This is a genomic window from Pigmentiphaga sp. GD03639 (assembly GCF_029845405.1).
GTDB lineage: Bacteria > Pseudomonadota > Gammaproteobacteria > Burkholderiales > Burkholderiaceae_B > Pigmentiphaga > Pigmentiphaga daeguensis.
Map to the genome: position 1 here is coordinate 220,070 of NZ_JAOCLR010000006.1, position 55,329 is coordinate 275,398.

55 protein-coding genes (2 of these 55 only partly in view) are annotated in these 55,329 nt (G+C 68.4%); 29 read left to right on the forward strand and 26 right to left on the reverse strand.

Annotated elements, in window-relative coordinates:
• From N5K27_RS09105 to N5K27_RS09130, 6 genes are all read right to left on the reverse strand, one after another.
• Positions 1-285 carry the 5' portion of a hypothetical protein gene (locus tag N5K27_RS09105; RefSeq protein WP_087838580.1) on the reverse strand. It extends 54 nt beyond the left edge of the window, so 285 of the gene's 339 nt are visible here — the first part of the coding sequence; the start codon lies at positions 283-285; its stop codon lies off the left edge, out of view.
• 67 nt (positions 286-352) lie between these two features.
• The gene (locus N5K27_RS09110) at positions 353-1,324 is read right to left on the reverse strand and encodes a tripartite tricarboxylate transporter substrate binding protein (protein ID WP_279815867.1); all 972 of its coding nucleotides are present in this window, start codon (positions 1,322-1,324) and stop codon (positions 353-355) included.
• A 41-nt stretch (positions 1,325-1,365) separates the two neighbouring features.
• Positions 1,366-2,313 carry an SMP-30/gluconolactonase/LRE family protein gene (locus N5K27_RS09115; RefSeq protein ID WP_132980605.1) on the reverse strand — a complete coding sequence of 316 codons (948 nt, stop codon included), beginning with the start codon at positions 2,311-2,313 and terminating at the stop codon, positions 1,366-1,368.
• Positions 2,297-3,097, reverse strand: a complete 801-nt coding sequence (locus tag N5K27_RS09120) for an SDR family NAD(P)-dependent oxidoreductase (protein WP_087838577.1) — start codon at positions 3,095-3,097, stop codon at positions 2,297-2,299. The genes N5K27_RS09115 and N5K27_RS09120 overlap by 17 nt, the downstream gene beginning before the upstream one ends.
• A 37-nt stretch (positions 3,098-3,134) precedes the next feature.
• Entirely contained in the window at positions 3,135-3,686 is a 552-nt protein-coding gene (locus N5K27_RS09125) for a carboxymuconolactone decarboxylase family protein (RefSeq protein ID WP_176400715.1), read from the reverse strand.
• Between the two features lie 45 nt (positions 3,687-3,731).
• Positions 3,732-4,601 carry an amidohydrolase family protein gene (locus tag N5K27_RS09130; RefSeq protein ID WP_279815871.1) on the reverse strand — a complete coding sequence of 290 codons (870 nt, stop codon included), beginning with the start codon at positions 4,599-4,601 and terminating at the stop codon, positions 3,732-3,734.
• Between the two features lie 107 nt (positions 4,602-4,708).
• Between N5K27_RS09130 and N5K27_RS09135 the strand changes: the two genes are divergently transcribed.
• Entirely contained in the window at positions 4,709-5,608 is a 900-nt protein-coding gene (locus N5K27_RS09135) for a LysR family transcriptional regulator (RefSeq protein WP_087838574.1), read from the forward strand.
• A gap of 9 nt (positions 5,609-5,617) precedes the next feature.
• On the opposite strand, the gene hmpA is transcribed toward N5K27_RS09135, so the two are convergent.
• Positions 5,618-6,796, reverse strand: coding sequence for an NO-inducible flavohemoprotein (gene hmpA / locus N5K27_RS09140; protein WP_087838573.1), 1,179 nt, complete (start codon positions 6,794-6,796; stop codon positions 5,618-5,620).
• A 163-nt stretch (positions 6,797-6,959) separates the two neighbouring features.
• On the opposite strand from hmpA, the gene norR reads away from it, so the two are divergent.
• Together norR and N5K27_RS09150 are read left to right on the forward strand one after the other, a co-directional pair.
• Positions 6,960-8,540: a nitric oxide reductase transcriptional regulator NorR gene (gene norR, locus N5K27_RS09145; protein WP_279815874.1), complete on the forward strand. Its 1,581-nt coding sequence runs from the start codon at positions 6,960-6,962 to the stop codon at positions 8,538-8,540.
• Positions 8,541-8,578: 38 nt separating this feature from the next.
• The gene (locus N5K27_RS09150; RefSeq protein ID WP_176400714.1) at positions 8,579-8,770 is read left to right on the forward strand and encodes a LysR family transcriptional regulator; all 192 of its coding nucleotides are present in this window, start codon (positions 8,579-8,581) and stop codon (positions 8,768-8,770) included.
• Between the two features lie 118 nt (positions 8,771-8,888).
• Here the strand turns inward: N5K27_RS09150 and N5K27_RS09155 are convergent, their stop codons facing one another.
• Positions 8,889-9,575, reverse strand: a complete 687-nt coding sequence (locus N5K27_RS09155) for an FCD domain-containing protein (protein ID WP_279815875.1) — start codon at positions 9,573-9,575, stop codon at positions 8,889-8,891.
• A gap of 278 nt (positions 9,576-9,853) precedes the next feature.
• On the opposite strand from N5K27_RS09155, the gene N5K27_RS09160 reads away from it, so the two are divergent.
• The 5 genes from N5K27_RS09160 to N5K27_RS09180 all read left to right on the forward strand — a co-directional run bounded on the left by N5K27_RS09160 (position 9,854) and on the right by N5K27_RS09180 (position 14,949).
• Positions 9,854-10,831, forward strand: a complete 978-nt coding sequence (locus N5K27_RS09160; RefSeq protein WP_087838569.1) for an NAD(P)-dependent oxidoreductase — start codon at positions 9,854-9,856, stop codon at positions 10,829-10,831.
• A gap of 104 nt (positions 10,832-10,935) precedes the next feature.
• Positions 10,936-11,934: a TRAP transporter substrate-binding protein DctP gene (gene dctP / locus N5K27_RS09165; protein ID WP_165963342.1), complete on the forward strand. Its 999-nt coding sequence runs from the start codon at positions 10,936-10,938 to the stop codon at positions 11,932-11,934.
• A 42-nt stretch (positions 11,935-11,976) separates the two neighbouring features.
• Positions 11,977-12,462, forward strand: a complete 486-nt coding sequence (locus N5K27_RS09170) for a TRAP transporter small permease subunit (RefSeq protein WP_158213437.1) — start codon at positions 11,977-11,979, stop codon at positions 12,460-12,462.
• A 7-nt stretch (positions 12,463-12,469) separates the two neighbouring features.
• On the forward strand, positions 12,470-13,765 hold the full coding sequence (locus tag N5K27_RS09175; protein ID WP_279815882.1) for a TRAP transporter large permease: 1,296 nt from the start codon (positions 12,470-12,472) through the stop codon (positions 13,763-13,765).
• A 125-nt stretch (positions 13,766-13,890) separates the two neighbouring features.
• On the forward strand, positions 13,891-14,949 hold the full coding sequence (locus N5K27_RS09180; RefSeq protein WP_279815883.1) for a porin: 1,059 nt from the start codon (positions 13,891-13,893) through the stop codon (positions 14,947-14,949).
• 16 nt (positions 14,950-14,965) lie between these two features.
• Here the strand turns inward: N5K27_RS09180 and N5K27_RS09185 are convergent, their stop codons facing one another.
• Together N5K27_RS09185 and N5K27_RS09190 are read right to left on the reverse strand one after the other, a co-directional pair.
• Positions 14,966-16,078 (reverse strand): mandelate racemase/muconate lactonizing enzyme family protein, encoded by a 1,113-nt coding sequence (locus tag N5K27_RS09185; protein ID WP_279815885.1) that lies wholly within the window; start codon positions 16,076-16,078, stop codon positions 14,966-14,968.
• Between the two features lie 34 nt (positions 16,079-16,112).
• Complete coding sequence (locus N5K27_RS09190; protein WP_279815886.1) at positions 16,113-17,090, reverse strand: tripartite tricarboxylate transporter substrate binding protein; 978 nt, start codon at positions 17,088-17,090, stop codon at positions 16,113-16,115.
• Positions 17,091-17,221: 131 nt separating this feature from the next.
• On the opposite strand from N5K27_RS09190, the gene N5K27_RS09195 reads away from it, so the two are divergent.
• Both N5K27_RS09195 and N5K27_RS09200 read left to right on the forward strand, forming a co-directional pair.
• The gene (locus N5K27_RS09195) at positions 17,222-18,151 is read left to right on the forward strand and encodes a LysR family transcriptional regulator (protein ID WP_279815888.1); all 930 of its coding nucleotides are present in this window, start codon (positions 17,222-17,224) and stop codon (positions 18,149-18,151) included.
• A 145-nt stretch (positions 18,152-18,296) separates the two neighbouring features.
• Positions 18,297-19,154, forward strand: a complete 858-nt coding sequence (locus tag N5K27_RS09200) for a universal stress protein (RefSeq protein WP_279815890.1) — start codon at positions 18,297-18,299, stop codon at positions 19,152-19,154.
• Positions 19,155-19,159: 5 nt separating this feature from the next.
• On the opposite strand, the gene N5K27_RS09205 is transcribed toward N5K27_RS09200, so the two are convergent.
• Positions 19,160-20,092 (reverse strand): AraC family transcriptional regulator, encoded by a 933-nt coding sequence (locus tag N5K27_RS09205; protein ID WP_087838561.1) that lies wholly within the window; start codon positions 20,090-20,092, stop codon positions 19,160-19,162.
• A 149-nt stretch (positions 20,093-20,241) separates the two neighbouring features.
• On the opposite strand from N5K27_RS09205, the gene N5K27_RS09210 reads away from it, so the two are divergent.
• The 7 genes from N5K27_RS09210 (at position 20,242) to N5K27_RS09240 (ending at position 27,549) form a co-directional block, all read left to right on the forward strand.
• On the forward strand, positions 20,242-21,225 hold the full coding sequence (locus N5K27_RS09210; protein WP_279815892.1) for a tripartite tricarboxylate transporter substrate binding protein: 984 nt from the start codon (positions 20,242-20,244) through the stop codon (positions 21,223-21,225).
• Positions 21,226-21,229: 4 nt separating this feature from the next.
• The gene (locus N5K27_RS09215) at positions 21,230-22,852 is read left to right on the forward strand and encodes a sulfatase-like hydrolase/transferase (protein ID WP_279815894.1); all 1,623 of its coding nucleotides are present in this window, start codon (positions 21,230-21,232) and stop codon (positions 22,850-22,852) included.
• Between the two features lie 84 nt (positions 22,853-22,936).
• The gene (locus N5K27_RS09220) at positions 22,937-23,836 is read left to right on the forward strand and encodes a LysR family transcriptional regulator (protein WP_132980613.1); all 900 of its coding nucleotides are present in this window, start codon (positions 22,937-22,939) and stop codon (positions 23,834-23,836) included.
• A gap of 154 nt (positions 23,837-23,990) precedes the next feature.
• Positions 23,991-24,869, forward strand: a complete 879-nt coding sequence (locus tag N5K27_RS09225; RefSeq protein WP_165963344.1) for a TauD/TfdA family dioxygenase — start codon at positions 23,991-23,993, stop codon at positions 24,867-24,869.
• Positions 24,870-25,030: 161 nt separating this feature from the next.
• The gene (locus tag N5K27_RS09230) at positions 25,031-25,987 is read left to right on the forward strand and encodes an ABC transporter substrate-binding protein (RefSeq protein ID WP_165963345.1); all 957 of its coding nucleotides are present in this window, start codon (positions 25,031-25,033) and stop codon (positions 25,985-25,987) included.
• A 2-nt stretch (positions 25,988-25,989) separates the two neighbouring features.
• Entirely contained in the window at positions 25,990-26,769 is a 780-nt protein-coding gene (locus N5K27_RS09235; protein WP_132980616.1) for an ABC transporter ATP-binding protein, read from the forward strand.
• 3 nt (positions 26,770-26,772) lie between these two features.
• Complete coding sequence (locus tag N5K27_RS09240) at positions 26,773-27,549, forward strand: ABC transporter permease (RefSeq protein WP_132980617.1); 777 nt, start codon at positions 26,773-26,775, stop codon at positions 27,547-27,549.
• 15 nt (positions 27,550-27,564) lie between these two features.
• Here the strand turns inward: N5K27_RS09240 and thpR are convergent, their stop codons facing one another.
• Both thpR and N5K27_RS09250 read right to left on the reverse strand, forming a co-directional pair.
• Positions 27,565-28,110: an RNA 2',3'-cyclic phosphodiesterase gene (thpR, locus tag N5K27_RS09245; RefSeq protein WP_132980618.1), complete on the reverse strand. Its 546-nt coding sequence runs from the start codon at positions 28,108-28,110 to the stop codon at positions 27,565-27,567.
• Positions 28,111-28,181: 71 nt separating this feature from the next.
• Entirely contained in the window at positions 28,182-29,147 is a 966-nt protein-coding gene (locus tag N5K27_RS09250; protein ID WP_279815900.1) for a glycerophosphodiester phosphodiesterase family protein, read from the reverse strand.
• 155 nt (positions 29,148-29,302) lie between these two features.
• On the opposite strand from N5K27_RS09250, the gene N5K27_RS09255 reads away from it, so the two are divergent.
• The 10 genes from N5K27_RS09255 to N5K27_RS09300 all read left to right on the forward strand — a co-directional run bounded on the left by N5K27_RS09255 (position 29,303) and on the right by N5K27_RS09300 (position 38,714).
• The gene (locus N5K27_RS09255; protein ID WP_279815902.1) at positions 29,303-30,619 is read left to right on the forward strand and encodes an aromatic ring-hydroxylating dioxygenase subunit alpha; all 1,317 of its coding nucleotides are present in this window, start codon (positions 29,303-29,305) and stop codon (positions 30,617-30,619) included.
• Positions 30,616-31,122: an aromatic-ring-hydroxylating dioxygenase subunit beta gene (locus N5K27_RS09260; protein ID WP_087838555.1), complete on the forward strand. Its 507-nt coding sequence runs from the start codon at positions 30,616-30,618 to the stop codon at positions 31,120-31,122. Before N5K27_RS09255 ends, N5K27_RS09260 begins: the two co-directional genes overlap by 4 nt.
• 10 nt (positions 31,123-31,132) lie before the next feature.
• A complete protein-coding gene (locus N5K27_RS09265) occupies positions 31,133-31,819 on the forward strand; it encodes a GntR family transcriptional regulator (RefSeq protein ID WP_165963346.1) in 687 nt (228 codons plus the stop codon).
• A gap of 38 nt (positions 31,820-31,857) precedes the next feature.
• Entirely contained in the window at positions 31,858-33,570 is a 1,713-nt protein-coding gene (gene ilvD / locus N5K27_RS09270) for a dihydroxy-acid dehydratase (RefSeq protein WP_087838553.1), read from the forward strand.
• A gap of 31 nt (positions 33,571-33,601) precedes the next feature.
• Positions 33,602-34,483: an NAD(P)-dependent oxidoreductase gene (locus N5K27_RS09275; RefSeq protein ID WP_279815906.1), complete on the forward strand. Its 882-nt coding sequence runs from the start codon at positions 33,602-33,604 to the stop codon at positions 34,481-34,483.
• A gap of 54 nt (positions 34,484-34,537) precedes the next feature.
• A complete protein-coding gene (locus tag N5K27_RS09280) occupies positions 34,538-35,512 on the forward strand; it encodes an ABC transporter substrate-binding protein (protein WP_087838551.1) in 975 nt (324 codons plus the stop codon).
• A gap of 61 nt (positions 35,513-35,573) precedes the next feature.
• The gene (locus N5K27_RS09285) at positions 35,574-36,350 is read left to right on the forward strand and encodes an ABC transporter ATP-binding protein (protein ID WP_087838550.1); all 777 of its coding nucleotides are present in this window, start codon (positions 35,574-35,576) and stop codon (positions 36,348-36,350) included.
• Positions 36,347-37,129: an ABC transporter permease gene (locus N5K27_RS09290; RefSeq protein WP_279815909.1), complete on the forward strand. Its 783-nt coding sequence runs from the start codon at positions 36,347-36,349 to the stop codon at positions 37,127-37,129. The genes N5K27_RS09285 and N5K27_RS09290 overlap by 4 nt, the downstream gene beginning before the upstream one ends.
• Complete coding sequence (locus N5K27_RS09295) at positions 37,126-37,893, forward strand: ABC transporter permease subunit (protein WP_279815912.1); 768 nt, start codon at positions 37,126-37,128, stop codon at positions 37,891-37,893. The genes N5K27_RS09290 and N5K27_RS09295 overlap by 4 nt, the downstream gene beginning before the upstream one ends.
• Before the next feature lie 41 nt (positions 37,894-37,934).
• Positions 37,935-38,714, forward strand: coding sequence for a TIM barrel protein (locus N5K27_RS09300; RefSeq protein ID WP_279815913.1), 780 nt, complete (start codon positions 37,935-37,937; stop codon positions 38,712-38,714).
• A gap of 18 nt (positions 38,715-38,732) precedes the next feature.
• Here the strand turns inward: N5K27_RS09300 and cobA are convergent, their stop codons facing one another.
• The 9 genes from cobA to N5K27_RS09345 form a co-directional block, all read right to left on the reverse strand.
• A complete protein-coding gene (gene cobA, locus N5K27_RS09305) occupies positions 38,733-39,479 on the reverse strand; it encodes a uroporphyrinogen-III C-methyltransferase (protein WP_279815915.1) in 747 nt (248 codons plus the stop codon).
• 24 nt (positions 39,480-39,503) lie between these two features.
• Complete coding sequence (locus tag N5K27_RS09310; protein WP_279815916.1) at positions 39,504-42,212, reverse strand: nitrate reductase; 2,709 nt, start codon at positions 42,210-42,212, stop codon at positions 39,504-39,506.
• Between the two features lie 15 nt (positions 42,213-42,227).
• Positions 42,228-42,554: a nitrite reductase small subunit NirD gene (nirD, locus tag N5K27_RS09315; protein WP_207958696.1), complete on the reverse strand. Its 327-nt coding sequence runs from the start codon at positions 42,552-42,554 to the stop codon at positions 42,228-42,230.
• Positions 42,554-44,998, reverse strand: a complete 2,445-nt coding sequence (nirB, locus tag N5K27_RS09320) for a nitrite reductase large subunit NirB (RefSeq protein ID WP_279815941.1) — start codon at positions 44,996-44,998, stop codon at positions 42,554-42,556. The genes nirD and nirB overlap by 1 nt, the downstream gene beginning before the upstream one ends.
• 322 nt (positions 44,999-45,320) lie before the next feature.
• Positions 45,321-46,481 carry a CmpA/NrtA family ABC transporter substrate-binding protein gene (locus N5K27_RS09325; protein ID WP_279815917.1) on the reverse strand — a complete coding sequence of 387 codons (1,161 nt, stop codon included), beginning with the start codon at positions 46,479-46,481 and terminating at the stop codon, positions 45,321-45,323.
• A 14-nt stretch (positions 46,482-46,495) separates the two neighbouring features.
• Positions 46,496-47,074 carry an ANTAR domain-containing protein gene (locus N5K27_RS09330; protein WP_087838542.1) on the reverse strand — a complete coding sequence of 193 codons (579 nt, stop codon included), beginning with the start codon at positions 47,072-47,074 and terminating at the stop codon, positions 46,496-46,498.
• A gap of 10 nt (positions 47,075-47,084) precedes the next feature.
• On the reverse strand, positions 47,085-47,885 hold the full coding sequence (locus tag N5K27_RS09335) for an ABC transporter ATP-binding protein (RefSeq protein ID WP_132980621.1): 801 nt from the start codon (positions 47,883-47,885) through the stop codon (positions 47,085-47,087).
• Positions 47,886-47,903: 18 nt separating this feature from the next.
• The gene (gene ntrB, locus N5K27_RS09340; protein WP_279815918.1) at positions 47,904-48,824 is read right to left on the reverse strand and encodes a nitrate ABC transporter permease; all 921 of its coding nucleotides are present in this window, start codon (positions 48,822-48,824) and stop codon (positions 47,904-47,906) included.
• A gap of 22 nt (positions 48,825-48,846) precedes the next feature.
• Positions 48,847-50,124, reverse strand: a complete 1,278-nt coding sequence (locus N5K27_RS09345; RefSeq protein ID WP_279815920.1) for a CmpA/NrtA family ABC transporter substrate-binding protein — start codon at positions 50,122-50,124, stop codon at positions 48,847-48,849.
• 373 nt (positions 50,125-50,497) lie between these two features.
• Here N5K27_RS09345 and N5K27_RS09350 point away from each other — a divergent pair, with 373 nt between their 5' ends.
• Both N5K27_RS09350 and N5K27_RS09355 read left to right on the forward strand, forming a co-directional pair.
• Complete coding sequence (locus tag N5K27_RS09350) at positions 50,498-52,714, forward strand: TonB-dependent receptor (RefSeq protein ID WP_087838539.1); 2,217 nt, start codon at positions 50,498-50,500, stop codon at positions 52,712-52,714.
• Between the two features lie 67 nt (positions 52,715-52,781).
• Positions 52,782-53,999, forward strand: a complete 1,218-nt coding sequence (locus N5K27_RS09355) for a multidrug effflux MFS transporter (protein WP_279815922.1) — start codon at positions 52,782-52,784, stop codon at positions 53,997-53,999.
• Here the strand turns inward: N5K27_RS09355 and N5K27_RS09360 are convergent, their stop codons facing one another.
• The 4 genes in view from N5K27_RS09360 to prmC are tightly spaced (at most 37 nt apart) and all read right to left on the reverse strand, a layout consistent with a single transcriptional unit that may run on beyond the window.
• On the reverse strand, positions 54,000-54,389 hold the full coding sequence (locus N5K27_RS09360) for a hypothetical protein (protein WP_087838537.1): 390 nt from the start codon (positions 54,387-54,389) through the stop codon (positions 54,000-54,002).
• Positions 54,386-54,904 (reverse strand): nucleoside 2-deoxyribosyltransferase, encoded by a 519-nt coding sequence (locus N5K27_RS09365; protein WP_087838536.1) that lies wholly within the window; start codon positions 54,902-54,904, stop codon positions 54,386-54,388. Before N5K27_RS09365 ends, N5K27_RS09360 begins: the two co-directional genes overlap by 4 nt.
• Before the next feature lie 16 nt (positions 54,905-54,920).
• On the reverse strand, positions 54,921-55,247 hold the full coding sequence (grxD, locus tag N5K27_RS09370) for a Grx4 family monothiol glutaredoxin (protein ID WP_087838535.1): 327 nt from the start codon (positions 55,245-55,247) through the stop codon (positions 54,921-54,923).
• A gap of 37 nt (positions 55,248-55,284) precedes the next feature.
• Positions 55,285-55,329, reverse strand: partial view of a peptide chain release factor N(5)-glutamine methyltransferase gene (gene prmC / locus N5K27_RS09375; RefSeq protein WP_279815924.1) — the 3' portion only. It continues 780 nt past the right edge of the window; the window shows 45 of its 825 coding nt (coding positions 781-825); the start codon falls outside the window, past its right edge — the gene reads right to left on this strand; its stop codon occupies positions 55,285-55,287.

The following is a 55,329-nucleotide window of genomic DNA, read 5'->3' on the forward strand; positions in this document are numbered from 1 at the left end:
TTCGGGGGTGGCCATCATGGTCGAGCCGCCCGCCGCATGCCACCGCCGGACGGTTTGCCCTTCTTGGTAGGCCACGGCATAGACCCGTCCCTGGCACAGGTCGTCCAGGCGCCGGTCGAGGCGGGCGCGCAGTTCGGCGGGGGATTCCCCGGGCTGGCCGACGACCCGGACGGCGCGCGCGTCCGGGCCCAGTTCCGTTTCGATCGCCTGCGGTTCGGCGGCGGCCGCGCCGGCGGCCAGGCAGCCGGCCCAGGCCAGCATGCGCCATGTCGTCCGTATCTCCATCCCACGTCTCCTTGTGCGGGTGCGGAGCAACGATACGTGGGCGCCGGTCCGCCGGCAAGCGGCGGGCTTACTCGTCGGCCTTGATCCCTTCCGCGCGGATCAGGTCACCCCACTTCTTGGCATCCTTGCGGCCCAGTTCGTCGAATTCCCTGGGCGTGGTGGGCGACAGTTCGACGCCGCTCGACTCGGCGTAGGCCTTCAGCTCGGGCGAAGCCAGGACCTTGCGGACCGCGGCGTTCAATTCGGCCACCTTGTCGGCCGGCGTGCCCTTGGGCGCATACAGGCCGTACCAGTTGTTGGCGTAGACGTTGGGCACGCCCAGTTCGTCGAAGGTGGGGACGTCGGGAAGCAGGGGCGAGCGCTTGGGCGCGGCGATGGCGAGCGCCTTGGCCTTGCCCGCCTTGATGTTCGACATCAGGCCGGAGATGTCGCCGATGAAGCCGTCGACCTGTCCCCCTATGGTGTCGGTAATGGCGGGCGCGGCGCCCTTGTAGGGCACGTGCAGGATGTTGGCCTTGGTCGACAGCTTCAACTGCACGATGGCCATGTGCGGCATGCTGCCCACGCCGGAGGAGGCCATCGTGACGCCCTTCTGCGTCTTGGCGCGCGCGACGAAATCCTTGGCGGTCTTGCTGGGATGGTTGGGGCCGACGATCAGCACTTCGGGCGTGGAAACCAGCAGCGAAACCGGCGCGAAATCCTTGGCAGGATCGTAGATCAGCTTGGGGTACAGGGCGGGGTTGATCGAGATCGCGCCCACCGAGCTCAGGAACAGCGTCTGGCCGTCGGGCCGCGCGCGGGCCACCTGGCTGGCGGCGATGGCGCCGTTGCCGCCGGGCTTGTTCTCGATGACGACGGTCTGCTTGAGTTCTTTCTCGAGCTGGGTGGCGACGACGCGCGCCAGCGAATCGGCGGGTCCGCCGGGCGGGAAGGCGACGACGATGCTGGTGACGGACTGGGCCTGCGCGCCGAAGGCGGCCAGGCCGAGAAGCGCCGCGGCCAGCGGCGCAAGGGCGTGGAAACGGGTCGGATGGAACATGGTGTTCTCCTTTATCGTTTTGGGAAGCAGGACGCGGGCGTTCAGCCGCCGAGGGCGCCCTGGGTGTTGACGAACAACGAGTAGATCGACGTGCTGGAAGCCATGAACAGGCGGTTGCGATGCTTGCCGCCAAAACAGAGATTCGCGCAGCGCTCGGGCAGGGCGATGCGGCCCAGGAGTTCCCCCCGCGGCGAGTAGACGCGGACCCCGTCGAGCTCGGGCGTGCCCATGCCCCAGCCGCACCAGAGGTTGCCTTCCACGTCCACGCGAAAGCCGTCGGGCGTGCCGTCGGCGGCGTCGAACAGCACGCGTTGCGGCCCCAGCCGGCGGCCGTCGTCCGAGACGTCGAACACCAGGATGTTGCGGGGCCGGGCACGCGATTCGATCACGTACAGCTGTTTCTCATCCGGCGAGAAGGCCAGGCCGTTCGGTCCGTTGACCGTGTCGCAGACCATATCGACCGCGCCGCTGTGCGGGTCGATGCGATAGATGGCCGCGGGGATTTCCTGCTCGGCCTTTTCGCCCTGGTAGTAGCCGACGATGCCGAAAGGCGGATCGGTGAACCAGATCGAGCCGTCGGATTTCACGACGACGTCGTTGGGCGAGTTCAGCCGCTTGCCCTGGTAGCGGTCGGCCAGCACGGTGATGCGGCCGTCGTGTTCGGTGCGGGTCACGCGCCGCCCCTGGTGCTCGCAGGTGACCAGCCGTCCCTGGCGGTCGCGCGTGTTGCCGTTCGCGTGGCCGGACACCGGCCGCCACACGTGCGTCTGGCCCGTGATCTCGTCCCAGCGCATGATGCGATCGTTGGGCACGTCGCTCCACAGCAGGTAGCGGGCGTCGCCGAACCACACCGGCCCTTCGGCCCAGCGGCATCCCGTGGCCAGGCGTTCGACGGCCGCCAGCGGCAGCACCAGTTTCTCGAAGCGCGGATCCAGCGCGATGACGGCCGGATCGGGATAGCGCACGGGGGCGTCAGTCGCAGCGCGCACTCATGCCTCCGTCGACCACGATCTCGGTGGCGGTGATGAAGCGGGCTTCGCTGGAAGCCAGGAACAGCGCGGCGTTGGCGGTGTCCAGGCCATCGCCCATGAAGGGCAGCGGGATGCGCGACTGCCGTTGCGCCAGCAGTTTTTCCACGTCGCCTCCCGCGCGTTGCCCGGCCAGCCGGACCTCCACCATCGGCGTATGCATCTGGCCCGGAATGACGGTGTTGCAGCGGATGTTCTTCTTCGCATACTCCAGCGCCACGACGCGCGACAGCTGGATGACGCCTGCCTTGGCGCTGGCGTAGCCGACCTGGGCCGAGCCGGTCCAGCGCGTGCCGGAAGTCGATGCGATGTTGACGATGGCGCCGCCGCCTTGTTCCACCATCAGCGGCAGCACGTGGCGGCAACCCAGGTAGACGCTTTTCAGGTTGAAGTCGATCTGCGCGTCCCATGCCGCTTCGTCCAGGTCCACGGGGCCGCCCTTGCGCGAGCCGCCCACGTTGTTGACCAGGATGTCCACGCCGCCCCAGGTGTCGACGCAGGCGCGCACCATGTCGCGCACCTCGTCCGACGAGGTGACGTCGCAGCGCCAGATGGCGATCTCGCCGCCGATCTCGCGCACGCGGGCCACGGTTTCCTCCATGGCGGCGGGGTCGCGGTCCACCGCGAACACGCGCGCGCCTTCCTGCGCGAAACGGTAGGCGATGGCGCGGCCGTTGCCCCAGCCGGGGCCGACGCTGCCCGCGCCGGTGACGATCGCTATCTTGCCTTGCAGGCGGCCAGTCATGGTGTGTCTCTCGTATCTGATGATGGTTGGAAATGAATCAGCGCCCGAACTCGACGGTGCTGCCGTCGGGCGTGGGAATCTCGAAGACGCTCAGCGTCATCGAGATCAGCGTGTAGTAGCCGGCCATGCCGACCAGGTCCACGACACCGTCCTGGCCCAGCACTTCGACGGCTTCCTGGTAGAGCGCGTCCGGGACCTGCCGCGTTTCCACCAGCTCGCGCACGAAACGGTAGACGACCGATTCGTCGCGCTGGGTGAACACGGGCGTGGTTCCCGCGCGGATCTGCTCGGCCACGTCGGCGTCCAGGCCCGCCTTCAGCGCGATGGGGTGGTGCGCCCACCATTCGAAGGGGGCCCGCCACAGCGCGGCCATGGTCAGGATGGCCAGTTCGGACAGGCGCGGGGGCAGGCTGGAGTCGTAGCGGCAATACTGGCCCAGGGCCTGGGCGTGCTCGGCCAGGCCGGGGCGGTGCAGCCAGATCGCCAGCGGGCCGCGCACCTTGCCGCGCGGGCCCGACGCGATGGCGTCGTAGACGCGGCGCTGGTGTTCGGACATCTGTTCGACGTCGGGGGGATTCAGTCTAGGCATGGTCAGGTCTCCTGGTGTCCTGGGCGAAGTGGAACACGCGCCGTGTCATTGCGCGAACCGGAACAACTCGTGGGGGTTGTCCGCCAGGATGCGTCGGCGCGTGGCGGCATTGGGGCACAGCCGCAGGAAGGTGTTCAGCAGTTCGCCATCGTCGGGCATGTCGCCGCGCACGTTCGGATGGGGCCAGTCCGTGCCCCACAGCAGGCGCTCGGGCATGGCTTCCAGCAGCGCCGACACCAGCGGCTCGGCGTCCTGGAACGGCCGCTTGCCGCTGCTGGACGTGCGGTCCAGCCCGGAAATCTTCACCCAGGCGCGAGGGTGGTCGCGCAGCGCGAGCAAGGCGCGGAAGGCCGCCCCCTGCGTGCCTTCGGCGGCGGCCACGCGGCCCATGTGGTCGATCACGAACGGAACGGGCAAGGTTCTCAGCCTGGGCAGCAGGCCTTCGAGCGAGGCCTGGTCCGAATGGATGCAGACATGCCAGCCGAAGGGCGCGATGCGCGGCACGACCTGCGCCAGTTCGTCCCAGCCGGCGTTGGCCAGGTGGGCCACGAAATTGAAGCGCACGCCGCGCACCCCGCGCCGGTCGAGTTCGGCGATGCGCGCCTCGTCGGCTTGCGGATCCAGCAGCGCCACGGCCCGGTATTGGCCCGCGCCGCGATCCAGCGCGTCGAGCGTGACCGACAGGTCGTAGCCGTGGCAGCCCGGATGCACGATGACGCCACGCTCGAATCCCAGCCGCCGATGCAGGTCGCGCAGCCGTTCGAAGGGCGCGTCGGGCGGCGTGTAGGGGCGGTCGTCCGCGTAGGGGAAGACGTCGGCGGGACCGAAGACGTGGAAGTGGGTGTCGCAGGCGTGCTTCGGCAGGGACTCGGCGGCAGGCGTGATCTCGGCCAGGGGAGGAGCGCAGTCGGGCATGGCGGGATAGCGGTGAACGTCAGCCCCGCATCATGCGCAAGCCCTCGGAGCCGAGCAATGCGCCCAGCCTGACTTCTGATATAGGAAAAACGTATACCATTGCGTCCATGGACCTTCGGCAAATCCGCTACTTCATCGTCGTCTGCGAAATGCGCAGCCTTTCCCGCGCGGGCGAGGTGCTGGGCGTCTCGCAGCCCTCGCTCAGCCGGCAGATCCAGTTGCTCGAAGCCGAACTGCGCCATCATCTGCTGGCGCGCACCGGCCGGGGCGTCGAACCCACCGAGGCCGGCCTGCGGTTCCTGGAGCACGCCAAGACGCTCGATGCCATGGCCCAGCACGCGCGCCAGGACATGCGCGCCTTTCGCGCCGCCGCCCAGGACAAGGTGCGGCTGGGCATGCCGCATCGCGTGGCGCGCCGCATGGCGCCACACATCGTGCAGTCGTTCCGCCGCCTGCACCCCGACGCCGCGCTGACGCTGGCCGAGGGCCTGAGTTCCGAGATGAACGAATGGCTGGTCAAGGGCAGGGTGGACCTGGCGCTGCTGTACGATCCGCCGTCCTCGTCCCTGCTGCGGTTCGAGTCCATCTACCGCGAGGATCTGGTGCTGGCCTATGGCAAGGCCTGCCGACCGGTGCCCCCGCCGCGCGTGCGCGCGCGCGACCTGGGCCGCTATCCGCTGGTGCTGCCCAGCGCGCCCAACACCATCCGTGCGCTGGTGGACCGCACCTGCCGCGAATTGAACGTGACGCTGGACGTCGTGGCCGAGGTGGACGTGGTGCACACCATCCTCGAGACCATGGCCGAGGAAGGCATGTTCACCATCATCCCGCGCTCGGCGCTGAGCGACATGGCGGGCCAGGACTTCCTGGCCTTCTCGTCCATCGTCGAGCCGGTCATCATGAACAACCTGACCCTGGCCACGCCCGCCAGCGGCCCGCTGCCTCCGCTGGCGGAGGCGACCGCGCAGATCATCCGCGGGCTGGAGATGAAGCGCTTCTTTGCGTAGCGGCGCGCTTTACGCCATCGCCTCCGGCCCGAAGAACTCGTAGCGTGTCTGCGCTTCCGGCACGCCCAACTCCTTCAGGTAGCGCCGCACGTTGCGCATGAAGGGCTTGGGGCCCAGGAAGTAGACGTCGACATCGCGGTCCTGCGGCAGCCATTGCGCCAGTTGCTCCTTGGTCAGCAGGCCGACCGCATCGGGGCGCTGCGCCGTCTCGCCGGCCTCGTCGTAGCAATAGAAGCGCTTGAGCTGCGGAAACTTGCCGGCCGCGGCGTCCACGTAGTCGCGGAAGGCGTGGACCGCCTGGTTGCGGGCGCAGTGGATGAAGTGGATGGCGCGCGAGCTGCCCAGGGCGGCCTGCAGCATGGCCAGGGTGGGCGTGATGCCGACGCCGCCGCTGATCAGCACCAGCGGCTTGTCGCTGGCCTGCAGCGTGAAGTTGCCCGAGGGCGGGAAGAGTTCCAGTGTGTCGCCTTCGCCGATCTTGTCGTGCAGATGGTTGGAAACCACGCCGTCGCCTTGGCGCTTGACGCTGATGCGGTACTCGCGGCCGTTGGGCGGCGCGGACAGCGAGTAGTTGCGGCGCACTTCCTCGCCGTCGACGACCAGCTTCAGGCCGATGTACTGGCCGGGCTGGAAGTCCAGCAGGGCGCCGCCATCGGCGGGCACCAGGTAGAACGAGGTGATCTCAGCGCTTTCCTGTTCCTTGCGGGCGACGCGGAAGGTGCGCGCGCCGCGCCAGCCGCCGGCTGCGTTCTCCTGCGTGGCGTAGCACTGTTCCTCGGCGCCGATCAGCAGCGTGGCCAGTTGCTGGTAGGCGGCACCCCAGGCCTCGATGACTTCGTCGGTGGCGACGTCGGGGCCGAGCACTTCGCGGATGGCGCGCAGCAGGCAGGTGCCGACGATGGGATAGTGTTCGGGCAGGATCTGCAGCCCGACGTGCTTGTTCACGATGCGGCCGACCAGCCCGCCCAGGGGCGTAAGGTCGTCGATGTGGCGCGCATAGGCCAGCACGCCGTTGGCCAGCGCGCGCGGTTGGTCGCCGCTGGCCTGGTGGGCCTGGTTGAACAGGGGCCGGACCTCCGGGTACTCGGCCAGCATCAGGCGGTAGAAATGGGTGGTCAGGGTTTCGCCGCCGGTTTCCAGCAGCGGGACAGTGGCCTTGATGATGGCTCGTTGTTGAGCGGACAGCATGGTATCTCCTGCAAGAGCGGCCGGCCGGAAAGGGGGCGGCCTTCGCTTCCCTCTTTCAAGATGCATGCCAGGCCGATTCTCGCGGCACTGCGCCATTTTTCGCGGGGGCGAGTCATATTGACCTATAATTTTCATGTGTCTTTATGACCTATTGTTAGTCAGAATGACTGCAAATGCCCTGCTGCATGCCCTTGTTCCATTGGTGGATGACCTGGCGCGCGACCTTGCCGAAGGGGAGCGTTACCGGCGTCTGCTGGAAGCCGTGCGCACCTTGGTTCCTTGCGATGCAGCAGCCCTGCTGCGGCTGGACGGCGAATGGCTGGTGCCGCTGGCGGTCGATGGCCTGAGTAGCGACACGCTGGGCCGCCGTTTCAAGGTGGACGAACATCCCCGTTTCCAGTTGCTGCTCCAGTCCGACGGCCCGACGCGCTTCCCGGCCGGCAGCCGCCTGCCCGATCCCTACGACGGACTGGTCGAAGGGATGGAAGGCGAGCAATTGGAAGTGCACGACTGCCTGGGCTGTGTGCTGCGGGTGGGCGAGCGCCCCTGGGGCCTGCTGACGCTGGACGCGCTGGAGGCCGGGCGTTTCTCGGCGCACGACCTGGACGCCTTGCAGGCGTTCGCCAGCCTGGCCGCCGCCACGGTCAGCGTGGCCGACCGGTTGCAGCAACTGGCCTCGCGCGCCAGCGACGAACACCAACGCGCGGAAATCTACCGCGCCGCGGCGGCGGAAGCCGCGCCGCGTCCGCTGCTCGGGCACAGCGCCGTCATCCGGCGCCTGCTGGACGAAGTCCGTGCGGTGGGCGCCAGCGACCTGACCGTGCTGGTGACGGGCGAGACCGGCGTCGGCAAGGAGTTGGTGGCGCAGGCGCTGCATGCGGCTTCGCCGCGCGCGGCCCGGCCGCTCGTCAGCATCAATTGCGCGGCGCTGCCCGAGGCCCTGGTGGAGAGCGAGCTGTTCGGCCACGTCAAGGGCGCGTTCTCGGGCGCGGTGGGCGACCGGCGCGGCAAGTTCGAACTCGCCGATGGCGGCACCCTGCTGCTGGACGAAGTGGGCGAGCTGCCGCTGCCGGTGCAGGCCAAGCTGCTGCGGGTGCTGCAAAGCGGCCAGTTGCAGCGCCTGGGCTCGGACCGCGAGCATCATGTGGACGTGCGGCTGATCGCGGCCACCAACCGGGACCTGGCCGAGGAGGTCCGCAAGGGACGCTTCCGCGCCGACCTCTACCACCGCCTGAGCGTCTACCCGCTGCGGGTGCCGCCCCTGCGCGAACGGGGCCGCGACGTGCTGCTGCTCAGCGGCGCTTTCCTGGACGAGAACCGCTCGCGCCTGGGACTGCGCAACCTGCGCCTGTCCGCCGAGGCGCAGGCGGCCCTGCTGGCCTACGACTGGCCGGGCAACGTCCGCGAACTGGAGCACCTGATCAGTCGCAGCGCGTTGAAGGCGCTGTCCCGGCAGGCCAAGCGCCCGGCCATCCTGACGCTGACAGTGGCGGACCTTGGGCTGGAGGAAAGGCATGCGGCGCAGCCCGCTCGCGCGCACGATGATCCGGCCGCCGCCGCCCGCGTGTCGGCGCAGCCGCTGAAGCAGGCGGTCGAGGACTACCAGCGCAGCCTGATCGCCGCCGCCCTGCGCCGCCATGGCGACAACTGGTCGGCGGCCGCGCGCGAGCTGGGCGTGGACCGGGCCAACCTGGCGCGCCTGGCTGCCAGGCTGGGTCTGCGGCCTGCGGCATCGGAGTCCTGACGGGGCCTGGGGCGCAAGCGGAAAAGGAGAGGAGTGCCGTGAGCAAGCGGCTGGCGGAGCTCGAGCGCGAGCATGGCGTGGCGTTGCTGCGGCGGACCGGCCGGGGCGTCGAGCCGACGGCGGCGGGCGAGGCGCTGTACCGCCATGCGACCTCGCTGCTGTCGGCCGCGCGTCAGTTGGAGCGGACCCTGGCGAGTCATGCGCAACATGTCGCGCCGGCCGGCCGATGAGAGTGTCATGACTGCCTCCTATGTGCTGTTCTAGTCAGGCCATCATAGGAAGCGGCCTCGCGGCCGGGTTGAAAATCAGGAACGGAAATGGTTCCCGGATTTCATGCCGGTACGGCGGTCAGTGATCCGAGGCGAAACGCTCGGCCAGGACCTCGGTCGTGCGCATCAGGTGCAGCTTGAGCAGCGCCACGGCCTTGGAGGCATGTCCCGACAGCGCGGCCTTCATGATGGCCTCGTGCTCGCTGATCACGTCCTGCGCCAGTTGGCGCTGCGACAACGGATGGACCAGGCGGATGCGCCGATAGCGCTCGGAATGGTTGACCAGTTGCTCGTTGATCCGCAGCAGCCATTTGGACCTGGCCGCCGACAGCAGCGCCCGGTGGAATTCGCGGTGCGCGGCTTCCCAGTAGTCGGCGCCATCGTGTTCGGACGGACTGTTGGGCAAGGGCGCCTTCGAAAGCTTGTACCAGGCGGAGGTGACGGCGGCGCCCCAGTTGTCGTCGCCATGGGCGATGGCGTCCTCGAACAGCATGCTTTCGATGGCGATGCGCGCCGACATGAGGTCGTCCAGGTCCGCCCGCGACAGCGGCGCCACGCGGAAGCCGCGCTGGCCTTCGTTGTTGACCAGGCCTTCGCCCGACAGCTGCAGCAAGGCCTCGCGGATGGGACTCAGGCCCAGATCGTAGCGCTTCTGGAGATCGGCCAGCTTGAGCTTTTCTCCCGGAGCCAGCTCGCCGGAAATGATGTCGGTACGCATGCGCTCGTGGGCGACTTCCGAGATCGTACGCTTGGGTGCCTGGGCCATGGTGTCTGAAGATTTGCCTGGAAAGGGCGCGCCGTTTCCTGCCTGGCCGCGCCGTTGGGTATGAAGGAAATTATAAATTCTTTCATTCCCGGGCCGAAGTCCATTGCTTCGATTCGCTGGCGAAACACGCCAGATTCCTCGTGCCGCGAGCTTTGCAGCGCTTGCGGGACCCTTAGGGGATTTCCCTTTAAAATGTAAATTAATAAGGAATTTATATTTACTGCAAAAAATTCGATGGATAGAATGCGCCGCATAAGCAATATCCAACGGCGAATTCCATGGCCATCCTGATTACCGGCGCGGGACTGATCGGCTGCCATACCGCCCGTCTGCTGGCGGAGCGGGGCGAACGGGTCGTGCTCTACGACGCCTGCCCCATTCCCGGCGCGATTGCCTCCATCGTGGACGATTCGCGGGCCTCGGTCGTAACCGGCGACGTGACCGACCTGGATCATCTGGCGCGCGTGGCCGAGCAGGAAGGCGTCGACCGGGTCGTGCATACCGCCGCCCTGCTGTCCAATGCCATCCGCCGATCGCCGCTCGACGGTATCCGCGTCAACGTGATGGGGACCGCCAACATCCTCGAGCTTGCCCGTCGCCTGGCGTTCAAGCGCGTCGTGCTGGCCAGCTCCACCACCGTCCACTACCCGGCGTTCGGCGATTTCGCCGGTCCGGCCTTCCCCGAGGACTACCCCATGCGCATGCTCGCTCATCGGCCGGCGTCGATCTATGCGGGCACCAAGGTCGCCGCCGAATACTTCGGCCTGCTGTACCGCGATCTCCATGCGCTGGACGTGGTCGCGTTGCGCTATGCCGCCGTGCTGGGCGGATGGTCCGGTCCTGGCACCTCGGTGCCCGGCAAGCTGCTGGCCACCTTGCTCGAAGCGGCCCGTGCCGGCCGCGAGGCGGTGATCGACGATCCGCTGCTGGTCTGGGAGGGGGGCGATGAATTCGTCGATGCCCGCGATTGCGCCCGGGCCAACGTCGCCGCGCTCGATGCGCGCGAGCCGGCACAGGGCGTCTACACCATAGGCAGCGGCGCGCTGCATCGTTTCGATGACTTCGTCGATGCGGTCCGCGCGGCGCACCCCGGGCTGCGCGTGCGCCTGGCGGTCACGCCCAAGGGCGGATTCGCCGGTTTTCCGCACATACGCCATACGCCTTCGGACATCTCCGCCGCGCGCCGCGAACTGGGTTGGGCACCCAGCCATGCGCTGGCCGATTCCGTGCGGCACTTTTTTGAACACATGCCCTAGTACGGCTGCGGCCGGCGGCCGCGCAACCCCGCATCCAGGCGTTCCGTGCCACCCCGAAGGGGGAGGCGGGCCCCTTTTTACCCGACTTCAGAGGAATCATGACCATGGACAAGAGGACCTTCACCAAGATCGCCGGCGCGCTGGGCCTTGCGGCGGCGCTGGCGCCGGCGCTCGCGCTGGCCGCCGATCCCATCAAGCTGCGCGTGTCGTCGGCGGCGGCCGACACCGACTGGCTCTCGGGCGGCCTGCGCGTGTTCAAGGAACAGCTCGAGAAACTGGCCCCGGGCAAGTTCGCGGTCGAGGTCTACACCGGCAGCTCGCTGTTTCGCCAGGGAACGGAGGTACCCGCCCTGCAGCGCGGCAACCTCGAGATGAGCACGATGACCACGTTCGAGGTCGAACAGCAGATTCCCGAGTTCTCGGTGTTCTCGTCGGGCTACCTGTTCCGTGACTACGCGCATGCCCGCAAGGTGTTCGACAGCGATATCGGCAAGGCCTACTTCGCCGAGGTGGCCAGGAAGATGGAGCTGCAGATCATCGAGCCCATGTACCTGGGCACGCGCCAGGTCAACCTGCGCGACGGCCGCGCCGTGAAGACGCCGGCCGACCTGTCCGGCATCAAGCTGCGCGTGCCGGGCGGCCCCGGCTGGGTCGCGCTCGGCAAGGGCCTGGGCGTCACGCCCACTCCCATGGCGGTGTCCGAGGTCTACCTGGCCTTGAAGACCGGCGCCATCGATGGCCAGGAAAATCCGCTGCCCATCACCAAGGCGAACAACTTCCAGGAAGTCACCAAGACCATCGTGCTGACCAGCCACCTGGTGCAGCCGGTGTTCCTGACCATGGCCAAGAAGAAGTGGGACCAGATCGACGCCGCCGGCCAGCAGGCCGTACGCCAGGCCGCCCGCCTGGCCGCCGACTACAACGACCAGGGCCGCATCAAGGAAGAAGCCGAGATCGTGGATTTCTTCAAGAGCAAGGGCCTGACGATACAGACGCCGGACCTGGCTGCTTTCCGCGCGAGCGTCGACAAGGAGTACGCGCAGGCGGGCATTGCCGCCAAGTGGCCCAAGGGACTGAAGGAAAAAATCGAAGCGGTGAGGTAGGCAGCCATGTACCGGAAAGGGTTCGTTCGCCTGCAGCGAGGCATGGAAGCGCTGTGTACGCTGGCCTTCGTGGCGATCTTCGGGATTTCGCTGCTGGGCATCGTGATGCGCTACGTGTTCTCCATGCCGCTGGTCTGGACGGACGAGCTGGCGATGGTGCTGCTGCTGTGGGTCGTGCTGTTGACCGACGGCCTGCTGCTGTCCGATCGCGAGCAGGTGCGGTTCGACGTGGTCTACGACCTGTGCGGACCGCGCGGCCGGCGAGGCATAGGGCTGCTGGCGTCACTGGCCATCGGCGTGACCTTCCTCGCCTCCCTGCCCACCATCTACGACTACGTCGCCTTCCTGTGGCGCGAGCGTACCTCGGTGCTCGATTGGCGTCTCGATGCGGTGTTCAGCTGCTTCGTCGTCTATTGGGTGGCCGTCATCGTGCGTGCCGTCATCCAGTTCTGGCAGCTGTTGCGGCCGGACTGGCGCGAGCGCGTTGCTGACGACGCGCCTGAAGAAAACTCCAACATCCTCGGCTGATCGTTCCATGAGCACCGCATTCCTGGCGCTGTGCGCCGTCGTCGTCCTGGGCGCCGTGCTGCGCTTCCCGGTCGTGCTGATCATGTTCTGTTCCGGCGTGCTCTACCTGTGGGTAAGCGGCCAGGACCTCGGCATCATCGTCGACCAGACCCTGAATTCGTCGTTCGAGATGACCGTGTTGATCGCCGTGCCCATGTTCATCCTGGCCGGCAACGTGATGAACGCCGCCACCATCAGCGAGCGGCTGTGGGGCGCGGCCGACGCCCTGGTGGGCCGCTTTCGCGGCGGCATGGGCCACGTCACCATCCTGATGAACCTGGTCATGTCCAGCCTGTCGGGCAGCGCGGTGAGCGAGGCCGCCGGCGCCGGGATGGTCGCCACGCGCATGATGCGCAAGGTCGGGAATTATCCCGGCGGCCTGTCGGTGGCGATCACCGCGGCTGCGTCCTGCCTCGCCCCCATGGTGCCGCCGTCGATCCCGATGGTGATCTATGCGCTGATCAGCGGCGCCTCGATCGGCGCGCTGTTCATGGCGGGCATCGTGCCGGCGCTGATCATGACCGTCGCGCTGATGGCCATGATCGTGTGGATGGCGCGCCGCCACGACCTGCCGCGCGGCCGCGCGGTGCCGCTGTCCGAACTGCCCGGCGTGCTGGCGCGCACCGCGGTGCCCATGACGCTGCCGGTCATCCTGCTTGGGGGCATCTGGACCGGCATTTTCACGCCCACCGAGTCCGCCACGGTCGCGGCCTTCTGGGCCATGGTGCTGGGCGTGCTGGTCTACCGCAACGTCGGCCTGCGCGGCCTGGCCGCCGTATTCGTGCAATCCATGCGCCAGTCGGCGGCGGTGATGCTGCTGATCTTCAGCTCCTTCATCGTCAACTACGCCTTCACCTCGGAAGGGCTGAGCCAGTCGCTGGCGGGCTACGTCATGGGCCTGGACCTGTCGCCCGTGATGTTCCTGCTGCTGGTCAACCTCATGTTCCTGGTGCTGGGCACGGTGCTCGACGGCGCCGTCATGCTGCTGGTGCTGGTGCCGGTGCTGCTGCCCGCGGCCCATGCCTTGGGAATCGACCTGGTGCATTTCGGCGTGGTCGCGACGCTGAACTTCATGATCGCGATCATCTCGCCGCCCTACGGATTGATCCTGTTCGTGCTGTCGGCGCTATCGGGCGTTCCCATCGGACAGATCAACCGCGCGATATGGCCGTTCTGCTTCCTGTTGGTTGGCGTCCTGCTGCTCCTGGTGCTGTTCCCGGGACTGTCGCTGTGGCTGCCCAGGATGTTCGGCTACGGAGCCTGACCGCGCCATGTGATCCACGGCGGGACGCGGGCTTCCGCGGCTCGCCACCCACGGTTTGCCGGCCGCCACCCACGCCTGGCCGGCAACGCCTCTCTTCCAGCCCTGTGCTCACAGAAGGAAATGTCATGAAGCTTCGCACCCGACTTCTGCCCGCTCTCCTGGCGACCTGCGCCAGTGCGCCCCTGTTCGCCCAGACCTCCAGCGTCACCTTGTTCGGGATCGTGGACATGGGCTTCCTGCATGACAGCGGCAACGCCGCCGGCACCAACAACAAGCTCAACTCGGGCATCATGTCCGGCTCGCGTTTCGGCCTGATGGGCAGCGAGGACCTGGGCGGGGGCAACAAGGCCATCTTCATGCTGGAAGGCGGCGTCAACGTCGATAACGGCAGTTCGGCCCAGGGCGGCACGCTGTTCGGCCGCCAGGCCTGGGTCGGGCTCGAAGGCAGCCTGGGCCGCCTCACGCTGGGCCGCCAGTACACGACCGTGGCCATGGCGCAGGTCGAGTTCGATCCCTTCTCGACCGGCATGACCGGCACCTCGGCCAGCCTGATCTCGGCCGGCGGCCAGGGCGGAAGCAATCGCGCCAACAATGTCGCCAAGTACTACCTGGGCCACGCCTCGGGTTTCAATGGCGAGCTATCATATGCCCCGGGCGAGGTCGCAGGTTCCAGCAGCACGAACTCGCAACTGGGCGCCTCGGTGGGCTACACCAAGGGCCCGTTCGGCATGAAGGTCGCCTACGCCAAGGCCAACGATGCCGTCGCCCCGGGCAAGGACGCCAAGATGACCTTCATCGGCGCCAAGTACGACTTCGGCGTGGCCACCGCCTTCGTCAACTACGTCATCAACCGCGGATCCATCGTGCCCGGCACGGTCAACGACAAATCCGAGGACCTGCTGCTGGGCGCGCGCATTCCCGCCGGCGCGCGCGGCCGCGTCATCGTCTCGTTCATCAACAAGAACGACCGCACCGCCGACAACCATGACGCGCGCCTGTACGCCATCGGCTACGTATACGACCTGTCCAAGCGCACCAGCCTGTACACGTCCTACACCTACATCGACAACAAGGCGTCCAACACCTCGCCCACCGGCTTCTACAAGGTGTGGAACGCCAACGACGTGGGCAATGCGCTGGCCGGCAACCAGGCGTTCGCGATCGGGATCAACCACCGGTTTTGAGTCGGCCCGTCCGCCTTCAATCCGTCCGGTACCGCTCGATGAAGTCCGGATCGAAATCCACGCCCCAGCCCGGCCCCTGGGGCAGCATGTAGTGCCCGTTCGCTATCGCGCCGCGTCCGATCAGCATCTGGTGGAAGATCGGGTCCCGGTCGGGATGGTGGGTTTCGACATAGGTGCCGTTCTCCACCGCGGCCAGCAGGTGCGAGCCCACCATGGGCTCGCCGTGGTGGCCCATCTGCACCCCGAAGCACGCCGCCATTCGCGCCACCCGCAGCCAGGCGGTGGGGCCGCCGCCCCAGCTCGCGTCCAGGTTGCAGACATCGATGGCGGCGTCCAGCATCAGGTCGCGGCAGTCCTGGGTGGTGATCTCCGACTGGCCGGCGGCGATGGGCATGCCCGTCTGCGCGCGCAGCAGCGCCAGGTCGCGCCGGTCGTCGTCCCAGTGGCAGGGCTCCTCGAACCAGCGCAGGCCCAGGTCGGCCGCCTGCCGGCAGAAGGCCAGGGCCTGGGTGCGGCTCCAGGCACGGTTGGCATCGGCGAACAGCACGAAATCGTCGCCGCCCGCGCGCCGCGCGGCGCGGGTGCGCGCCAGGTCTTCCTCGACTTCGCGCCCGCCCACCTTGAACTTGCAGCCGGCCAGGCCCAGCGCGCGGTATTCCTCCATCTCGGCGCCGTAGTCCTGCGGCGCGTAGCCCTCGCGGTACTGGCCGCCGATGGCGACGATGGGCAGCGCGTGGCGCGCGCCGCCCCACAATTGGTAGAGGGGCAGTCCGGCGCGCTTGCCGAGCAGGTCCCACAACGCGCTGTCCACGCAGGCCACGGCGCGCACGGCAGCCCATTTGTCGCGGCCGCCGCGATGGGTGGATGTCCACATGCGCGACCACAGGGTTTCGATGGCGGTGGGGTCCTGGCCGATCAGCAGCGGGGCCAGTTCCCGGTCGACGATCTCGCGCGCCTGGCGATGGACGTCGAAGTTGCCTTCGCCGTTCACGCAATGGCCGACCAGGCCCTGGTCGGTATGGATGCGGGTGACGATGGCGTTCTTGCGGGGCACGCTGTAGACGCTGCCGCCATAGTCGCGATTGAGCGCGATGGTCAGCAGGATGGTTTCGACGCGGACGATTTTCATGCGGGGTTCCTGCGTGGGGCGGCGGGGGCCGCGGTCATTGCTTGGGGATGCCGGCGTGTTCGACCAGTTCGATGTAGGTGCGGGCCTCGGTCGGGATCATCTGCGCGAGCTGCTCGCCGTCCAGGACCTGGGCCTCGCCGAAGGTCTCGGTCAGCTTGGCGACGTTGTCCGGCGCCGCCATGACGGACTTCGCCGTCTGGCGCAGCGTGCGCAGCACGTCGGCGGGCGTGCCGGCCGGCGCGAACAGGCTGATCCAGTTGACGACCTCGACGCCGGACACGCCGGCCTCGGCGGCGGTGGGCACGTCGGGCAGCTTGCTGTCGCGCCGCGATCGCAGGATGGCCAGCGGCCAGACCTTGCCGGCCTCGATGTTGCGGAGCTGGTTGGTGAGCGAGTCGAACATGACCTGCACGTGCCCACCGGCCAGGTCGGTGGCGGCGGGAGCGCCGCCCCGGTAGGGGACGTGGACCATCTTGGTGCCGGTACGGGCCTGGAACAGCTCGCCGCCGAAATGCTGGACGGTGCCTATGCCCGACGAGGCGTACGACAGCTTGCCGGGGTTGGCCTTGGCGTAGGCCACGAGTTCGGCCAGCGTGCGGACCGGAAGCTGGCTGTTGACCACCACGACCTGTCCGGGCGTGACGATGCCCCAGACGGGAGCGAGATCCTTGACCGGGTCGTAGGGCAGCTTCTCGTACAGCGCGGCGGCGAAGGAAATGGGCGATGCCGTGGTGACCAGCAGCGTGTGGCCGTCGGGCGCCGCCTTGGCGACGTAGTTGGCGCCCACGGTGCCGCCGGCGCCCGAGCGGCTTTCGACGACGACGTATTTGCCCCAGGCCTGTTCCAGGTTCTGCGCGACCAGGCGGCCGACGTACTCGACCGGCGAGCCGGGCGGGAAGGGATTGACGATGTGCACGCCCTTGGACGGAAAGTCGGGCCGGGACTGGGCCTGGGGCGCGCCGCAGGCCAGCAGCGCCGCGAGGGCCAGCGCGGGGGCCAGCAAACGTTTCATGGATGCCTCCTGTTGTCATGGGCGCCGCGAGGCGGCGCCTTGGAAGCCAGGCAGTATCATCGTCGGGGGCGGTCCGGGGCAACGGGCCAGTACCCTATATGAGATATAGGTAATGGCCTATCGGAGGACGCATGATTAGCCTGTCTCCGCGCGGACTCGAGGTGCTGGTGGCGGTGGCCGAGACCGGCAGCTTCGCCGGTGCCGCCCGGCAACTGGACATCGCCCAGCCGTCGGTCAGCCAGCACATCCAGATCCTGGAGCGCAGGGCGGGAACAGCCCTGTTCCTGCGCCAGCGCGGCCGGCGCGCCACGCTGACCGAGGCGGGCGAGCGCGTGCTGGCGCATGCCCGCGCGGTGCTGGACGACGCGGCGCGGCTGTCCGAGGACCTGGGCGGCGGCCGCGGGGCCGGAGAACGGCGCATCGTCTTCGCCTGCCAGCGGCCGGTGGCCAATTCGGTGCTGCCGCCGGCGCTGGCCGGCTTCGCCCGGGAGCATCCCGAGTACGAGCTGGCCATGGTGGCCGGCACGCTGGACGAAGTCCTGGCGCAGTTGCGCGACGGCACCGCCGACCTGGCCTGTTTCCTGAGCCGGTGGCCGCAGGAGGGCGTGGCCGGCCGGGCCATCGGCGTCGAGCGTTTCGCCCTGGTTGCCGCACCCTCGCATCCCCTGGCCGGACGCGCCGCCGTGCCGCCGCGGGAGCTGGCCCGGCACAAGTTCGTGCGGGCCGCGCACCGTTCGGGTTTCTCGATCCACATGGCCGACATGCTGCGAGCCGCGGGCATCGCCGGCACGCCGGTGGCCTCGCGCGCCACCGAGTCCGGGATGGTGCGGGAACTGACGGCGGCGGGAGTGGGCATCTGGTGCGTGCTGGCGAAGACGGTCCGGCAGGACGTGGAATCCGGCCTCCTGGCCGAGCTGTCGCCCGGCGGGCCGCCCATGACCATGGGTTTGTGGCTGGCTCATGACGAGCGGCGGCCGTTGTCGGCGGCGGCGCGGCGCCTGGCGGACTACATCGAGGCCTGTTCCACGGCCGAGCGCGAGGCCCCTCGCGCGTCATCGTGATTGGCAGGGTCGCCTTCCGTTGGTATCGTAGGTCCGACGGGGACGCCGCGCGATCCGCGGTCTTCCCGTCCCGCCTCCGGATCCTCGCCCGCCCAACGGGCCGCAACACGCGCGCCGCCGCGTCCGCCACACCAGGGAGATCAGCATGGAAGGACCCTCCACCGAAAACCTGCGTTGCATCCTGCTTGCCACCGACCTGAGCGCGCGCTGCGACCGCGCCCAGGACCGGGCCGTGCAACTGGCCCGCGAGCACGGCGCCAAGCTGATCGCGGTGTGCGTGAACGAGACGTCGCTGGGCGACGTGCTGACCGCCCGCCGCAGCCAGGTGGTCGACCGCAACGCCGCCGAGCGGCGCTTCCGGGCCGGCCTGGGCAGCGTCGACGTCCAGGCCGAACTGGTGCTGGAAACGGGGCATGCGGTCGAGGTCATCCGCAAGACGGCCGAGGCACGCCATTGCGACCTCATCGTCACCGGGGTGGCCCGCGACGAGACCCTGGGCCGCCTGCTGCTGGGCACCACGGTCGAGAAGCTGGCGCGCGAGGCCGCCCAGCCCATCCTGGTGGTGCGCGAACGCCCGCATCACGATTATCGCGATTTCGTCGCCGCCGTCGATTTCTCCGAGGGGGCGCGCCAGGCGCTGCAAGCGGCCCTGACGCTGTTCCCGGATGCGCGCCCGCTGTTGTTCCACGCCTTCTCCGCCCATAACGCCCATGCCGAGGCGGCCGTGGTGGAGCAGGCAAGGGCGAAGGCCGACAACGAAGTGACCGAGTTCATGAAACGGAACGCGGCGCTGTTGAACCGGCCCGACATCGAATGGAAGATCGAGCACGGCCTGCCCGAAGACGTGCTGCCCGACTACGTGGCGCGCCATCCCACCGAGCTGCTGGTGGTCGGCACGCACGGCCGCACGGGAATACTGCGCACGGCCATCGGCAGCGTGGCAGAACAATTGATCCAGCACACGCCCTGCGACGTGCTGATCGTCCGCCAGCGGCAGCCCTGATTGGCTCAGCCCGCGCGCCGCCCGTATTCCCCGGGGGGCACGCCGGCCCAGCGCCGGAAGGCGCGGGCGAATATCTTTTCCGAGCCGTAGCCGACCAGTTCGGCCACGTCGGCCAGGCGTACCGATCCCAGCCGCAGCCGTTCGGCGGCTCGCTCCATGCGGCGCGCCGTCAGGTAGGAGATCGGCGATACGCCCACCAGTTCGCGGAAGCGCGCGCTGAAGCGTGATCGCGACATGCAGACCTCGTCGGCCAGCGAGGGCAGGGTCCAGGGTTTCTCGGGCCAGCGGTGCATCAGCATGATCGCCTGCGCGATCTTGGGGTCGGCCAGGCCGCGCAGCCAGTTCGGCTCGGTGTCGCGGTGCCGCAGCAGGTAGGCGCGCAGCACGTGCACCATCAGCAGGTCTCCCATGCGCGCGGCCGACAGTTTCCAGCCCGGCTCGCGGTTCAGGCTTTCCTCGATGAACAGCCGCATGGTGGGCGCCAGGCACGAGGCCAGGTTCACGTCGTCCTCGCGCAGGTGGATCAGGCCGGGCAGGAAGCGCAGCACGGTGTTCTGCCCGACGGGGCCGTAGTCGACGATGGTGGTGAAGAGTTCGGTGGGCGTGCCGCCTTCGCCGTGGGTGAACACCAGCGGCTTTTCCCCGCGCTCGCGCATGCCGTGCGCCGCCAGCACCTCGGCGAAGGGAACGGGCGCGAGTCCCGGCTCGGACGAGATGATGTGCCGGCCGCCGCGGGGCAGCACGACGAGGTCGCCCGCCGGCACCCGCACGGGCGCCATGCCTTCGGGCTGTATCCAGTAGGGCGCGCCCCGGGCGATGCGGAACATCGCGCCCTGCAGGCCGGTGGATTCCAGCGACCACGGGGCATGCAGGGTGAAGCGGCCGGTCGTGGCGCTGTCGGCCCGGCAGCCGGACAGGACCTCGCTCAATACATCCACTTCTTCCTCCGTCGATCGCGCAGCGTCGATTTTATCGGCAGGCGGGACGAATTGCGCCCTAATGAGGCGTTATTGGGGTGGAGGCCGGCCGATTTTCAGGGAAGAATCTGCCCTTCTTCGCGTTCGCCTCGTATCCGATAGGTGCCCCTATGTACGCATTGCTCCGCAAATTCGCCCTGGTCCTGGGCTGTCTGCCGCTTGCCGCGCTGACCGCGCATGCGCAAGGGAACGATTTCCCCTCCAAGCCCATCACCATCATCGTCGGCTATCCCGCCGGCGGCGGGCCGGACATCGGCGCGCGCATGCTGGGCGAGAAGCTGGCCGCACGCCTGCACCAGTCCGTCATCGTCGAGAACCGCCCGGGCGTCAGCGGCATGATGGGGGCGTCCGCCGTCGCGCGTGCGCCGGCCGACGGCTATACCCTGCTGTTCGCGCCCAACACTTTCCTGATCGCTCCCCACGTGCTGCCCAAGGGCGCGAACGTGAACCTGGACGTGCTGAACGACTTCGTGCCCATCGTCGCGCCGTCCAAAGGCGCGATGATGATGGTCGCCCATCCGTCGCTGGGCGTGAAGAACGCCAAGGAGCTGGTCGCGCTGCTGAAGAAGCAGCCGGGGCTGGCCTACGCCACGCCTGGCAGCGGCTCGCCCATGCACATCGCCGGCGAACTGTTCAAGAAGTCGGCCGGCGTGGACATGCTGCACGTGCCCTACAAGGGCGTGGCGCCGGCGATCGCCGACGTGCTGGGCGGCCACGTGAAGATCACCTACGCCAGCATCGGCGTGGTGGCACAGCACATCGCCGCCGGCCGCCTGGTGGCCCTGGGCATGGCCGAGAAAGAGCGTTCGCCGCTGATGCCCGACCTGCCCACGCTGGCCGAGCAGGGCTACCCCAACACCGCGACCGGCGCCTGGTACGGCGTGTTCGCGCCCAAGGGCACGCCGCCCGCCGTGGTCGAGAAGCTGAACCAGGAGTTCAACACCGTGCTGCGCCAGCCGGACACCGCCGCCAAGCTCAAGCAGCAGTGGGAAGTGCCGCTGGGCGGTTCGTCCGAGGACCTCGCCCGCATGGCCAGGGCCGAGTACGAGAGCTACGGCAAGATCGTCAAGGAATTCAACATCTCGGCCGATTGATCGCATGGATCCACGCGCTTCCAAGCGGCCCAACATCCTGCTGGTCATGACCGACCAGCAGCGGGCCGATCACCTGGGCTGCTACGGCAATCCCATCCTGCGCACGCCGCACCTGGACGCGCTGGCGCGCGACGGGGTGCGGGCCTCGCAGTTCTACGTGGCCAGCCCCACCTGCATGTCCAACCGGGCTACGCTGATGACCGGACGCATGCCCTCGCTGCACGGTGTGCTGCACAACGGCATCCCGCTGTCGCGCGAGGACGTCACCTTCGTCGAGCTGCTGCGCGACGCGGGCTACGCCACGGCGCTGATCGGCAAGTCGCACCTGCAGAACTTCGGCTACAACAATCCGCCCATCCGCGGCTGGGAAAACCTGAACGGCGGCACGCCGCCTTCCGAGGCGATGAAGGATGCGCACCGGCATCACCGTCGCGGCCGCGAGTACGACAACGAGTGGACGCCGTACTGGAAGGCCGATCCGTCCTTCCATGTACAGACGCCGTTCTACGGCTTCGACGACGTGCGCCTGTGCACCTTGCACGGCGACCGCGTGCAAGGCGACTACGCGCGCTGGCTGGCCGAGCGGCATCCCGATCCGGACAGCCTGCGCGGCCGCGAGAACGCCATTCCCGACGACCGCTACGATTCGCCGCAGGCCTGGCGCACGCGCATGCCGGTGGAACTGTATCCCTCGACCTACGTGGCCGAGCAGACCTGCGAGTGGCTGGCCCGGCACGCGCGGCGGGACGATGACGCGCCGTTCTTCATCCAGTGCTCGTTTCCCGATCCGCACCACCCGTTCACGCCTCCCGGCAAGTACTGGGACATGTACGACCCGGCCGGCATTCCGCTGCCGCCGTCCTTTCACCAGGAGAACATGCCGGCGCTGCTGCGGGCCGTGCACGAGCGCACTCGCACGGGCGCCTCGCGCGAGGCCTACGTACCGTTCGCCCTGAACGAGCGCGAGTGCCGCGAGGTGACCGCGCTGACCTACGGCTCGATCAGCCTGGTGGACGATTCCGTCGGCCGGGTGCTGGCCAAGCTGGACGAGCTGGGACTGCGCGAGGACACCGTGGTCATCTTTACCTCCGACCACGGCGAGATGATGGGCGACCACGGCATCGCGCTCAAGGGCGTCATGCACTATCGCAGCGTGACCCAGGTCCCGTTCATCTGGCACGACCCGCAACTGCCCGGACCCAGGCGCGGCGCGGTGGTGGACGACGTGGCAGGCACGATAGACATCGCGCAGACCATCCTGGCGCGCGCGGGCCTGGCGCCCTTCAACGGCATCCAAGGCGCGAACCTGCTGCCGGCCATCCGCGGCGAGGCCGCGTCGGTCCCCGAACGCGCCGGCATCGTGGTCGAAAGCGAGCCTTTGCAATACGCGTTCGGACGGCCCCGCCGCTTCAAGGTGCGCACGCTGTTCGACGGCCGCTACCGGCTGACGCTGTCGGACGACCCGGCGGTGTGCGAGTTCTACGACCTGGAAGCCGACCCGTACGAGGTCGAGGACCTGTGGAACGAACCGTCGGCCCGAGGCCAGCGGGATCGCCTCGTGGCCGCGCTGGCGGTGGAGATGATCCGCCTGTCGGAAAGCTCGCCCCTGCCCAGCGCGCAGGCCTGACGGCTCGCCGCGGCCGGCGCGCCACGGTAAAGTCGGGGGCATCCTGGCGCGCCGCGCGCCGCCCCCGATCGAAGGACGCCCCCCGTGCTACCCCGTGTTTTTGTCTATGTCGATGCCATTGCGCGCGCCGGATCGCTGCGCAAGGCGGCCGAGCAGGTCCACGTGGCCGCGTCAGCGTTGAATCGGCAATTACTGGATCTGGAACAGGAGTTGGGCGTCGAGCTGTTCGAGCGTCTGCCGCGTGGAATGCGAGCTACCGCCGCAGGCGAGCTGCTGCTGGCCCACATCCGCAAGCAGGAGCGCGAGTTTGAATTGTTGCGCTTCCAGTTCGACAGCTTGCGTGGGTTGCGGCGCGGCCACATCCGCATCACGTCGCACGAGACCGCTACCCGGGAACTGCTGTCGCGGGCTATCTCCGCCTTCCGCGATGAATATCCCGGCGTATCGTTCACTGTCAACATGGGGACGACGGCGCGTACCTTCGACGAGCTGCAGGACGATACGGTCGAACTCGGCCTGTTGTTCAATCCGCCTCCCAACGCCTTGCTGACCCGGCTGGTAGAGGTCAGGACACCGCTGCATGCCGTCATGGCGCCTGGTCATCCGCTCGCGCGCCGCAAGACGCTGCACTTGAGCGATTGCCTGGCCCATCCGTTGGCTCTCACCAACTCCGCGCTGGCTGGCGGGCGCAACCTGATCGAAAGCTTGGCGCGCCAATCGGGCCACGTGGTCAACCCGGCGTTGCAAACGGACAGTTTCGAGTTGATGGGACAGTTCGCGCGTCAGTCCGGCGGCGTTTTTTTTCAGTTGGCGGTTGGCGTGGCGGCCGAGGTGGAGCGCGGCGAGCTGGTTGCCATCGCGCTGGCCGATCCGCCCCTGGCCAAGGGCCGACTGGTGCTGCTGGCGCGTCGCGGTCGCACCTTATCGGTGCCGACTTCGCGTTTCGTGCACTACCTGGCGGAGCACATGCACGCACTCGTGTAGGTGCGGCGACCGAAGGCGCCGAGCTTTGCCCGCGTGCGTCCAGGTGTACTGAAAAAGCGAACGCATCGCACTGAATTTGCTGATTTTCAGATTGCGCTTGCCTTCCTAGGATGATGGTTCGCCGATACCTCGGCCCATCCTGGGAGCTTGCGAAGTGAACACCATTGCATGGCATTACGAATCGGTTGCCGGCGCGCCGCTGGGAGCGGTCGCGCACGGTGTCGATCTGGCCAGCGCGGACGATGCGTTCTACGCCGATCTGCCCCGGCAATTGGCCCGCCACGGCGTGATCATTTTTCGTGATCAGCAATTGTCGCCCGCGGCGATCCAGGCCGCGGCCGCCAGGCTCGGCCCCCTGGAGCCGAGCGTGCTGGACCAGTTCTGCATGCCGGGCAATCCCTTCATCTACATTCTCTCGAACATCGTCGAAAACGGCCGGCCGATCGGTTCGTCGACCGATGGCTACGGCTGGCATACGGACCAGGCCTATTTCGCCAAACCGACTGCTTACACCTTTCTGTATGGCCTGGAGGTGCCGCCGGAAGGCGCGGCGACGGAGTTCGCCAATACCCGCCTGGCCTACGAAAGCCTGTCCGAGGCGCGGCGCGGCGAGCTCAAGGCACTGCGTGTCGAACATTCGTACATGAAGATGATCACCGATCGCGCCAGCAACCCCGTGTTCGCTGGCAAAGTGCCAGTCCCGACCGACGAGCAGCGGGCGCGGGCGCCGGACGTATCGCAGCCGCTGGTGCGCCGCCATCCGGTCGATGGTTCCCTGTCGCTCTATCCCGGCGGCCAGACGGTCAAATCCATAGAAGGTCTGGGCGACGAGGACGGCCTGTCGTTGGTACAGGAATTGCTTGCCTGGTGCACGGCGGAGCGTTTCCTCTATCGCCATGCCTGGCAGCCGCGCGACCTCGTCGTTTGGGACAACCGATGCACGCTTCATCGCGCCACGCCTTACGACAAGGAGCGTTACCGCCGGTTGATGTGGCGGGTCAGCATTACCGGCGAACGTCCATTGGGCCCCTGACCAAGCGGATGGGCGAGCGGGCGAGGATCTTTCGGCAGTCAACCATTTCGAGGGGCAGGGCTATGCTGGCAGGAACGACCGGCGCGGAACGCGCGGAAAGATGGAAAGGCGCTTGCGCGCACGTGGCGCGTCTGACGTTGCGGGGACTAGCGGCGTGGGGGATGGCGGTCATGCTGGCCGGACCGGCCGCCGCAGCGGACAAGGTGGTCGCGCAGATCGACTGGCTGCCTTCGGGCGACAAGGCGCCGTTCTACGTGGGCGTGCACGAGGGATTCTTCGCCGCCGAGGGATTGGAGGTGACCGTGCAGTCCGGGCGAGGGTCGTCCGATGCGCTCACCAAGGTCGCCACCGGAGCCGCCGATATCGCCAGTTCGGGACTGTCGGCGGTGCTGAGCGCGGCCGCCAAGGAGGCCATGCCCATGCGCGTCGTGTACTCGCTCTATACCGAGGCGCCCGATTCCTTCTTCGTCGTCAAGGGCAGCGGCATCAAGACACTGCAGGACCTCAAGGGCAGGCCGGTAGCCGCCACCGCGCTATCGGCCTCGCGCGTGCTCATGCCTGTCGTCCTTGAACGCAATGGCATCGCCATCGATCAGGTCAAGCTGCAACTGGTGGACGCCAATGTACTCATGCCCATGCTGGCGTCCGGCAAGGTCGATGCCATCTCCAGCTTCCGCACCCAGTCGCCGCTGGCCAATTCCCTGCTGCGCCCGCGTGGCAAGGAGGTCGAGGTGCTGCCGTGGTCGTCGTTCGGCCTGCAGACCTATGGGACGGTCCTGGTGGCGTCCAACAAGCTAATCGAGCAGCGGCCCGAGGTGCTCAGGCGTTTCCTGCGGGCTTTCCACAAGGCCGTGCTGTTTTCGCTCAAGGATCCGGCCGCGGCCGGCAAGGCGGTGCAGAAGGCATCGGCCGAAGTGGATCCGGCGATCGCCGCCGCCCAGTTCACGGCCTCCATGCCGCTGATCGACAATGCCATTAGCCGGCGCGACGGCATAGGCACGCTCGAACCCGGTCTGCTGAAGAAAAGCTGGGAGTGGGTGGCTGCCTCCGAGCACTATCCGGCCGGCAAGGTGGATCCCGAGAAGCTGGTTTATCGCGGCGCGCTTCCGGATCGTTGAGCATGGAGTCGCCCATCATCGAACTGGCCGGCGTCGGCAAGACGTTTGTCACCAGCGACCGCAGCAGTACGGAGGCCTTGAGCGGCATAGACCTCGGCATTGCCCGGCACGAGTTCGTCGCGCTGATCGGGCCATCGGGTTGCGGCAAGTCGACGCTGTTGCGGCTGATGGCCGGGCTGCTGCCCGCCAGCGCGGGAAGCATTCGCATCTATCGCCAGCCCGTGAGTGAGCCGCGCGACGAAATCGGCATCGTTTTCCAGCGCCCGACGCTGTTGCCGTGGATGAGCGTGCTCGACAACGTGGCGTTTCCCGTCAAGCTCAAGATGGGCCGGGTGGATCCGGCGACGCTGGCCCGCGCCCGCGAACTCGTGGGCATGGTAGGGTTGGCCGATTTCATCGACAAGCGGCCCGATGAACTGTCGGGAGGCATGCAGCAGCGGGTGGGCATTGCCCGTTCGCTGTTGCACGATCCCGATATCCTCTTGATGGACGAGCCGTTCTCGGCGCTCGACGCGCTCACGCGCGACGAGATGAGCCTCGAGCTGTTGCGCATTCTGCGCGATACGCCCAAGACGGTCGTGTTTGTGACGCATTCGATCCCCGAGGCATTGCTTCTGTCCGATCGCATCGTCGTAATGCAGGCCCGGCCGGGGCGCGTGCGCGATGTGATCGACGTACCCTTCGCCAGGCCGCGTTCGCTCGATACGCTGACCGACTCCCGCTTCAACCGCATGGCCAATGACATCCGGGAACAGGTGTTCACCCGCAGGACGGAACCCTAGACGATGCACCCGCTGCTTACCTACGCCCATCGCCATGCCCCGCTGTTGACGGCCGCCGGGCTGCTCGCGGCTTGGGAGCTTGCCTGCCGCTTGTTTGCGATACCGGCCTATGTGTTTCCGGCGCCGTCGGAAATCGTGCGCGCGGCCGGAACGTTTACCGCGCCGCAGCTGTTTGGTCATTTCCGCAGCACGGTGGAGGTGGTGATCGCCGGCTTCGTCGCCGCCATTGCCGTCAGCTTCCCGGTCGCGGTGATGATTACCCACTCGCCGCTCTTGTCGCGCACGCTGGTGCCGATACTGGTGGTCATCCATTCGACACCCATCGTCGCAGTGGCGCCCATCATCGTTGTCGCGCTGGGAGCGGGCGTGCTGCCGCGCGTGGTCATTACCTGTCTGATCACTTTTTTTCCGCTGGTGATCTCGCTGGTCACGGGATTGCGGGCGACGCCGGCCGAAATCCTGGAGCTCTCGCGCTCGCTGCGGGCCAGCCGCAACCGCGAACTCTGGTTCATTCGTATGCCGTTCGCGGTGCCCTACATCTTCAGCGCGCTCAAGGTCTGTATCACGCTGGCCGTGATCGGCGCGGTGGTGGGCGAGTTCGTCACCGCCGAGAGCGGTCTGGGCTACCTGATCCTGTTCTCCACGTCGATGATGAAAATGCCGCAGTCTTTCGTGGCGTTGGCCATCCTCGTCGTGTTGAGCTTGCTGCTTTACCAGGCCATCGAGCGGATCGAGCGCAGGTGGTTCGCGTGGAGCCTGCCCAGGCGGGATCCTGCATGACGGATCCCGGCGCCGTCACCGTGGCAGGGCCCAGCGATACAGGACCTGGTAGCGCAACCCGGTTTCCCGCGCCGCCAAACAATACAGGCCCAGGCTGTCGAACGCCGCTGGCGGCGCCTGCGGTGCAGCCGGGATCGGTGGCACTGCTCGATCGTGCCCGAACCGCGCCAGGGTGACGTGCGGCCGGAAGGGCCGGGTTTCGACCGGCAGGTCCATGCTTCGCAAGATGGCCTGGACCTGGGCCACCAAGGCGCGGAGCCTGTCGGAAAGCGCGTAGGCCTGCACTGCCACGCGTGGGTGCGCGGGATGTGGCCAGAGCTCGAATGCGAGACTGTCCAGCGGCGGCACGGCGGTGGCCAGTGCGCCCAGCGCTTCGGCCAGCCGGTCGGCCTGGCCGGCGTCCAACCCGCCGAGGAAGGCCAGGGTGAGATGCAAATCGGCCGGCCGCAGAGGGGTTCCGGGCAAGCGCGCGGCACGGTCTGCCAGGTCCAAGCGCGTGGCGGCGTCCGGCCCCAGGGCGATGAAGCAGCGCGGGTAGCTGGGAGGCGGGGCGAGAGTCATGCGGTGTCCTTGAAGGTTTTCTGCGGTAAGTGCGAACTCGGGGCGGTGCACGGGGAGGCGCGCGTACCGGCTCAATGCGCCCGGATAGGGCCGCCCATCGTTTCTATCCGATTGGTCCAGACATGGCCGGGAAAGCGGGCCGGCACCTGCGCCAGGTCGGCCGGCGTGTCGATGCCCGAACTGAAGCCCCCGCCCGAGTAGGCGCCCATCACGATGACCTCGCTGCCCGCCTCGCGCATGCGTGCGGCGAAACGATAGGGCCAGCCCCACAATGCCCAGGCGTAGTTGACCGGCACGATCACCAGCGTATTGCGGCATGCCTCGGGCACGATGCCACTCCAGCCCTGGAGTTCGTAGCGCAGCAGGCAGGACAGCGTGGATGCGCGATCGTAGCCACGCAGCCCCGGCACGCGCGCGATGCTGGCGCGCGTGGGCTCGGCGCCGCCGTAGACGCCCATGACCGCCTCGCGCCACGCGGGATGGGCCGCGAGCATTTCCGCCAGGGCCCGGCCTTCCTCTTCCCGCCGGCTCTTGAAATTGACCAGGAAGCGGCCGCCGGGGAAGGCGTCCAGCACCTCGTCCAGCGTGGGCATCTGGCCCACGCCGCGGCCTCGCAGCGGCCAGGTCCTGCCGTCGTCGGCGGTATAGCCATGGCCGACGTCCAGGGTCCGCAACACCGTCATGGGCGTGTCCTGGGTGACGCCGTGGCCGTTCGTGCGGCAGTCCAGCGTCCAGTCGTGAAAGACCGCGAACTTCCCGTCCGGGGTCAGGTGCACGTCCAGTTCGACCGTCCGGGCGCCGGCCTCGAAGGCGGCACGCATCGAGGCGAGCGTGTTTTCCATGTAGCCGTGCACGGGCGGCCGGATCCGGGCCGCGGTGCAGGTATCGGCGTCCAGGTCCTGCACGGCATAGGTCTGGTGCACGCCGCGATGCGCCAGGGGGAGCGGGTGACCGTCGCGGGGGGCGTGGAACAGCGAGGTGTTGCCGGCCCAGAGTGCGAAGGCGGCCAGGGCCAGTAGCGCGGCGATCTTCTTCATGTCGTCGGTTCCGCAAGAGTGGGCGCAGTTTACGCCGGGGTGCGCGCGGTGGCGCGGCACGGGTAAACCCCCTGGTCATCGTGGTCATCCGCTTGCTAGGATTTGATCAAAGATCGAATATCCAATATCGAATTCTGGCGCGCCTCGGGGAATCAATGCCGGCAGACATCGCCCAGCTCATCGACGACCGGCCTGCGGACGGCGTATTCCGCGTCCATCGCGACGTTTTCCGTCGCCAGGATGTCTACGCCCGGGAAATGGACCGCTTTTTCCATGGCGGCTGGGTGTTCGTCGCCCATGCTTCCCAGGTGCCCAACCCGCAGGACTACCTCACGACCAGCATCGGCCGGCAGCCGCTGGTCGTCATGCGCGGCCAGGACGGCACGCTGCGCTGTTTCCACAATTCCTGTCGTCACAAGGGCGCCCTGGTCTTCCACCAGCGGCGCGGCAATCGCCGCACTCATGTCTGCCACTACCACGGCTGGGCCTATGGCAGCGACGGGCGCAACCTGGGCGTCAAGGGCAGGGCCCAGGGCGACTATCCCGCCGCCTTCGACGACGACAGCCACGACCTCCAGCCGGTGGCCCGCTTCGCGGAATACCGCGGCTTCCTGTTCGCCAGCCTGGCGGCCGAGGTGCCGCCGCTCGAGACACACCTGGGCGACATCCGGCGCTTCATCGACATGGCGGTCGACCAGAGCGAGGCCGGCCTGGAAATCGTTCCCGGCGCGGTCACCTATACCTATCGCGCCAACTGGAAGCTGCAGCTGGAGAATTCCACCGACGCCTACCATTTCACGTCCACGCATCCGTCCTACCTGCGGCTGCTGGACCGGCGCTCGGGGATGGCGGGGCGCACCGACGTCGAGGCGGCGATCTGGCAGGCCGGCGGCAAGAAGCGCGAGGAAATGATGGGATCCTTCGGCTTTCCCAACGGGCACGCGCTGGTATGGACCACCTCGCCGGTGGAGAACCACCCCTTGTATGCGCGCCTGCCGGAACTGCGCGCGCGCGTGGGCGATACGCGCGCCGAATGGATGCTGCGCACGCGCCAGTGCAACATCTTTCCCAACCTGCAGCTGGCTTCCAACGCGGCCCTGCAGATGCGCGTGATCCGCCCGCTGGCGGTGGACCTGACCGAGATCACCTCTTATTGCCTGGCCCCGGTGGGCGAGGATGCCGAGCAGCGGCGCCAGCGCCTGCGCCAGTACGAGGATTTCTTCAACCCCAGCGGGCTGGCCACGCCGGACGACACGGTCACCTTCGAGGACTGCCAGCGCGGCTTCGAAAGTGGCGAGATCGAATGGCAGCAAGGCTATGCGCGCGGCATGGGGCGGGTGGTACGGGGCGCCGACGCCCATGCGGCGGAACTGGACATCGCGCCCGATACGTCGATCTCGGGGCCGTTCGAGATGAGCGATGAAACCGTGTTCCACGCGCTGTACCGCAACTGGTCGAGGAAGTTGAAATGAGCAGGCTGGCGCTGGAAGTGCAGGCCGATGCGCAGGCCGTCGTGTTCCAGGAGGCCGCCCACCTGGACGCGCAGCGCTGGGACGACTGGCTGGCGCTGTATGCCGAGGACGCGAGTTTCTGGCTGCCGGCCTGGACCGACGAACATCGCCTGTCGGTATCGCCGGACAGCGAGTTGTCGTTGATGTATTGCGCCGCGCGCGCGGGCCTGGAAGACCGGGTCTGGCGGGTGCGGTCCGGGCTGTCGGTCGCGTCCACTCCCTTGCCCCGTACCTGTCACGCCGTGACGGGATGCGTGGCGACGGCGGCCGGCGAAGGCCGGGTGCGGGTCGAGTCGGCCTGGACCTGCCATGTCTACAACGTCAAGCACCGCGACCAGCACACCTTCTTCGGCCGCTACGAGCACCTGCTGCGGCCGGAAGGCGAGGGCTGGCGCATCGCCGCCAAGAAGATCGTGCTGATGAACGACGTCATTCCCACCATGATCGATTTCTACTGCGTCTAGGATGGCCGCCATGCTCCCTGCCCTGGGCGAAATCAAACCCGTCGTTCGGTCCTCGGTGTCCGACGCGGTCTACCAGACCCTGCGCAACAAGCTGATGCACGGCGAATATCCCGCCGGCCAGCTGCTGGGCATCCAGGACCTGGCCAACGCGCTGGAAACCAGCACCATGCCGGTGCGGGAAGCGCTGCGCCAACTGGTGGCGCAGCAAGGGCTGGAACCGATGCGCAGCGGCACCGTGCGCGTGCCGCTGATCACGCCCGAGCGGCTGGACGACATCCGGCGCTCGCGCGTGCTGATCGAGGGCACGGTCACCGAATGGGCGGGACCGCGGCTGACCGCCCGCCAGCTGGACGACCTGGAACAACTGGCCGCCGAGATCACGGTGGCGCGCCGTTCGCGCGAAGGGCTGGCCGACAGCCTGGAGAAGAACCGCATCTTCCACTACACCATCTACCAGGCCGCGCAGTCGCCCGTCATGCTTGCCATGATCGACAGCCTCTGGCTGCAGTCGGGCGCCTACCTGCGCGCCACGCGCGAGTTCCTGCACACCGACACCATCGCCGCCGATCGCCTGCACGAGTCCGCGGTGGCGGCCATGCGCGCGGGCGACTATGCGCAGGCCCGAAAATTCATCGAGACCGACGTGAGCTGGGTGTTCGACCGGCTCAGCGCCGTGCCCGATGCCATGAGCCGATAAGGCCGGCAACGAAGACCCAGAATCCGGAGTAGAAGAGAATGAAGACCAAGCGCCTGAGATCCGACATCACCCGCGAGGGACTGGACCGGACGCCGCACCGCGCCTTCATGCGCGCCACGGGCCTGGACGACGAGGACATCGCCAAGCCCATGGTGGGCATCGTCAGCATGCGCGGCGACCTGAGCCCTTGCAACATGACCCACGCGCCGCAGGTCGAGGCCGCGCGCATGGGGGTCGCCTCGGCCGGCGGCACGCCGCGGGAGTTCTCCACCATCTCGGTGTCCGACGGCATAGGCATGAACCACGAGGGCATGAAGTTCTCGCTGGTCAGCCGGGAGCTGATCGCCGATTCCATCGAGGCCGTGGTGCACGGCCATGCGCACGACGGGCTGGTGGCGTTCGGCGGCTGCGACAAGACCCTGCCTGGTGCGATGATGGGCCTGGTCCGCTGCAACGTGCCGGGCGTGTTCGTCTACGGCGGCAGCGCGCTGCCGGGCCGTTTCGAAGGGCGCGACATCACGGTGCTGGATGCCTATGAAGCGGTGGGCGCGGCGCAGACGGGCAAGATGACCGAAGAGAAGGTCATGATGCTCGAGCGCGCCTGCAAGCCCACCATCGGCGCCTGCGCCGGCCAGTTCACCGCCAACACCATGGCCATGGTGGCCGAGGCGCTGGGGCTGACCGTGCCGAATTCGGCCATGGTGCCGGGCGTGTACTCCGAGCGCCTGGACATCGCTCGGCGCGCCGGCCAGATCGTGATGAAGCTGATCGAGAACGGCGGCCCGCTGCCGCGCGACATCGTCACGCGCAAGGCGCTGGAGAACGCCTGTGCGCTGGTGGCGGCCACCGGCGGCTCGACCAACGCGGCGCTGCACATTCCCGCCATCGCCAACGAGGCCGGCATCGCCTTCGACGTGGACGACGTGGCGGCGGTGTTCGCGCGCACGCCGCTGATCGGCGATCTGCGGCCGGGCGGCAAGTACGTGGCCAAGGACGTCTACGACATCGGCGGCGTGTCGGTGTTGATACGCGAACTGATACGCAGCGGGCACATCGACGGCAGCTGCGTCACCGTGACCGGCCGCACGCTGGCCGAGGAGCATGGCGCGGCGCCGGAGCCCGACGAGAAGGTCGTGCGCCGGGCCGATCAGCCCATCCTGGTCGACGGCGGCCTGGCGGTGCTCAAGGGCAACCTCGCGCCCAGCGGCGCGCTGCTGAAGGTCGCGGGCCTGGCCAAGCGCGTGCATGAAGGTCCCGCCCGTGTGTTCGACGGCGAGGATGCCTGCGCCGAGGCCGTCAGCCAGCGGCGCTACGCCGAGGGCGACGTGCTCATCATCCGCTACGAGGGCCCGGCCGGCGGCCCCGGCATGCGCGAGATGCTGGGCGTGACGGCGCTGATCTACGGCCAGCAGATGGGCGAGAAGGTGGCCCTGTTGACCGACGGCCGGTTCTCGGGCGCCACGCGCGGCATCTGCGTGGGCCACATCGCGCCCGAGGCGGCCGCGGGCGGCCCCCTGGCGCTGGTGCGCGACGGCGACCGCATCCGCATCGACGGCGACGCGCGCACCCTGGAACTGCTGGTGGACGATGCCGAGCTGGCGCGCCGCCGTGCCGCCTGGCAACCGCCGCCGCCCAATCACAAGGCAGGGCTGCTGTCCAAGTACGCCAGGACCGTGGGGCAGGCCGATACCGGCGCCGTCACCCATGCCGGGGGCGCGCAGTGGCCCGAGCCGGCGGCCCCCTCCGTTTGAACGCCACCGCCTTCGAGACAAAGGAAGCATCATGAGTAGCACGGCACGATTGGGATATCTGGGCATGGGCCTGATGGGCCTGCCCATGTCGCTGCGGTTGCGGGCGGCGGGTTGCGAACTTGCCGTCTGGAACCGGTCGGCGGCCAAGGCCGAACCGGCCCGGGCGGCCGGCGCGCGCGTGGCGGCCAGTCCCGCCGAGGTGGCACGCGAGGCCGACATCGTGTTCATGTGCCTGACCGACGCCGCCGCGGTCGAGGACGTGGTGTTCGGCGCGAACGGGCTCGCGTTCGTGCCCGGCCGGGGCAAGGTGGTGGTCGATTTCTCGTCCATCACGCCGGCCGCCACGCGTGACATCGCGGCCCGCCTGGCTGCCGCCAACGGCATGCGCTGGATGGATGCGCCGGTGTCGGGCGGGACCAAGGGCGCCGAGGAAGGATCGCTGGCCATCATGGCCGGCGGCAGCCAGGAAGACTACGATCGCGTGCAGCCCTACGTGGCGCACATGGCCCAGCGCTTCACACTGATGGGGCCGCTGGGGGCGGGGCAGACGACCAAGCTGTGCAACCAGATCATCGTGGGCGGCACCATGGCCATCCTGGCCGAGGCCACCCGGCTGGCGGCGAACTCGGGCATCGATCCGATGCTGCTGCCGCAGGCCCTGGCCGGCGGGTTCGCCGACTCCAAGCCGCTGCAGCTGTTCCTGCCGCGCATGGCGCAGGGTATCCACAATCCCCCCATCGGCCACACCTACACCATGCTCAAGGACCTGGACAGCGTGGTCGAACTGGCCCGCCAGACCGGTACGCCGGTGCCGATGACCGCCGTCGCCTCGCAGATGTTCCGGCTGGTCAACGCGACGCGGGGCCCCGAGTCCGAAGCGCTCGAAATCTACAAGCTGAGCGAAAGCCGCTGACCCCCCAAGCATCGTGGAATTGAAATCCGATCGTCAACCTGCCAGGAGTCATTCATGAAGAAAATCGCAGCGCTTGCCCTGACCGGCCTCATCGCCGCATGGTCCGTACCCGCCGCCGCCCAGCAGGTGATCCGCGTGGGCTGGCTGATTCCGGCCGAGGAGGCCAAGTACTGGATGATGAAGCGCCCCGCCGAGTTCCCGCAACTGGGCTCGAAATACAAGATCGAGTGGGTGCAGTTCCAGGGCACCTCGCCCGTCATGCAGGCCTTCGCCGCCAAGGCGGTGGACTGCGGCACGCAGACGCCGCTGTCCGTGGGGCAGGGCCTGATCGAGGCCAAGGTGCAGACCTCGATCATCGCCCAGCACGTGTTCGAGACGCCCACCAGCTTCTCGGTGTACTGGGCCGTCAAGGACGATTCGCCCATCAAGTCCGTCAAGGACCTCAAGGGCAAGCGCATCGGCGTGTCGGTGCTGGGCGCCGGCGTCTACGCGCCGCTGGTGCAGATGCTGGAGAAGAACGGCCTCGACCCCAAGACCGACGTGAAGATGATCGAGACCGGTTTTGCGCCGTCCGAGGATGCCATCCGTTCGGGCCGCGTGGACGCCGGCGTGCTGAACCAGCCTTTCGCCGCGCGCGCCGAGGCCAAGGGCGGCCTGCGCAAGCTGTTCTCGGTGGCCGACCAGCAGCCCAATTTCGTGCACATCCTGGAAGCGTGCCGCAAGGATTTCGTGGACCAGAACCCCGAGCTGGTGAAGGCCTACATCCGTGACCTGACCACCGCGATGGGCAAGGTGCTGGCCAATCGTCCCGAGACGCTGAAGGTCGTGTCCGAGGTGACCAAGGCGCCGGTATCGGTGCTGGATACCTACCTGCTCAAGGGCAACGACTTCGCCCGCGATCCCGGCATGGCCCCCAACTTCCCGGCCATCCAGAGCCTGCTCGACAGCTTCACGCAGGCGGGCCTGATGTCGCAAAAGGTGGACGTGGCCTCGTTCAGGAACGGCGACATCCACGCCCCGATCAAGTAGCGCCCCGGCGCGATGCAAGGACAGGTCCCGCACGGGCGGGGCCGCGCTCTGGAACTTCTCCATGATTGCCATCAAGCACGTTTCCCAGGTCTTCGCCGTCGGCAAGGGCGAGCGGCATGTCGCGCTGTCGGACATTTCCCTGGACCTTCGCGACGGCGAGTTCATCTCCATCCTCGGCCCCTCGGGTTGCGGCAAGTCCACGCTGCTGTACATCGTGGGCGGATTCGTCAAGCAGAGTTCGGGGTCGGTCGAGATCGACGGCCGGCCGGTCACCGGTCCCGGCCCGGACCGCGGGCCGGTGTTCCAGGAGTTCGCGCTCTATCCGTGGAAGACGGTGCTGGGCAACGTGGCCTACGGCCTGCGCCAGCAGGGCGTGGCCCGGGCGCCGGCCGAGGCGCGGGCGCGTGAGCTGCTGTCCATGGTGGGCCTGTCGGGCTACGAGAATTTCTACGCCAAGCAATTGTCGGGCGGCATGAAGCAGCGGGTGGCCATCGCCCGCACGCTGGCCTACAACCCCGCCGTCCTGCTGATGGACGAACCGTTCGGCGCGCTGGACGCGCATACCCGCAACCGCCTGCAGAACGACCTGCTCAAGATCTGGGAGCGCGACCGCAAGAGCGTGCTGTTCGTCACCCACAGCGTGGAAGAGGCGGTCTACCTGTCCGACCGGGTCGTGGTGCTGACCAAGTCGCCCGGGCGCATCAAGGAAATCGTCACCATCGACCTGCCCCGGCCGCGCATGCGCGCCGAGCTGCTGCTCAACCCCCGCTACCAGCAATACGTCATCGACATCGAGGCGATGATCGACAACCAGCCCGAGCAGGAGGAAGCGGCGTGAAGAAGCTGCTGCGAGCGCCGGGCGTTTCCGCGCTGCTGGTGTGCCTGGGGCTGCTGGCGGCATGGGAACTGGCGGCGCGCCTGTACGACAACCCGGGCCTGCCGACGGCCGCGCAGGCGCTGACCGAACTGCCGCGCATCTTCGCCGATCCGCAGGCGACCTTCGACATCCTGGATTCGCTGCGGCGCATGCTGATCGGCTTCGTCCTGGCGCTGATGGTGGCCGGTCCCATCGGGCTCCTGATGGGCCGTTCGCCGGTGGTCGAGACGCTGATGAATCCGCTCCTGATGGTGGTCTATCCCATTCCCAAGGCCGCGCTGATGCCGCTCATCATGCTGTGGCTGGGCGTGGGCGATGCCTCGAAGATCCTGGTGGTGTTCCTGGGCGTCAGCCTGCCGCTGCTGTACCACAGCTACCAGGGGGCGCGCGCGGTCGAGGAGAAGATGCTGTGGTCCGCCGCGGCCATGGGCATGAACGGCGCGCAGCGCATGTTCCGGATCGTGCTGCCGGCCGCGCTGCCGGAGATCCTGACCGGCTGCCGGACCGGCATCGTGATGGGCCTGATCACCATGATCACCAGCGAAATGATCGCGCGCCAGACCGGCGCGGGCAACATCCTGTTCAATGCCATGGACATGGCCCAGTACGAGACCGTGTACGCCATGATCATCGTCATCGGCCTCCTGGGCATCGTGCTCGACATGTGTTTCGAGGCGGTGCGCGCGCGGCTGACCCGCTGGGCCGACCGGCAGTCCGATGCCGCCATGGGGGCGCTATGAAGACGGTCCGCCGCATCTCTTCGTTCATCGGCGCGCTGCCCATCGTGCTGATCCTGGCCGCATGGCAGGGGCTGGCGATGTCGGGTCGGGTCACCGAGAACCAGTTGCCCAGCCTGTACGCGGTGGTCATGAGGCTGCTCGAGCAACTGGCTTCGCCGGCTTTCCTGTCCGATGTCGGCATCACCCTGTTCCGTCTGTTCGTGGGCTTCTTCATCGCGCTGGTGCTGGGCGTCGGCCTGGGCATGGCGGCCGCCCGGTCCAAGGTGGGCGCCGCGGTCGTGGTGCCCGTGGTCAGGGTGCTGGGCCCCATCCCCAAGGTGGCGCTCTATCCCGCCTTCATCCTGCTGCTGGGTTTCGACCATTCGTCCAAGATCGCGCTGGTCGTGGCCGACGCCGCCTTTCCCATCCTGCTCGCCACGCTGCATGGCGCGCGCTCGGTGGAACCCAAGCTGATCTGGTCGGCGCTGGCCGCCGGCACGCCGCGCTCGCGCATCGTGACTTCCATCGTCCTGCCGGCGGCCATGCCGTCCATCCTGACCGGCTGCCGCATCGGCCTGGTCATTTCCTGCGTGGTGGTGTTCCTGGCGGAGATGATCACGTCCACCGACGGCCTCGGCCACCAGCTGGTGATCGCCTCGCGCAGCTTCATCACCGTCGACATGTTCGTCGCGCTGGTCGCGATCTCGCTGCTTGGCCTGGTGCTGAACTTCCTGCTGGGGCGCGCCCGCCGGTTCTTCCTGCGCGGCTTTCCCGAGGAGTCCTGAACCGTGCGCGCTTCCGTCTCGAACCTGTCCTGATTCCCGCCATGATCCGATTCTCGGCCAACCTGTCCATGCTCTTCCTCGAGGTGCCCGAACTGGAGCGGCCGGCGGCCGCCCGCCGGGCCGGCTTCGACGCCGTCGAGGTCCAGTTTCCCTACGACCACGAGGCCGCGCGGTGGCGCGACGCGCTTCACGCGGCGGGGGTCGAGCTGGCGCTGTGCAACGTGCCGGCGGGCGATCTGATGGCGGGCGGACAGGGCCTGGCGGCGGTGCCGGGAAGGGAGGCCGCCTTTCGCGAGGCGGTGGCGCAGGCCGCCAAGGTTGCGCAGGTGCTGCGGCCCCGCAACGTCAACGTGTTGGCGGGTTGCCCCGGGCCCGAGCACGATCGCGAGCGCTGCCTGGATACGCTGGCCGGCAACCTGGCCCACGCCGCCCAGGTCCTGGGCGACCTGGGCATGGGCGTGGTGACCGAGGCGGTCAATACCGTGGACCGTCCCCGCTACCTGATCGACACCACGCGGGCCGCGCTCGACGTCATCGATCGCGCGGCGCATCCCAACCTGCGCATCCAGTACGACCTCTACCATATGCAGATCATGGAGGGCGACCTGATCCGCAGCCTGCGCACCCACTGTGCGCGCATCGGCCACATCCAGTTCGCCGACACGCCGGGGCGCCACGAGCCGGGGACCGGCGAAATCCATTTCCCCAACGTGTTCGCCGCGCTGGACGAGCTGCCCTACGACGGCTTCGTCGGCGCCGAGTACGTGCCCACGGGCCGGACCGAGGACACCCTGGCATGGATGGCGGGGCGCCGCCGCTGACGCTGCGGCGATGCCCGGTCAGGCGCTGTGGCGCATGGCCGGCGCGGCATGCGCGCGGGCCAGGCCGATCGCGTCTCCCACGAGGATGATCGCGGGGCTGCCCAGCCCCGCCCCGCGCGCATCGTCCGCCAGCTGGCCCAGCCGGGTCGCCAGCCTTGTTTCGCGCGGTGTCGAGGCCCACTGCACCACCGCGGCCGGGGTGGAGGCGGGCAGGTGCGCCAGCAGGCCGGCCTGCACTTGCTCGATACGCTGCATGCCCATGTAGATGACCAGCGTGGTGCGGCTGCGCGCCAGCGCCTGCCAGTCCGGCTGCGCGCCGTCCTGGGTATGGGCGGTGACGAAGCTGACCCCGTGGCAGTGATCCCGGTGGGTGAGCGAGATGCCCAGCGCCGCGGCGGCCGCCATGCCGGCGCTGATGCCATTGATCAGCTCCACTTCGATGCCGGCGGCTTCCAGGAAGGCGATTTCTTCGCCCGCGCGTCCGAACATCAAGGCTTCGCCACCCTTGACGCGCACCACGGTCCTGCCTTGCAGCGCGTAGCGGCGCATCAGCCGCTGGATGAAGGGCTGGGGCGTGGAACGGCAGCCGCCGCGCTTGCCCACCCGCAGCACCCGCGCCCGGGGAGCGAGTTCGGCGATGTCGGGCGGCACCAGTTCGTCCAGCAACAGCACGTCCGCCGACAGCAGGGCGCGGACCGCCTTGCGTGTCAGCAGGTCCGGGTCGCCCGGGCCGGCGCCCATCAGAATCACTCGTCCTGGCTTCATGTCATCGTCCTTGTCGAGGCGGCGTCATGCCGACATCCGCGAGGCCCCGCACAGGCGGGACAGTTCCGGAACGCAGGACCCGCACACGGTCCCGCACCCCAAGCTGGCTTTCAGCGCCGCGACGTCGGCCCCGCGCGCGATGGCGGCGGCGATGGCCGATTCGGGCACGCCCTTGCATTGGCAGACCGTGCGGTCCCGCGCGGGGGCGCCGCCTTCGGGCGTGAAGACGCGCAGGCGCGAGCCGCTCCACGGCTCGGCGGACAGCAGGCGTTCGATCAGCGGTTCGGCATGGCCGGCGTCGCCGGCCAGCAGGAAGGCGCGCAGCCGTCCCGCCTCCCAGCGCGCGCATTTGCGTACGCCCTGGCCGCGGTCGCGGTATTCCAGGACGTCGGGGCTCGCGCCCATGTCCAGCGCGACGGCCAGCGCGTCCAGCCAGGCTTCATCGGGAGCCGCCATCGCGGCGGTCAGCGTCAGCACGGAGCGCGAGGCGTCGCCGCGCAGGCCCAGCGCGGCGTAGCCACAGGGCGCCAGCAGGGGACGCAGCGCGGCGCGCAGGCGTTGCGTGTCTTCCTGGTCCGTGGCCGCGATCGCCGCACGGATCCGCCATTCCAGCTCCGCCTTCTCGACCCGGACCGCGCTGTGCTTGAGCTCGGGCTGGAAGGACTTGTCGTCCACGGCCGCATTGCAGACCTCGTTGATGCCGCCGCTGTTCAGGAACTGCGCGTTCCAGTGCATGGCCGCGAACAGACTGCCGGGCGGCACGTCCTCCGTCAGCCGCAGCGGCAGCACCATGGCACCGTCGCGGCTGGCCACGCGCACCAGGTCGCCGTCGGCCAGCCCGCGCCGGGATGCGTCGGCTGGGTGCATGTCCAGGGTGGGGTCCGGCGCGTGCGAGAAGGCCTGGGCGATGCGGCCGGTGCGGCTCATGCCGTGCCACTGGTCGCGCAGCCGGCCCGTGGTCAGGTGGAAAGGATGGCGCGCGCTGGTCGCCACCGCCACGGGGCGATAGGGCACGGGCTGGAAGCGCGCGCGGCCGGATGCGGTGGCGTAGCGGCCGTCGGCGTAGCGGCGCGCCAGGCCGGTGGCCTGGCCGGCGGGGAAGGGCCATTGCTGGGGGCCGCGTGTCTCGAGCAACTCGTAGTCCAGTCCGCTGATGTCCAGGTCGCGCCCGCGGGTCAGCGCCCGGTGTTCGTCGAATATCTCGCGCGGCGTCCGGTAGGGGAACAGGTCCGGCGTGCCCGGACGCAGCAGGGCCTGCATGCGCCGCCCGACCTCGGCCGCGATGCGCCAGTCGGCGCGCGCCTGGCCGGGCGGCGCCACGGCGGGCCGCACGCGCGAGATGCGGCGTTCCGAGTTGGTGACGGTGCCGTCCTTCTCGCCCCAGCTCGATGCGGGCAGCAATACGTCGGCGTAGGCCACCGTATCGGTGTCGGCATAGGCTTCCTGCACCACCACCAGCTCGGCCCGGCGCAGCGCGCGCCGCACGGCCGCGAGATCCGGCAGGGAATGGGCGGGGTTGGTGCAGGCTATCCATATCGCCTTGACCTTGCCGGTCTCCAGGGCCTGGAACATGTCGACGGCGGCCAGCCCCGGCCGGTCGGACACGGCATCCACGCCCCAGAACGCGGCCACCTCGGCGCGGTCCGTCTGGCTGGCGATGTCCCGGTGGGCGGCCAGCATGGTCGCCATGCCGCCCACTTCGCGGCCGCCCATGGCGTTGGGCTGGCCCGTCAGCGAAAAGGGGCCGGCGCCGGCGCGGCCGATCTGGCCGGTGGCCAGGTGCAGGTTGATCAGCGCCAGGTTCTTGTCCGTGCCATGGCTGGACTGGTTCAGGCCCATGCAGTACAGCGACAGCGTGGCGGGGCTGCGGGCGAACCATTCGGCCGCCTGGCACAGGTCGCGCTCGCGTATGCCGCACAGCGCCGCGGCCACCGACGGGGGCGTGTCGCGCACCATGCGCTTGACGGCGTCGAAGCCCTCGGTACTGCCGGCGATGTGGTCCGGATCCAGCCAGCCTTCCCAGATCAGGTGGTGCAGCATGCCGTTGAACAGCGCGACGTCGGTACCCGGCTGGATGGGCAGGTGCAGGTCCGCCATCGCCGCGGTGTCGGTGCGCCGCGGGTCCACGACGATCCAGCGCGTGCCGGGCCGAGCCTCGCGCGCGGCTTCCAGCCGGCGGTACAGCACCGGATGGGCGTAGGCCATGTTGCTGCCGGCGATCAGGACCGTGTCCGCGTGGTCCAGGTCCTCGTAGCAGGTGGGCGGTCCGTCGGCGCCCAGCGACAGCTTGTAGCCGGTCACGGCGCTGGACATGCACAGGCGGGAATTGGTGTCGATGTTGTTGGTGCCGACCAGGCCCTTGGCCAGCTTGTTGAAGACGTAGTAGTCCTCGGTCAGCAACTGCCCGGACACGTAGAAGGCCACCGCGTCGGGGCCGTGCCGGCGCACGACGTCGGCCAGCCGGGCGGCCACGTGGTCCAGCGCGGTGTCCCAGTCCACCGGCGCGAGCGGCGCTTCGCGCCGCGGCCGCCACGCCGGGCGCAGCGCGCGGCCGGCATCGCTTTGGGCGGTCTGCGCCAGCGACAGGCCCTTGGAGCACAGCCTGCCGGCATTGGCGGGGTGGTCGGGATCGCCGCGCACGCCCGTGATGCGGCCATCCTCGCTGTCGATCAGGACACCGCAACCCACGCCGCAGTAGCAGCAGGTCGACGCGGTGGTTCGTGGCTCGCCCATGACGTCCTCCCGCCTTCAGTCCAGGCCCAGGTAGACCACGCCTTCGTCCACGCGCACGGGGAAGCGGCGCGCGCATCCCTCGTCGGGCGCCCGGGCGCGGCCGTCCTCCAGCCCGAGCTGCCAGCCGTGCAGCGGGCAGGTCACCGATTCGCCGTGCACGATGCCTTGCGACAGCGGCCCGGCCTTGTGGGGACACCGGTCCAGCAGCGCGAAGACCTTGTCCTGGGCGGTGCGGAACACCGCCAGGTTGCCCTCCGCGCGCTCGACGACGCGGCTGCCCAGGCGCGGGATGTCGTCGACCCGGCACAGGCGTATCCAGGGGTGTGCGTCGTGGGCGCTCATCATGCGATTTCCTCCGAGACCAGTTTCAGGGGGATGTATTCGCGGGCGGCCTTGCCGTCCACCCGTTCGGCCCAGGGGTCGCGCAGGCCCTGCAAGGCATGCAGCAGGCGTTCGTGCAGCGCGCGGCGGCCGGCGGCGTCCTCGACGATCCGGCGCTTGACGTAGTCCAGGCCCACGCGCTCGATGTAGTGCACGGTCCGGTCCAGGTACCAGGCTTCCTCGCGATACAGCTGCAGGAAGGCGCCGGCATATTCCTTGACCTCTTCCGGCGTCCGCACCTTGGCCAGGAACTGCGCCACCTCGGTCTTGATGCCGCCGTTGCCGCCCACGTAGATCTCCCAGCCGCTGTCGACGGCGATCACGCCCACGTCCTTGATGCCCGATTCGGCGCAGTTGCGCGGGCAGCCCGACACCGCCAGCTTGACCTTGTGCGGGCTCCACATGTTGGCCAGCATGGTCTCCAGCTCGATGCCCATCCGCGTGCTGTCCTGCGTGCCGAAGCGGCAGAACTCCATGCCCACGCAGGTCTTCACGGTGCGGATGGACTTGCCGTAGGCATGGCCGGAGTTCATGCCCAGGTCGCGCCAGACGGACACCAGGTCTTCCTTCTTCACGCCCAGCAGGTCGATGCGCTGCCCGCCCGTGACCTTGACCATGGGGATGGCGTATTTGTCGGCCACGTCGGCGATGCGGCGCAGTTCGTCGGGATTGGTCACGCCGCCCTTCATCTGCGGCACCACCGAGAACGTGCCGTCCTTCTGGATGTTGGCGTGCGCGCGCTCGTTGATGAAGCGGCTTTGCGGATCGTCCACCGCCTCGTGGGGCCAGGTCGAGATCAGGTAGTAGTTGATCGCGGGCCGGCAGGTGCTGCAGCCGTTGGGGGTGCGCCAGTCCATGAACTCGTAGACCTGGGCGTGGCTCAGCAGCCGGTGCTCGCGTATGGCCTGGCGCAGCGCGGCGTGGCTGTGGTCGGTACAGCCGCATACCGCCTTGGTCTTGGGCGCTTCCTGGAAATTGGAACCCAGCGTGTTCATCAGGATCTGTTCCACCAGGCCGGTGCACGAGCCGCAGGAACTCGCGGCCTTGGTGTGCTTCTTGACGTCGTCCACGGTGAACAGGCCCTGGTCCTGGATGGCGCGCACGATGGTGCCCTTGCAGACGCCGTTGCAGCCGCACACCTCGTCGGCGTCCTGCATGGCCGCCGCGCGGCTCTGCCCCTGCACGCCGGCGTCGCCCACGCTCGATTCGCCGAACATCAGCCGGTCGCGCAGTTCGCCGATGGCACGCCCCTCGCGCAGCAGCTTGAAGTACCACGCGCCGTCCACGGTGTCGCCGTACAGGCAGGCGCCGACCAGCTTGCCGTCCTTGATGACCAGCCGCTTGTAGACGCCGCCGGCCGGATCGGACAGCACGATGTCCTCGGTGTCGGCGCCGCCGGTGAAGTCGCCGGCCGAAAACAGGTCTATGCCCGTGACCTTGAGCTTGGTCGACAGCACCGAGCCCTTGTACGCGCCATAGCCCAGCTCGGCCAGGTGATTGGCCGCCACCTTGGCCATCTCGAACAGCGGCGCCACCAGGCCATACGCCGTGCCGCGGTGGTTCACGCATTCGCCCACGGCGTAGATGCGCGGATCGAAGGTCTGCAGCACGTCGTTGACGACGACGCCGTTGCGGCAGTGCAGGCCGGCCGCCTCGGCCAGGGCGGTGTTGGGCCGGATGCCCACGGCCATCACCACCAGGTCGGTCTCGATCTCCGAGCCGTCCTTGAAGCGCACCCCGCGCACGCGGCCGGCGTCGTCGCCCAGGATCTCGCTGGTCGAGCGGCCCAGCAGGAAGTCCAGCCCGCGATCGGCCAGCGAGGCCTCCAGCATCTTGCCGGCGGTGCGGTCGAGCTGGCGCTCCAGCAGCCAGTCGCCCAGGTGCACCACGCTCACGTCCATGCCGCGCAGCTTCAGCCCGTTGGCGGCCTCCAGGCCCAGCAGGCCGCCGCCGATGACGACCGCGCGGCGCTGGGTGCGGGCCGCCGCGATCATCTTCTGCGTGTCCTGGATGTCGCGGTAGGTGATGACGCCGTCCAGGTCCCTGCCCGGTATCGGCAGGATGAAGGGATTGGATCCGGTGGCCAGCAGCAGGCGGTCATAGGGCGCCTCGGTGCCGTCGGCAGCCACCACCACGCGGCGGCGCCTGTCGATGTGCGCGACGGGCGTGCCGGTGCGCAAGTCAATGCCGTGTTCCTCGTACCAGGACAGGGGATTGAGCACGATGTCCTGGAAGTCCTGCTCACCGGCCAGGACCGGCGACAACAGGATGCGGTTGTAGTTCGGGTGCGGCTCGGCGCCGAAGACCGTGATGTCGTAGCGGTCGGGCGCCAGCGTCAGCAGCTCTTCCAGCGTGCGTATGCCCGCCATGCCGTTGCCCACCACGACCAGTTTCGATCTGTTCATCATGTTCGACTCGATCAGACTGTTCCGGAAGCGACAACGGCGTCCCGCCGCAGCAGGGCTGCGAGGGGACGCCGTTGTCCGGGGCCGGGCCGCCCAGGGTGCGGGCGCCCGGAAATGCGTGCCGCGCGAGCGGCCGCATCCTGGATTAAGCAAGGGGCGTGCCGGATGGGCGGAAACCCGGTGGCGCCCTGCATGGGCGGGGCTGGACCGGGACGGAAGGCGGGGTTCGCCCGGGCCGCATGCACCGGCCTTGTGCGTTCCGTGCCCACGGCGCACCCCGGCGGGGCGGCCGAGCCCGTTTCCGCGTGCGCGCGCGGCGCCTTCAGGCCCGGATGTCGAAGCCGCGCGCGTAGCCCGCGGCATGGCCGCCGTCCCAGGTCCGGCCATCCATGAGCCGGCTGGAACGCATGGTGGACGCGGGTACCGCCACGCCCAGCTGCGCGGCCGCCTCGCGGTACAGGTCCAGCCGGTTGATGGACTGCGCGATGCGCAGATAGTCAGGATCCTCGCGCAGCATGCCCCATCGCCGGTACTGCGTGGCCATCCACATGCCGTCCGACAGATACGGATAGTTGGCCTCGCCGTCGGCGAAGAAGCGTATGCCGGGCGCGCTGCCGTCCGCGGCCTTCTCCGGCAGCAGGCGCGCGGCGATCACGTCGCGCGGCGCGTCCACGAAATCGGGCAGCGCCAGCCAGGAGGCCGCCTCTTCCCTGTGGGCGGGGACGTCCAGGTAACGGCAGGCTTCCAGCAAGGCCATGATCAGCGCCCGCGCCGTGTTCGGATGGCGATCGGCGAAGTCGCGCGTGCAGGCCAGCACCTTCTCGGGGTGGTTGGGCCAGACCTCGGACGTCAGCGCGACGGTAAGCCCCTTGCCTTCGCTCTGCGCCAGCGCGTTCCAGGGTTCTCCCACGCAATAGCCGTCCACGTCGCCGCGCCGCAGCGCCTCGGCCATCTGGGGTGGCGGGATGACGGTACTGCGTACGTCATGCAGCGGATGGATGCCGTGCGCGGCCAGCCAGTAGTACAGCAGCATGGCGTGGGAGCCGGTCGGAAAGGTGTGGGCGAAGGTCAGGCGATCGGGCGACCCGTGGATGACGCGGGCCAGCGCCGCGCCGCTGGCCGCCCGGGCGGCCAGCGCGCGCGACAGCGTGATGGCCTGGCCGCCCTGGTTCAGCGACATCAGCATGGCCATGTCGCGCTGCGGCCCGCCCAACCCCAGCTGGATGCCGTATCCCAGTCCATACAGCGCATGCGAGGCATCCAGGTCGCCCGACAGCAACCTGTCGCGCACCGCCGCCCACGAAGGCTGCCGTTGCAGGACGATCTCCAGCCCGTACTTGCGGTCGTAGCCCCGCGCCACCGCGATGACCAGCGGCGCGCAATCGGTCAGCGCGATGAAGCCCACGCGCAACTGGGGTTTTTCGGGCGCATCGGACCCCGCGATCACGCGGCCCGCCTGCGGCGCCGGGGGAGAGGAGGACATCGGGGTATCTCCGTTCATGGGCATGGCGGCTCCGACCGCGACAGCAACTGCCGCGCGACGTCGCCCAGCCTGACGCCCTGTTTCATGGCCTGGCCGCGCAGCAGTTCGAATGCCTCGGACTCGCCCAGCCCGTACCGGTCCATCAGCCAGCCCTTGGCGCGGTCGATGTCCTTGCGGTCGGCCAACTGTTGCTCGACCTCGGCCAGGCGCCGCCGCAGCTTGTCTTCCTCGTCGAAGCGGGCACAGGCCACCTCGAGGATGGGAACGAGCTTCCCGGGCGCCATGCCGTCGACCACGTAGGTCGTGACACCCGCGCGCACCGCGGCCCGGATGACGGACTGGTCGGCGGCGTCCGAGAACATGACCACCGGCCGAGGCGCCGAGGCGTTCATGACCGCCAGTTGTTCCAGCGTGTCGCGGGTGGGCGATTCGGTATCGATCAGGATCACGTCCGGGCGCTGGGTCTCGACGGCGTGCAGCAGCGCGCGGGCATGCGCGACGTCGGCCAGGATCTCGTAGCCCGCCCGCTGCAAGGCCTCGCGCAGTTCGGCGATGGGCTTGTCGGTGTCGTTGACCAGCAGGACTCGAGGCATGGGAAGACGGTCAGGCCGCCTCGCGCGCGGGGTGGCTTTGCTTGCGGTAAAGGAAGTCGATGACGGCCGTGCGGCACGCATGGTAGTGCTCGTCGTCCGCCAGTTCGACCCGGCTGCGCGGCCGGGGCAGGCGCACGTCCAGGATCTCGCCTATGGTGGCGGCCGGGCCGTTGGTCAGCATCACGATGCGGTCCGACAACAGCACGGCCTCGTCCACGTCGTGGGTGACCATGATCACCGTGCTGCCCGTCTTGGCCACGATCTCCAGCAGCTCGTCCTGCAGGTGCGCGCGGGTCAGCGCGTCCAGCGCGCCGAATGGCTCGTCCATCAGCAGCACGTCGGGTTCGATCGCCAGCGCGCGGGCGATGCCCACGCGCTGCTTCATGCCGCCCGAGATCTCGTGCGGCAGCTTGTGCTCGGCATGGGCCAGGCCCACCAGTTGCAGCGCGGCCAGCGTACGCTCGCGCAGCCGCGCCTTGCTCTCGGTGGCGCCGAACACCCGTTCCACGCCCAGGTGGATGTTCTTGTAGCAACTCAGCCAGGGCAGCAGCGAGTGGTTCTGGAACACCACCGCGCGCTCGGGGCCCGGGCCATCGATTTCGCGTCCCGCGCAGATCAGCGCGCCGGAGGTCGGGCGCGTCAGGCCCGCCACGAGATTGAGCAGCGTCGACTTGCCGCATCCCGAATGGCCGATCAGCGAGATGAACTCGCCCTTGGCGACGGTCAGGTCGATGTCGCGCAGGGCCACGAAGCTGCCCTTGCGGGTCTTGAAGACCTGGCCCACGTTTTCGATGCTGAGGAACTTGTCCATGGCGATTCCTTGTTCGTGTCAGTCGGCGTAGGTGAAGCGCTTGACCAGTTGCGTCAGCAGGACTTCCAGCACCAGCCCGACGATGCCGATCACGAAGATGGCGATGACGATGTGCTCGACCTTGAGGTTGTTCCATTCGTCCCACAGCCAGAAGCCGATGCCCACGCCGCCGGTCAGCATCTCCGCGGCGACGATCACCAGCCAGGCCGTGCTGATGGACAGCCTCACCCCCGTCAGCATGTAGGGCAGCACGGCGGGAAACAGCACGCGCGTCATGACCTTCCATTCGGACAGCTTCAGCACCCGCGCCACGTTCATGTAATCCTGCGGCACGCGCGTCACCCCGACCGCGGTGTTGATGATCATCGGCCAGATGGAGCAGATGAAGATGGCCCAGATGGCGGCCAGGTTGGCCGCCTTGAACAGCAGCAGGCCCAGCGGCAGCCACGCCAGCGGCGAGACCGGGCGCAGCAGGCTGATCAGGGGCGAGACCACCGCGCTGACCGCGGCGAAGCGGCCGATGACGAAGCCGGCCGGGATGCCGACCAGCGCCGCCAGGCCGAAGCCGATGGCCACGCGCCGCAGCGACGACAACAGGTTCCAGCCTATGCCCTGGTCGTTGGGCCCGTTGTCGTAGAAGGGGTCGGAGAACAGCGCCAGCGCCGCCTTGCCCGTCACGGCCGGGGTGGGGATCTCGGGGATGGCGTTGGACACCAGTTGCCAGGCCAGGATCAGCAGCGCGAAGCCCAGGCAGGGGCCCGCCACCGTCTTGACGAGGGTTTCCCAGACGCCCCGCCAGTCGACGCGGGCGAGCAGGGGCGGGCGGGACGGCGCGGCCGGGGTTGGCACGGACGAGGCGGTCGCATGCAGGCCGATGACTTCGGCAACAGGCGGAGCGGCGGCGGGGCCGGGGGAAAGGGTACGGGCCGTGGCGGTCATGGCGGGGCTCCCGGGGCGGCGCTCAGGCCGCGTTGATCTTGAAGCCGTCGGCATAGGCGGCGGGATTCTTCCCGTCCCAGACGACGCCGTCGACGAGCTTGGACGAACGCATCTCCGACTTGGGCAGCGAGACCCCGGCCGCGCTCGCGGCCTGCTTGTAGACGTCGATGCGATTGACCTGCCGCGCCGTCGCGAGATAGTCGGGATGGCTCTTGAGCAGGCCCCAGCGCTTATGCTGGGTCAGGAACCACATGCCGTCCGACAGGTAGGGGAAGTTGGCGGCGCCGTCGTTGAAGAATTTCATCGCGTCGGGGTCGTCCCAGGTCTTGCCCAGGCCGTCCGAGTAGCGCCCCAGCATGCGGTCCAGGATCACGTCCATGTCGGTGTTGACATACGACTTGGCGGCGATGGTCTCGGCCGTCTTGCGGCGGTTGGAGGCCGAGGCGTCGATGAACCTGCCCGCCTCCAGCACCGCCGCCGTCACGGCGCGCGCGGTGTTCGGATAGCGTTGCACGAACTCCGCGGTCGTGCCCAGGACCTTCTCGGGATGGTCGGTCCAGATGCCCTGGGTGGTGGTGGCCGTGAAGCCTATCCTGTCGATGATGGCCCGCGCGTTCCAGGGCTCGCCCACGCAGAAACCGTCCATGTTGCCGACCCGCATGTTCGCCACCATCTGCGGCGGCGGCACGGTGATCACCTTGGCGTCGCGCATGGGATTGATGCCGTGGGCGGCCAGCCAGTAATAGATCCACATCGCGTGCGTGCCGGTCGGGAAGGTCTGCGCGAAGGTGTACTCGGCCTTTTCGCTCTTCATCAGCTTGGCCAGCGTGACGCCGTCGCGCACGCCCTTGTCCTTGAGCTTGCCGGAAAGAGTGATGGCCTGGCCGTTGTTGTTCAGGTTCATCAGCACCGCCATGTCCTTGCGCGGGCCGCCTATGCCCAGCTGCACGCCGTAGATCAGGCCGTACAGGACGTGGGCCAGGTCCAGCTCGCCGTTGACCAGCTTGTCCCGCACGCCGGGCCACGACGCTTCCTTCACCGGCGTGATCTTCACCCCGTACTTCTTGTCCAGCCCGAGCGTGGATGCCATCACCACCGAGGCGCAGTCGGTCAGCGGGATGAAGCCGATCTTGACCTCGGCCTTTTCGGGCGCGTCCGAGCCCGCCGCCCAGGCGCCGGCGCGCACCAGCGGATCGACCAGGCTCATGAGGCCCGTGGCGGCGCCGGCTGTCAGCAGCCTGCGCCGTCGCCCATCGGGGGCGGCTGCAGGCGAAGAATCGTGCGAGGGGGTCTGTGTCATCCGGCGCTCCAGGCAAAAAAAAGCGTTCCGCGCGAACAAGGCCGTGCCTGGTCGCCGCGGAACGCCGTTGTTCCTACCGCTGAGTTGTCTACCGGCCCGCATTGGCCGGCACATCCATCAAGCAATAGCCATGCCATCGGCCGTATGCCCGGAAACCCCGCGGATGGCGCCAAGTGCGCACCCCAATCTTGTGCAATGCACCAAAGACGTGCCCGGAAACGAGGCGAGCGGACCCGGATTCGACAAATGATGATAAGAATGATTATTATTCGTGCCGTTCAGCTTTGTGTAAGTCAGCTTTTTGTCAGGTTCGCCCGAGGCGTTCTGCGGCGCCCGCGCGGATTCCCCCCCATCCACCTGGAGAACTTCAAGAATGGCTTTAGCCGCCCGGGGCATTCCTTTCCTGCTGTCCACGTCCCATCTTGCCGTCCTTGCCGCGCTTGCCTCCGGCAAGGTCCTGGCGCAGGAAGCCACGACCGAACTCGCGCCCATCGTCGTGACGGCGACCGGCTACGAGCAGGAAATCAAGAACGCCCCCGCCAGCATCACGGTGATCGGACAGGAGGCCCTGCAGGAGAAGCGCTACAACAACCTGGCGGAAGCCCTGAGCGAGGTCGAAGGGGTGGACGTGCGCGGCAATACCGGCAAGACCGGCGGCCTGAACATCAGCATCCGCGGCCTGCCCAGCGAGTACACGCTGATCCTGATCGACGGCCGGCGCCAGAACGCCGCCGGCGACGTCACGCCAAACGGCTTCGGCGAGACCAGCACCAGCTTCATGCCGCCGCTCTCGGCCATCGAGCGCATCGAAGTCATCCGCGGGCCCATGTCCACGCTCTACGGCTCGGACGCCATGGGCGGGGTGGTCAACATCATCACCAAGAAGGTCGCCACGGCCTGGGGCGGCTCGATCACTTTCGACAAGGGCATCCCGCAGAACAGCGACTTCGGCGATACCTCCAACGCGAATTTCTACGTAAGCGGCCCGCTGGTACCTGACATGCTGGGCCTGGCCGTGCGCGGCGGCATCTTCAACCGCGGCGCGACCGACATCGACCTGCCCGAGGGTACGGGCAGCATCAGCAAGCGCGGACCGGCGCCGGTGGAATCGCGCATCTACACGGCCGGCGCCAAGCTCACGCTGACGCCGAACAAGCAGCATGATTTCTGGCTGGATGTCGACCGCTCGCGCCAGTGGTACAACAACGACGAAAGCCAGCTCGGCACGCTGGACGACCCGTCCACCAACACCTACAACGGCTACAGCCGCGACCTGCGCTTCAACCGCGACCAGTTGGCCGTCGGCCACACCAGCCGGTTCGAGTTCGGCACGCTGCAATCGAGCCTGATGGTCAACAACACCGAGACGCTGGGCCGCACGGTGCCCAACATCGCCGCCAATTCGCCGCTCGCGGCGGTGCTGGTGCCGGGCGCGCCCCGCAAGCTGGAAACCACCAACGTCGTGCTCGACACCAAGCTGGTCAAGGCCATCGGCGACTCGCACATGCTGACCCTGGGCGGCCAGTACTGGGATGCCGAGATGACGGACAGCCTGGCCACCCAGCGCTACAAGCAGACCACCAAGTCGCTGTTCGCCGAGGACGAATGGCGCCTGCGCGAAGATCTTGCCCTGACCACCGGCGTGCGCTACGACCACCACGATGCCTTCGGCGGCCATTTCAGCCCGCGCGGCTACCTGGTCTGGAACACCACGCCCAACTGGACGGTCAAGGGCGGTGTCAGCCGCGGCTACCGCACGCCTCGCCTGAACCAGCTGCACGACGGCATCAATGGCATCAGCGGCCAGGGCCGCACGCTCACCATCGGCAATCCCAACCTCAAGCCCGAGGTCAGCACCAGCACGGAATTCGGCGTCAACTACGACAACCTGGCCGGCCTGACCGCCAATGCGACGCTGTTCCACAACCGCTTCAAGGACAAGATCTCCGCCGCGGCCAAGGGCATCCCGAACTGCGACTACGCGGCCAACCCCAACCAGCCGGGCTGCATCTCGATCGGCGCGCTGCCCACCCAGGCCGAGTTCGGCCAGCAGGTCAACCTGGAGCAGGCCACCACGCGCGGCCTGGAGCTGGGCACCCGCGTGCCGCTGGCGCCACGCTGGACGCTGGGGCTGAACTACACCTTCACCGACAGCGAAGTGAAGAACGGCGGCGTCTACGGCGGCAAGCTGGCCGACACGCCCAAGCACATGGCCAACGCCAACCTGCGCTGGCAGGCCACCGACAAGTTCGCCATGTGGCTGCGCGCAGAGTTCCGCGGCAAGAGCCGGCGCTTCGACGGCGATCCGGCCGCGCTCACCGGCGACAACCTCCTGGCCCAACAGCAGGTGGGCGACCTGAAGGCCTACTCGCTGCTGCACCTGGGCGGGTCCTACAAGGTCTCGAAGAACGTGACCCTGACCGGCACGGTCTACAACCTGCTGGACAAGGACTTCATGAAGTTCAAGTCCTACGTGAACGGGGCCGGGGAGACGGTGTACCTGAACGAGTACATCCATTCCGCGCAATCGACCCGGGGCACCATCCAGCCGGGCCGCACGTTCTGGCTGGCCGCCAACATCACGTTCTGACGCGGGATCCGGTCCGGCTCCCGTCGGGGGCCGGGCCGGCGGGGGCAAAGGCGGTAAACTGCCGGCCATGCGCATACGTCCCGACTCCGCGGCTTTCGTCCTGCTTCTGGCCTCATTGTCCGCGCTGCCGGCGCTCTCCACCGACATGGCGCTGCCCGCCCTGGCCGCCATCGGCCTGGACCTGCACGTTCCTCCCTCCAGCGCCGCCCTGACCCTTAGCCTGTTCCTGGCCGGCTTCGCCATCGCGCCGCTGGCCTACGGCCCCCTGGCCGACCGCTACGGCCGCCGCCCCATCGTACTGTTCGGCGGCGTGCTGTTCTCGCTGGCCAGCGCGGCGTGCGCACTGGCGCCCAGTCTGGCTTCGCTGCTGGTGTTCCGGGTGCTGCAAGGGGTGGGGGCGGGCGCCGGCTCGGTCATGGCGCTGACCATCGTGCGCGACCTGTTCCAGGGCCACATCGCGCGCGCCCGCCTGTCGTATGTCGCCAGCATGCGCATCGTCGCGCCGATGATCGCGCCCACGCTGGGCAGCTGGGTCATGTACTTCGCCGGCTGGCGCTCGATCTACGGGGTGATGGCCCTGGCGGGCGTGGCGACGACCCTGGCGGTGTACCTGGGCATGGCCGAGACCCGGCCGGCGGATGCCGCGCCCGTGCGCATCTCGGTGGGCGCGCTGCTGCGCACCTACGCGCGGGTGCTGAGCAATCCCGTCCTGCTGGGCAACACCCTGGTCAACGCGCTGACCTTCGGCTGCCAGTTCGCCTACATCACCGGATCGCCGCTCTTGATGATGCAGCTGCTGGGCATGTCGCCGCAGGCCTTCGGCGCCGTGTTCGCGATGACGGCATTCGGCATCATGGCGGCCTCGCTCATCAACGGCCGCCTGAACGCGCGCGGCATCGCGCCCCACAAGCTCCTGTGGACCGGACTGATCCTGTCGAGCTCGACCAGCGTGCTGCTGGCGGTGCTGGGGTTCGCCGATGCCCTGTCGGCGTGGTCGCTGGTGCCGCTGCTGATGCTGAACACTTTCTCGTTCGGCATGATCGCGCCGAACGCCTCGCACGCGGCGGTGGAACCGCTGCCCGAGGTGGCGGGCGTGGCCTCGGCCGTGGTCAGCTGCGTGATGATGGCGGTGGGCGCGCTGTCGGGATCGCTGGTGACCATGCTCTACGACGGCCACAGCGCGCGGGCCATCACCGGCATCATGGCCGTGTGCACGCTGTCGGCCCTGTCCCTGTATGCGTTCTGGGTGCGGCGGCTGCCCGCGGCCGCCCACCGGCGGGCCTGATCAGCGCAGCACGAAGCCGCCGACCTTGCCGCCCTGCAGGTTCAGCGTGCCGACCAGGTCGTCGCCGCCGTCCTTGAACGTGATCTTCCACAGCGAGAATTCGTAGGACTGCTGCCGGTAGTCGCCCAGGCGCTGCACCTGGTAGCCGGCATGCAGGCGCGGTCCCAGCTGCGTCGCCACGGCATCGAACTGGGCGCGGTCCAGCTTGGCGAAATCGGCGCTGCCCGAGGACACGAATTGCTGGTAGTTGCCGGCTTCGATGGCCGTCAGCAGTGTCTTGAGCATCTGCGTCTCGGTCTCGATGGCGGCCGCGTCGGCGGCATGGCCTTGGGGGGCATGGAGCGCGGCGGCCAGCGCCACGGCCGCGAGCGCGTTGCGCGTGACATTCATGATGACTCCTGGTGGGAGGGAGAGGCCGCATGCGCCGCGGCAATGGCTTGCAAGCAGTCGTCGGGGCCGCCCCGGACCAGGGTGACGCTGCAGGCCAGCATCAGGTTCAGGCCCAGTCCGAAATTCTCGACCAGGTGGCCCCGGGCGTCGACCGGACGGCCTTGGGCATCCGTGCCGGTGGCGACGCGCTGCGCCAGCGGCCGCGTATCGTCGGCGTAGGCCCAGACGGGCTTGCCCCGCGCGGCCGCATAGCCGATCTCGAACGCCGTGCCCGAATCCGGCTCCTGGCCACGGAAAGGCGCCAGGTTGGCCATCACCACGTCGGCCCGCTCCAGCAGCGCCAGGTTGGCCCGGTAGATGCCCCGCGCCGCGTCCGGGGACGCGGCGTGCGTAACCGGTTCATCCAGGGGAAACAGCCCTTCATGGCCGTGCCGGGCGCAGGCCGCCTTCAGCCGTTGGCCATGGGCGCGGGCGTCGGGCCGGAATACGTCCGGCCCGGCCAGGTAGATCCGCATGGCGGGCGGTTCCGGATCAGGCCACGACGCCGGCGTCCGTCAGCAACTGCTTCAGTTCGCCGCTTTCGTGCAGTTCGGCCAGGATGTCCGAGCCGCCGATGAACTCGCCCTTGATGTAGAGCTGCGGGATGGTGGGCCAGTTGGAATATTCCTTGATGCCCTGGCGGACCGCGTCGTCTTCCAGCACGTTCACGGTGGCCAGCTGGCGCACGCCGTTGGCCTTGAGCAGCTGGATGGCGCGCCCCGAGAAGCCGCATTGCGGAAACTGGGCGGTGCCCTTCATGAACAGCACGACAGGGTTGTCGGTAACGGTCTGCCGGATGAAATCTTGCACGTCGCTCATGGCGATCCTCGTACAGAGTGAAAGGTGATGATGTCGATTATAGGTACCCGCCGGAAATCCGCTCGATGCCCGCCAGGTCGCG

What these genes read in the sequence shown, in the direction of transcription:
- N5K27_RS09210 (WP_279815892.1), top strand. Translation starts at nt 20,242, where the DNA reads ATGTACGCATTGCTCCGCAAATTCGCCCTGGTCCTGGGCTGTCTGCCG.
- N5K27_RS09160 (WP_087838569.1), top strand. Translation starts at nt 9,854, where the DNA reads ATGGCCATCCTGATTACCGGCGCGGGACTGATCGGCTGCCATACCGCC.
- nirB (WP_279815941.1), bottom strand. Translation starts at nt 44,998, where the DNA reads ATGAACAGATCGAAACTGGTCGTGGTGGGCAACGGCATGGCGGGCATA.
- thpR (WP_132980618.1), bottom strand. Translation starts at nt 28,110, where the DNA reads ATGACTCTCGCCCCGCCTCCCAGCTACCCGCGCTGCTTCATCGCCCTG.
- N5K27_RS09155 (WP_279815875.1), bottom strand. Translation starts at nt 9,575, where the DNA reads ATGGCCCAGGCACCCAAGCGTACGATCTCGGAAGTCGCCCACGAGCGC.
- ntrB (WP_279815918.1), bottom strand. Translation starts at nt 48,824, where the DNA reads ATGACCGCCACGGCCCGTACCCTTTCCCCCGGCCCCGCCGCCGCTCCG.
- N5K27_RS09360 (WP_087838537.1), bottom strand. Translation starts at nt 54,389, where the DNA reads ATGAATGTCACGCGCAACGCGCTCGCGGCCGTGGCGCTGGCCGCCGCG.
- N5K27_RS09190 (WP_279815886.1), bottom strand. Translation starts at nt 17,090, where the DNA reads ATGAAACGTTTGCTGGCCCCCGCGCTGGCCCTCGCGGCGCTGCTGGCC.
- N5K27_RS09110 (WP_279815867.1), bottom strand. Translation starts at nt 1,324, where the DNA reads ATGTTCCATCCGACCCGTTTCCACGCCCTTGCGCCGCTGGCCGCGGCG.
- N5K27_RS09120 (WP_087838577.1), bottom strand. Translation starts at nt 3,097, where the DNA reads ATGACTGGCCGCCTGCAAGGCAAGATAGCGATCGTCACCGGCGCGGGC.
- N5K27_RS09200 (WP_279815890.1), top strand. Translation starts at nt 18,297, where the DNA reads ATGGAAGGACCCTCCACCGAAAACCTGCGTTGCATCCTGCTTGCCACC.
- N5K27_RS09235 (WP_132980616.1), top strand. Translation starts at nt 25,990, where the DNA reads ATGGAGTCGCCCATCATCGAACTGGCCGGCGTCGGCAAGACGTTTGTC.
- N5K27_RS09215 (WP_279815894.1), top strand. Translation starts at nt 21,230, where the DNA reads ATGGATCCACGCGCTTCCAAGCGGCCCAACATCCTGCTGGTCATGACC.
- N5K27_RS09310 (WP_279815916.1), bottom strand. Translation starts at nt 42,212, where the DNA reads ATGGGCGAGCCACGAACCACCGCGTCGACCTGCTGCTACTGCGGCGTG.
- grxD (WP_087838535.1), bottom strand. Translation starts at nt 55,247, where the DNA reads ATGAGCGACGTGCAAGATTTCATCCGGCAGACCGTTACCGACAACCCT.
- N5K27_RS09125 (WP_176400715.1), bottom strand. Translation starts at nt 3,686, where the DNA reads ATGCCTAGACTGAATCCCCCCGACGTCGAACAGATGTCCGAACACCAG.
- N5K27_RS09295 (WP_279815912.1), top strand. Translation starts at nt 37,126, where the DNA reads ATGAAGACGGTCCGCCGCATCTCTTCGTTCATCGGCGCGCTGCCCATC.
- N5K27_RS09255 (WP_279815902.1), top strand. Translation starts at nt 29,303, where the DNA reads ATGCCGGCAGACATCGCCCAGCTCATCGACGACCGGCCTGCGGACGGC.
- N5K27_RS09230 (WP_165963345.1), top strand. Translation starts at nt 25,031, where the DNA reads ATGGCGGTCATGCTGGCCGGACCGGCCGCCGCAGCGGACAAGGTGGTC.
- N5K27_RS09335 (WP_132980621.1), bottom strand. Translation starts at nt 47,885, where the DNA reads ATGGACAAGTTCCTCAGCATCGAAAACGTGGGCCAGGTCTTCAAGACC.
- N5K27_RS09175 (WP_279815882.1), top strand. Translation starts at nt 12,470, where the DNA reads ATGAGCACCGCATTCCTGGCGCTGTGCGCCGTCGTCGTCCTGGGCGCC.
- N5K27_RS09240 (WP_132980617.1), top strand. Translation starts at nt 26,773, where the DNA reads ATGCACCCGCTGCTTACCTACGCCCATCGCCATGCCCCGCTGTTGACG.
- N5K27_RS09260 (WP_087838555.1), top strand. Translation starts at nt 30,616, where the DNA reads ATGAGCAGGCTGGCGCTGGAAGTGCAGGCCGATGCGCAGGCCGTCGTG.
- norR (WP_279815874.1), top strand. Translation starts at nt 6,960, where the DNA reads ATGACTGCAAATGCCCTGCTGCATGCCCTTGTTCCATTGGTGGATGAC.
- dctP (WP_165963342.1), top strand. Translation starts at nt 10,936, where the DNA reads ATGGACAAGAGGACCTTCACCAAGATCGCCGGCGCGCTGGGCCTTGCG.
- N5K27_RS09275 (WP_279815906.1), top strand. Translation starts at nt 33,602, where the DNA reads ATGAGTAGCACGGCACGATTGGGATATCTGGGCATGGGCCTGATGGGC.
- N5K27_RS09280 (WP_087838551.1), top strand. Translation starts at nt 34,538, where the DNA reads ATGAAGAAAATCGCAGCGCTTGCCCTGACCGGCCTCATCGCCGCATGG.
- N5K27_RS09265 (WP_165963346.1), top strand. Translation starts at nt 31,133, where the DNA reads ATGCTCCCTGCCCTGGGCGAAATCAAACCCGTCGTTCGGTCCTCGGTG.
- N5K27_RS09325 (WP_279815917.1), bottom strand. Translation starts at nt 46,481, where the DNA reads ATGTCCTCCTCTCCCCCGGCGCCGCAGGCGGGCCGCGTGATCGCGGGG.
- N5K27_RS09180 (WP_279815883.1), top strand. Translation starts at nt 13,891, where the DNA reads ATGAAGCTTCGCACCCGACTTCTGCCCGCTCTCCTGGCGACCTGCGCC.
- N5K27_RS09195 (WP_279815888.1), top strand. Translation starts at nt 17,222, where the DNA reads ATGATTAGCCTGTCTCCGCGCGGACTCGAGGTGCTGGTGGCGGTGGCC.
- cobA (WP_279815915.1), bottom strand. Translation starts at nt 39,479, where the DNA reads ATGAAGCCAGGACGAGTGATTCTGATGGGCGCCGGCCCGGGCGACCCG.
- nirD (WP_207958696.1), bottom strand. Translation starts at nt 42,554, where the DNA reads ATGAGCGCCCACGACGCACACCCCTGGATACGCCTGTGCCGGGTCGAC.
- N5K27_RS09130 (WP_279815871.1), bottom strand. Translation starts at nt 4,601, where the DNA reads ATGCCCGACTGCGCTCCTCCCCTGGCCGAGATCACGCCTGCCGCCGAG.
- N5K27_RS09355 (WP_279815922.1), top strand. Translation starts at nt 52,782, where the DNA reads ATGCGCATACGTCCCGACTCCGCGGCTTTCGTCCTGCTTCTGGCCTCA.
- hmpA (WP_087838573.1), bottom strand. Translation starts at nt 6,796, where the DNA reads ATGCTGTCCGCTCAACAACGAGCCATCATCAAGGCCACTGTCCCGCTG.
- N5K27_RS09330 (WP_087838542.1), bottom strand. Translation starts at nt 47,074, where the DNA reads ATGCCTCGAGTCCTGCTGGTCAACGACACCGACAAGCCCATCGCCGAA.
- ilvD (WP_087838553.1), top strand. Translation starts at nt 31,858, where the DNA reads ATGAAGACCAAGCGCCTGAGATCCGACATCACCCGCGAGGGACTGGAC.
- N5K27_RS09170 (WP_158213437.1), top strand. Translation starts at nt 11,977, where the DNA reads ATGGAAGCGCTGTGTACGCTGGCCTTCGTGGCGATCTTCGGGATTTCG.
- N5K27_RS09285 (WP_087838550.1), top strand. Translation starts at nt 35,574, where the DNA reads ATGATTGCCATCAAGCACGTTTCCCAGGTCTTCGCCGTCGGCAAGGGC.
- N5K27_RS09185 (WP_279815885.1), bottom strand. Translation starts at nt 16,078, where the DNA reads ATGAAAATCGTCCGCGTCGAAACCATCCTGCTGACCATCGCGCTCAAT.
- N5K27_RS09300 (WP_279815913.1), top strand. Translation starts at nt 37,935, where the DNA reads ATGATCCGATTCTCGGCCAACCTGTCCATGCTCTTCCTCGAGGTGCCC.
- N5K27_RS09350 (WP_087838539.1), top strand. Translation starts at nt 50,498, where the DNA reads ATGGCTTTAGCCGCCCGGGGCATTCCTTTCCTGCTGTCCACGTCCCAT.
- N5K27_RS09250 (WP_279815900.1), bottom strand. Translation starts at nt 29,147, where the DNA reads ATGAAGAAGATCGCCGCGCTACTGGCCCTGGCCGCCTTCGCACTCTGG.
- N5K27_RS09345 (WP_279815920.1), bottom strand. Translation starts at nt 50,124, where the DNA reads ATGACACAGACCCCCTCGCACGATTCTTCGCCTGCAGCCGCCCCCGAT.
- N5K27_RS09365 (WP_087838536.1), bottom strand. Translation starts at nt 54,904, where the DNA reads ATGCGGATCTACCTGGCCGGGCCGGACGTATTCCGGCCCGACGCCCGC.
- N5K27_RS09135 (WP_087838574.1), top strand. Translation starts at nt 4,709, where the DNA reads ATGGACCTTCGGCAAATCCGCTACTTCATCGTCGTCTGCGAAATGCGC.